The organism is Candidatus Competibacteraceae bacterium (assembly GCA_016713505.1).
Lineage (GTDB): Bacteria > Pseudomonadota > Gammaproteobacteria > Competibacterales > Competibacteraceae > Competibacter_A.
The window spans coordinates 3,148,246-3,205,105 of record JADJPA010000001.1 but is presented as its reverse complement, the minus strand read 5'-3'; the positions used below and the strand labels follow the sequence as shown (position 1 = coordinate 3,205,105).

Annotated in this window: 56 protein-coding genes, 2 tRNA genes and 2 pseudogenes (2 of these 60 running past the window's edge); 26 read left to right on the top strand and 34 right to left on the bottom strand. The window is 60.2% G+C overall.

What is annotated here, in order from left to right; genetic code table 11:
* Positions 1–1,416 (bottom strand): annotated as a pseudogene (locus IPK09_14655) (DEAD/DEAH box helicase family protein); it reaches 80 nt to the left of the window's first position.
* Positions 1,417–1,969: 553 nt separating this feature from the next.
* On the opposite strand from IPK09_14655, the gene IPK09_14650 reads away from it, so the two are divergent.
* From IPK09_14650 to IPK09_14625, 6 genes are all read left to right on the top strand, one after another.
* Positions 1,970–3,031 (top strand): site-specific integrase, encoded by a 1,062-nt coding sequence (locus tag IPK09_14650; protein MBK7984838.1) that lies wholly within the window; start codon positions 1,970–1,972, stop codon positions 3,029–3,031.
* Between the two features lie 36 nt (positions 3,032–3,067).
* Positions 3,068–3,334, top strand: coding sequence for a DUF4258 domain-containing protein (locus IPK09_14645; protein MBK7984837.1), 267 nt, complete (start codon positions 3,068–3,070; stop codon positions 3,332–3,334).
* A complete protein-coding gene (locus tag IPK09_14640; protein MBK7984836.1) occupies positions 3,331–3,564 on the top strand; it encodes a type II toxin-antitoxin system MqsA family antitoxin in 234 nt (77 codons plus the stop codon). Before IPK09_14645 ends, IPK09_14640 begins: the two co-directional genes overlap by 4 nt.
* A gap of 133 nt (positions 3,565–3,697) precedes the next feature.
* Positions 3,698–4,117 carry a hypothetical protein gene (locus tag IPK09_14635; protein ID MBK7984835.1) on the top strand — a complete coding sequence of 140 codons (420 nt, stop codon included), beginning with the start codon at positions 3,698–3,700 and terminating at the stop codon, positions 4,115–4,117.
* Positions 4,118–4,122: 5 nt separating this feature from the next.
* Positions 4,123–5,211, top strand: a complete 1,089-nt coding sequence (locus tag IPK09_14630; protein MBK7984834.1) for a hypothetical protein — start codon at positions 4,123–4,125, stop codon at positions 5,209–5,211.
* 144 nt (positions 5,212–5,355) lie between these two features.
* Positions 5,356–5,589 carry a hypothetical protein gene (locus tag IPK09_14625; protein ID MBK7984833.1) on the top strand — a complete coding sequence of 78 codons (234 nt, stop codon included), beginning with the start codon at positions 5,356–5,358 and terminating at the stop codon, positions 5,587–5,589.
* A 61-nt stretch (positions 5,590–5,650) separates the two neighbouring features.
* On the opposite strand, the pseudogene IPK09_14620 reads toward IPK09_14625, so the two are convergent.
* The 9 genes and pseudogenes from IPK09_14620 to ybgC all read right to left on the bottom strand — a co-directional run bounded on the left by IPK09_14620 (position 5,651) and on the right by ybgC (position 13,141).
* A pseudogene (locus tag IPK09_14620) lies at positions 5,651–6,689 on the bottom strand (IS630 family transposase).
* A gap of 509 nt (positions 6,690–7,198) precedes the next feature.
* Positions 7,199–7,274, bottom strand: a tRNA-Lys gene (locus IPK09_14615).
* A gap of 60 nt (positions 7,275–7,334) precedes the next feature.
* Positions 7,335–8,093: a tol-pal system protein YbgF gene (ybgF, locus tag IPK09_14610; GenBank protein ID MBK7984832.1), complete on the bottom strand. Its 759-nt coding sequence runs from the start codon at positions 8,091–8,093 to the stop codon at positions 7,335–7,337.
* 13 nt (positions 8,094–8,106) lie between these two features.
* Positions 8,107–8,715 carry a peptidoglycan-associated lipoprotein Pal gene (pal, locus tag IPK09_14605; protein MBK7984831.1) on the bottom strand — a complete coding sequence of 203 codons (609 nt, stop codon included), beginning with the start codon at positions 8,713–8,715 and terminating at the stop codon, positions 8,107–8,109.
* Positions 8,716–8,754: 39 nt separating this feature from the next.
* Complete coding sequence (gene tolB / locus IPK09_14600) at positions 8,755–9,951, bottom strand: Tol-Pal system beta propeller repeat protein TolB (protein MBK7984830.1); 1,197 nt, start codon at positions 9,949–9,951, stop codon at positions 8,755–8,757.
* A 53-nt stretch (positions 9,952–10,004) separates the two neighbouring features.
* Complete coding sequence (gene tolA / locus IPK09_14595) at positions 10,005–11,549, bottom strand: cell envelope integrity protein TolA (protein ID MBK7984829.1); 1,545 nt, start codon at positions 11,547–11,549, stop codon at positions 10,005–10,007.
* Between the two features lie 9 nt (positions 11,550–11,558).
* The gene (gene tolR, locus IPK09_14590; protein ID MBK7984828.1) at positions 11,559–12,014 is read right to left on the bottom strand and encodes a protein TolR; all 456 of its coding nucleotides are present in this window, start codon (positions 12,012–12,014) and stop codon (positions 11,559–11,561) included.
* A gap of 3 nt (positions 12,015–12,017) precedes the next feature.
* A complete protein-coding gene (tolQ, locus tag IPK09_14585) occupies positions 12,018–12,740 on the bottom strand; it encodes a protein TolQ (protein ID MBK7984827.1) in 723 nt (240 codons plus the stop codon).
* Complete coding sequence (gene ybgC, locus IPK09_14580) at positions 12,737–13,141, bottom strand: tol-pal system-associated acyl-CoA thioesterase (GenBank protein ID MBK7984826.1); 405 nt, start codon at positions 13,139–13,141, stop codon at positions 12,737–12,739. The genes tolQ and ybgC overlap by 4 nt, the downstream gene beginning before the upstream one ends.
* A 78-nt stretch (positions 13,142–13,219) precedes the next feature.
* On the opposite strand from ybgC, the gene IPK09_14575 reads away from it, so the two are divergent.
* A complete protein-coding gene (locus tag IPK09_14575; GenBank protein MBK7984825.1) occupies positions 13,220–13,603 on the top strand; it encodes a hypothetical protein in 384 nt (127 codons plus the stop codon).
* 4 nt (positions 13,604–13,607) lie between these two features.
* Here IPK09_14575 and ruvB read toward each other — a convergent pair whose 3' ends face one another.
* The 10 genes from ruvB to IPK09_14525 form a co-directional block, all read right to left on the bottom strand.
* A complete protein-coding gene (ruvB, locus tag IPK09_14570) occupies positions 13,608–14,663 on the bottom strand; it encodes a Holliday junction branch migration DNA helicase RuvB (GenBank protein ID MBK7984824.1) in 1,056 nt (351 codons plus the stop codon).
* A gap of 97 nt (positions 14,664–14,760) precedes the next feature.
* Positions 14,761–15,369, bottom strand: coding sequence for a Holliday junction branch migration protein RuvA (ruvA, locus tag IPK09_14565; protein ID MBK7984823.1), 609 nt, complete (start codon positions 15,367–15,369; stop codon positions 14,761–14,763).
* On the bottom strand, positions 15,366–15,872 hold the full coding sequence (ruvC, locus tag IPK09_14560; protein ID MBK7984822.1) for a crossover junction endodeoxyribonuclease RuvC: 507 nt from the start codon (positions 15,870–15,872) through the stop codon (positions 15,366–15,368). Before ruvC ends, ruvA begins: the two co-directional genes overlap by 4 nt.
* 20 nt (positions 15,873–15,892) lie before the next feature.
* Positions 15,893–16,636, bottom strand: coding sequence for a YebC/PmpR family DNA-binding transcriptional regulator (locus IPK09_14555; protein ID MBK7984821.1), 744 nt, complete (start codon positions 16,634–16,636; stop codon positions 15,893–15,895).
* A gap of 172 nt (positions 16,637–16,808) precedes the next feature.
* Positions 16,809–17,570, bottom strand: a complete 762-nt coding sequence (locus IPK09_14550) for a 3-oxoacyl-ACP reductase FabG (GenBank protein MBK7984820.1) — start codon at positions 17,568–17,570, stop codon at positions 16,809–16,811.
* A 65-nt stretch (positions 17,571–17,635) separates the two neighbouring features.
* A complete protein-coding gene (locus IPK09_14545) occupies positions 17,636–18,370 on the bottom strand; it encodes an SDR family oxidoreductase (GenBank protein MBK7984819.1) in 735 nt (244 codons plus the stop codon).
* 102 nt (positions 18,371–18,472) lie between these two features.
* Positions 18,473–19,744, bottom strand: a complete 1,272-nt coding sequence (locus IPK09_14540) for an aminomethyl transferase family protein (protein ID MBK7984818.1) — start codon at positions 19,742–19,744, stop codon at positions 18,473–18,475.
* A 21-nt stretch (positions 19,745–19,765) separates the two neighbouring features.
* Entirely contained in the window at positions 19,766–20,041 is a 276-nt protein-coding gene (locus tag IPK09_14535) for an acyl carrier protein (GenBank protein MBK7984817.1), read from the bottom strand.
* Between the two features lie 190 nt (positions 20,042–20,231).
* Entirely contained in the window at positions 20,232–20,792 is a 561-nt protein-coding gene (locus IPK09_14530; protein MBK7984816.1) for a GNAT family N-acetyltransferase, read from the bottom strand.
* Between the two features lie 83 nt (positions 20,793–20,875).
* A complete protein-coding gene (locus IPK09_14525; GenBank protein ID MBK7984815.1) occupies positions 20,876–21,304 on the bottom strand; it encodes a DUF4902 domain-containing protein in 429 nt (142 codons plus the stop codon).
* 151 nt (positions 21,305–21,455) lie between these two features.
* On the opposite strand from IPK09_14525, the gene IPK09_14520 reads away from it, so the two are divergent.
* Positions 21,456–22,169, top strand: a complete 714-nt coding sequence (locus IPK09_14520; protein ID MBK7984814.1) for a LuxR family transcriptional regulator — start codon at positions 21,456–21,458, stop codon at positions 22,167–22,169.
* Between the two features lie 105 nt (positions 22,170–22,274).
* Here the strand turns inward: IPK09_14520 and IPK09_14515 are convergent, their stop codons facing one another.
* Complete coding sequence (locus tag IPK09_14515; GenBank protein MBK7984813.1) at positions 22,275–22,943, bottom strand: alpha/beta hydrolase; 669 nt, start codon at positions 22,941–22,943, stop codon at positions 22,275–22,277.
* A gap of 180 nt (positions 22,944–23,123) precedes the next feature.
* On the opposite strand from IPK09_14515, the gene IPK09_14510 reads away from it, so the two are divergent.
* Positions 23,124–23,768 carry an NUDIX domain-containing protein gene (locus IPK09_14510; GenBank protein ID MBK7984812.1) on the top strand — a complete coding sequence of 215 codons (645 nt, stop codon included), beginning with the start codon at positions 23,124–23,126 and terminating at the stop codon, positions 23,766–23,768.
* 30 nt (positions 23,769–23,798) lie between these two features.
* The gene (gene nadA / locus IPK09_14505) at positions 23,799–24,881 is read left to right on the top strand and encodes a quinolinate synthase NadA (protein MBK7984811.1); all 1,083 of its coding nucleotides are present in this window, start codon (positions 23,799–23,801) and stop codon (positions 24,879–24,881) included.
* A gap of 49 nt (positions 24,882–24,930) precedes the next feature.
* On the opposite strand, the gene IPK09_14500 is transcribed toward nadA, so the two are convergent.
* Complete coding sequence (locus IPK09_14500; protein ID MBK7984810.1) at positions 24,931–25,716, bottom strand: hypothetical protein; 786 nt, start codon at positions 25,714–25,716, stop codon at positions 24,931–24,933.
* Between the two features lie 231 nt (positions 25,717–25,947).
* On the opposite strand from IPK09_14500, the gene IPK09_14495 reads away from it, so the two are divergent.
* The 5 genes from IPK09_14495 to IPK09_14475 all read left to right on the top strand — a co-directional run bounded on the left by IPK09_14495 (position 25,948) and on the right by IPK09_14475 (position 30,713).
* The gene (locus tag IPK09_14495; GenBank protein ID MBK7984809.1) at positions 25,948–27,513 is read left to right on the top strand and encodes a glucan biosynthesis protein; all 1,566 of its coding nucleotides are present in this window, start codon (positions 25,948–25,950) and stop codon (positions 27,511–27,513) included.
* Positions 27,495–28,001 (top strand): hypothetical protein, encoded by a 507-nt coding sequence (locus IPK09_14490; protein MBK7984808.1) that lies wholly within the window; start codon positions 27,495–27,497, stop codon positions 27,999–28,001. The genes IPK09_14495 and IPK09_14490 overlap by 19 nt, the downstream gene beginning before the upstream one ends.
* 25 nt (positions 28,002–28,026) lie before the next feature.
* Entirely contained in the window at positions 28,027–30,102 is a 2,076-nt protein-coding gene (gene mdoH / locus IPK09_14485; GenBank protein ID MBK7984807.1) for a glucans biosynthesis glucosyltransferase MdoH, read from the top strand.
* Positions 30,103–30,130: 28 nt separating this feature from the next.
* The gene (gene rnk / locus IPK09_14480) at positions 30,131–30,544 is read left to right on the top strand and encodes a nucleoside diphosphate kinase regulator (protein ID MBK7984806.1); all 414 of its coding nucleotides are present in this window, start codon (positions 30,131–30,133) and stop codon (positions 30,542–30,544) included.
* Positions 30,545–30,625: 81 nt separating this feature from the next.
* A tRNA-Ser gene (locus IPK09_14475) sits at positions 30,626–30,713 on the top strand.
* 187 nt (positions 30,714–30,900) lie between these two features.
* On the opposite strand, the gene IPK09_14470 is transcribed toward IPK09_14475, so the two are convergent.
* Positions 30,901–31,896: a site-specific DNA-methyltransferase gene (locus IPK09_14470; GenBank protein MBK7984805.1), complete on the bottom strand. Its 996-nt coding sequence runs from the start codon at positions 31,894–31,896 to the stop codon at positions 30,901–30,903.
* Between the two features lie 56 nt (positions 31,897–31,952).
* Here IPK09_14470 and IPK09_14465 point away from each other — a divergent pair, with 56 nt between their 5' ends.
* The 4 genes from IPK09_14465 to IPK09_14450 all read left to right on the top strand — a co-directional run bounded on the left by IPK09_14465 (position 31,953) and on the right by IPK09_14450 (position 35,388).
* Positions 31,953–32,189 carry a helix-turn-helix transcriptional regulator gene (locus IPK09_14465; protein MBK7984804.1) on the top strand — a complete coding sequence of 79 codons (237 nt, stop codon included), beginning with the start codon at positions 31,953–31,955 and terminating at the stop codon, positions 32,187–32,189.
* The gene (locus IPK09_14460) at positions 32,189–32,746 is read left to right on the top strand and encodes a restriction endonuclease (GenBank protein ID MBK7984803.1); all 558 of its coding nucleotides are present in this window, start codon (positions 32,189–32,191) and stop codon (positions 32,744–32,746) included. The genes IPK09_14465 and IPK09_14460 overlap by 1 nt, the downstream gene beginning before the upstream one ends.
* A gap of 69 nt (positions 32,747–32,815) precedes the next feature.
* The gene (locus IPK09_14455; protein MBK7984802.1) at positions 32,816–33,523 is read left to right on the top strand and encodes a glutamine amidotransferase; all 708 of its coding nucleotides are present in this window, start codon (positions 32,816–32,818) and stop codon (positions 33,521–33,523) included.
* A 230-nt stretch (positions 33,524–33,753) separates the two neighbouring features.
* Complete coding sequence (locus tag IPK09_14450) at positions 33,754–35,388, top strand: electron transfer flavoprotein-ubiquinone oxidoreductase (protein MBK7984801.1); 1,635 nt, start codon at positions 33,754–33,756, stop codon at positions 35,386–35,388.
* A 35-nt stretch (positions 35,389–35,423) separates the two neighbouring features.
* Here IPK09_14450 and IPK09_14445 read toward each other — a convergent pair whose 3' ends face one another.
* Together IPK09_14445 and orn are read right to left on the bottom strand one after the other, a co-directional pair.
* On the bottom strand, positions 35,424–36,143 hold the full coding sequence (locus IPK09_14445) for a DUF502 domain-containing protein (GenBank protein MBK7984800.1): 720 nt from the start codon (positions 36,141–36,143) through the stop codon (positions 35,424–35,426).
* Positions 36,144–36,380: 237 nt separating this feature from the next.
* Positions 36,381–36,935, bottom strand: a complete 555-nt coding sequence (gene orn, locus IPK09_14440) for an oligoribonuclease (GenBank protein ID MBK7984799.1) — start codon at positions 36,933–36,935, stop codon at positions 36,381–36,383.
* 114 nt (positions 36,936–37,049) lie between these two features.
* Between orn and rsgA the strand changes: the two genes are divergently transcribed.
* The 3 genes from rsgA to IPK09_14425 are packed head-to-tail and all read left to right on the top strand — an operon-like array spanning position 37,050 to position 39,782.
* Positions 37,050–38,072 carry a small ribosomal subunit biogenesis GTPase RsgA gene (gene rsgA / locus IPK09_14435; protein MBK7984798.1) on the top strand — a complete coding sequence of 341 codons (1,023 nt, stop codon included), beginning with the start codon at positions 37,050–37,052 and terminating at the stop codon, positions 38,070–38,072.
* Complete coding sequence (locus IPK09_14430) at positions 38,069–38,704, top strand: LysE family transporter (GenBank protein ID MBK7984797.1); 636 nt, start codon at positions 38,069–38,071, stop codon at positions 38,702–38,704. The genes rsgA and IPK09_14430 overlap by 4 nt, the downstream gene beginning before the upstream one ends.
* A 52-nt stretch (positions 38,705–38,756) precedes the next feature.
* The gene (locus IPK09_14425; protein MBK7984796.1) at positions 38,757–39,782 is read left to right on the top strand and encodes a sulfate ABC transporter substrate-binding protein; all 1,026 of its coding nucleotides are present in this window, start codon (positions 38,757–38,759) and stop codon (positions 39,780–39,782) included.
* 36 nt (positions 39,783–39,818) lie between these two features.
* Here the strand turns inward: IPK09_14425 and IPK09_14420 are convergent, their stop codons facing one another.
* The 7 genes from IPK09_14420 to IPK09_14390 form a co-directional block, all read right to left on the bottom strand.
* The gene (locus IPK09_14420) at positions 39,819–40,187 is read right to left on the bottom strand and encodes a hypothetical protein (GenBank protein ID MBK7984795.1); all 369 of its coding nucleotides are present in this window, start codon (positions 40,185–40,187) and stop codon (positions 39,819–39,821) included.
* A 119-nt stretch (positions 40,188–40,306) separates the two neighbouring features.
* A complete protein-coding gene (locus IPK09_14415) occupies positions 40,307–41,659 on the bottom strand; it encodes a beta-glucosidase (GenBank protein ID MBK7984794.1) in 1,353 nt (450 codons plus the stop codon).
* Between the two features lie 23 nt (positions 41,660–41,682).
* Positions 41,683–42,813 (bottom strand): ABC transporter ATP-binding protein, encoded by a 1,131-nt coding sequence (locus tag IPK09_14410; GenBank protein ID MBK7984793.1) that lies wholly within the window; start codon positions 42,811–42,813, stop codon positions 41,683–41,685.
* A gap of 52 nt (positions 42,814–42,865) precedes the next feature.
* Positions 42,866–43,531 carry a DUF1287 domain-containing protein gene (locus tag IPK09_14405; GenBank protein ID MBK7984792.1) on the bottom strand — a complete coding sequence of 222 codons (666 nt, stop codon included), beginning with the start codon at positions 43,529–43,531 and terminating at the stop codon, positions 42,866–42,868.
* A gap of 8 nt (positions 43,532–43,539) precedes the next feature.
* Entirely contained in the window at positions 43,540–45,594 is a 2,055-nt protein-coding gene (locus IPK09_14400; protein MBK7984791.1) for a DUF3131 domain-containing protein, read from the bottom strand.
* A gap of 75 nt (positions 45,595–45,669) precedes the next feature.
* Positions 45,670–48,471 carry an EAL domain-containing protein gene (locus tag IPK09_14395; GenBank protein ID MBK7984790.1) on the bottom strand — a complete coding sequence of 934 codons (2,802 nt, stop codon included), beginning with the start codon at positions 48,469–48,471 and terminating at the stop codon, positions 45,670–45,672.
* A gap of 44 nt (positions 48,472–48,515) precedes the next feature.
* The gene (locus IPK09_14390; protein ID MBK7984789.1) at positions 48,516–50,180 is read right to left on the bottom strand and encodes a FecR domain-containing protein; all 1,665 of its coding nucleotides are present in this window, start codon (positions 50,178–50,180) and stop codon (positions 48,516–48,518) included.
* Between the two features lie 348 nt (positions 50,181–50,528).
* On the opposite strand from IPK09_14390, the gene IPK09_14385 reads away from it, so the two are divergent.
* Together IPK09_14385 and IPK09_14380 are read left to right on the top strand one after the other, a co-directional pair.
* Entirely contained in the window at positions 50,529–50,903 is a 375-nt protein-coding gene (locus IPK09_14385) for a cytochrome C (GenBank protein ID MBK7984788.1), read from the top strand.
* Positions 50,904–50,961: 58 nt separating this feature from the next.
* Entirely contained in the window at positions 50,962–52,224 is a 1,263-nt protein-coding gene (locus IPK09_14380) for an FAD-dependent oxidoreductase (GenBank protein ID MBK7984787.1), read from the top strand.
* Between the two features lie 107 nt (positions 52,225–52,331).
* On the opposite strand, the gene IPK09_14375 is transcribed toward IPK09_14380, so the two are convergent.
* Positions 52,332–54,557, bottom strand: coding sequence for a DNA polymerase III subunit epsilon (locus IPK09_14375; protein MBK7984786.1), 2,226 nt, complete (start codon positions 54,555–54,557; stop codon positions 52,332–52,334).
* Between the two features lie 200 nt (positions 54,558–54,757).
* On the opposite strand from IPK09_14375, the gene IPK09_14370 reads away from it, so the two are divergent.
* Positions 54,758–55,069 carry a DUF485 domain-containing protein gene (locus IPK09_14370; GenBank protein MBK7984785.1) on the top strand — a complete coding sequence of 104 codons (312 nt, stop codon included), beginning with the start codon at positions 54,758–54,760 and terminating at the stop codon, positions 55,067–55,069.
* Positions 55,066–56,739, top strand: coding sequence for a cation acetate symporter (locus tag IPK09_14365; protein ID MBK7984784.1), 1,674 nt, complete (start codon positions 55,066–55,068; stop codon positions 56,737–56,739). The genes IPK09_14370 and IPK09_14365 overlap by 4 nt, the downstream gene beginning before the upstream one ends.
* Positions 56,740–56,793: 54 nt before the next feature.
* On the opposite strand, the gene IPK09_14360 is transcribed toward IPK09_14365, so the two are convergent.
* A protein-coding gene (locus IPK09_14360; GenBank protein ID MBK7984783.1) for a class I SAM-dependent RNA methyltransferase crosses the window boundary here: on the bottom strand, positions 56,794–56,860 show its end. The gene runs 1,067 nt beyond the window's last position; the window shows 67 of its 1,134 coding nt (coding positions 1,068–1,134); its start codon lies off the right edge, out of view; its stop codon occupies positions 56,794–56,796.

Below are 56,860 nucleotides of genomic sequence, written 5' to 3'. Positions count from 1 at the left end.
CCACCCCCACTGCCTCAATCAACACAAACCGCGTCTTCGCGCCGTCGGCGCTGTTGCTCACGCGCTGGAGGCCAACGGCGTCGAGGCCGCGCACGCCGCGACCTTTCATTTACTCGTAATAACCCTTGCTGCGCACACCGCGCATGAACAGCAAGACCTCCAGCGGCCGTAGGCGGTCTCTTCCTCGGTCTCGGCCCAACGCTTCTTGCGGGTGGCGCGGTCGCGGTGATCTACCCACTCCTTAGCCTTCAGTTCCGCACCTTTGCGGGTGATTTCGGTCACGATTTCATACACGTCATAACCGACGTTCACGCCGTCGGCCACCGATTGTTCATAGGTGTATTCAGCGACGATGTTTTCGTTGAAAAAGCCGAAAGTGCGTTTATCCGGCGTGGCGGTGAGGCCGATCAGAAAGGCGTCGAAGTAGTCGAGCACCTGCTTCCACAGGTTGTAGATGCTGCGGTGGCACTCATCGATGATGAGGACATCGAAGGTTTCAACGGGTATGGCCGGGTTATAGCGCACCAGCTTCTCTTGCGTGCTGATCTGCTGGATTTCGTTGAACGAAACCTCTTCCGCCGACTCGTCAATCGGCTCGCCGGAGAGAATCGAATACAGCCGTTGGATGGTGCTGATGCAGACCTGCGCGTGGGGGTCGATGCGGCTGGAGGCGAGCCGCTGCACGTTATACAGTTCGGTGAAGGTGCGGGCGTCGTCCGAGGGCGTGTAGGCCATGAATTCCTGATGCGCCTGTTTGCCGAGATTGCGGGTGTCCACCAGAAATAGAATGCGTTTGGCCCCGCCGAATTTCAGCAGCCGATAAACCGCGGTGATGGCGGTAAAGGTCTTGCCCGCGCCGGTGGCCATGTGCACCAGGGCGCGCGGCTGGTTCAACGCCAGCGAGGCTTCTAAACCCGCAACGGCGCTGATCTGGCACTCGCGCAAGTTCCGCGTCGCCAGCGCCGGCATCCGCTCGGCAAGACGGCGGCGCAAGGTCTGCGGCTCCCATTGCCAAGCCGCTAAGGTGTGGGGCGTAAAAAAGTGGAAAATCTCGCGCGAGCGCGGTACCGGATCATGGTTATCGGTGAAGCGAATGATCTGCCCGGTCGCTTCAAACAGAAATCGCAAGGGCGCATCGTCCTTGCGCCACTTGAGCTGAGCGGTGGCGTAGCGCTCGGTTTGACTTTCGGTGACGGTGAGATTTTCACCCGCGCTGTCTTTTTTAGCCTCGATGACGCCGACGGCCTGTCGGTCCACGAACAGCACGTAATCCGCTGGGCCGGTATCCGTGGGAAATTCCCGCACCGCCACCCCCAACCCCGCCGCGAGGTTGAGCCCCTTTAGATCTTGGATCGCCCAACCGGCCTGTTCGAGCTTTCGATCGATCCGCTGGCGCGCCTTTGCTTCCGGTGTCATGGGTGCAGCTCCCTTCGCGTATCACCAGGAACTTCAAATGAATCGCCCCGGATTTTCCGAAGCGAATGGCCCCGGAGTCAAGCCGCGCTGACCGACCGCGCCGCGCCAATAAAAAAGGGTCAGGCGACAGCCTGACCCTCGGTCTAAATTGGTGGGCCGTGTGCGATTCGAACGCACGACCAACAGATTAAAAGTCTGGATAAATATCTTAAATCTCTTTGATTTTATTGCTATTTTTCTTTTTATTCCAAATACTTAAAGATATCACAACAACCTACAATCCTCTAAAATAACGCTGTTAATTGCCATATTCTGGACAATCGGTGGACAACAGAACTCGCTTTTTGACCTTCCTTATGCACGCAACTATCACAATCAGCCGGGTATTTTTCAATGAAGGACATTTCATGGACAATGGATAGAAATAAATCATAAAAATTATATTAAATTTATATATTTATATTTTTATATAATCAGATTATTAATCTGTTGTTGTGGTTTAATGCTGCTTATTGTAGACTTTTGCCATGTTTCAATCCTGAGAGACAAAGCAATGGCCACCTTCAACAAGCACACGGCAAACGATGGCAAGGTGACCCATCGGGCGCGAGTGAGAATGAAGGGCTACCCGATTCAAACCGCCAGCTTCGAGCGGCTGACCGATGCTAGGCGATGGGCGCAACGGACTGAAACCGCCATCCGCGAAGGGCGCTATTTCAAAACCCGCGAAGCCCAACGCCACACCGTAGCGGAACTTATCGAGCGCTACACGTTGGATATACTCCCTCGCAAGAAGGGCCGCAGTGTTCAGATTCAAGGTGCGCAACTGGCTTGGTGGCGTGAACAGTTGGGCAAGCTTACCCTAGCAGATATCACCCCACCCCTGATTGCTCAATACCGAGATAAGCTATTGGCTGGCTATCCTGATAGCAAACCTCGCTCCCCCTCTACCGTGGTGCGCTATCTGGCGGCTTTGTCGCATTGCCTGACTATTGGTGTGAAGGAATACCAATGGCTTGATGATTCCCCGATGCGCAAAGTCACCAAGCCCAAGGAACCACGCGGCCGGGTTCGCTTTTTGTCGGATGATGAAAGAATTCGGCTGCTTGCAGCCTGTGAGGCAAGCGCCAACTCCTATCTATTCCCCGTAGTGGTGCTGGCTCTATCGACCGGGATGCGTGCAAGTGAAGTGATGAACCTGGAATGGCGCGATGTGGATTTAGCACGCGGCTGGATAACTCTACGCGACACGAAGAATGGTGAACGGCGTGGTGTTCCCTTGGCGGGTAAGGCGCTTGATTTGTTAAGGCAACACGCCAAGGTTCGGCGATTGGATACCCCGTTGCTATGGCCTGGTAAGGAGTATTCCGACAAGTCGATGGATTTACGCCAGCCGTGGGAAAAGGCCGTCAATCAGGCAGCGATTGAAGACTTCCGCTTTCATGACTTGCGCCATTCCGCAGCATCCTATCTGGCAATGAACGGCGCTAGCCTGAACGAAATTGCAGCCGTGCTAGGCCATAAAACCCTTTCAATGGTGCAACGCTACGCCCACTTATCCGAATCACATAAGGCCAGCGTGGTTGCGGCGATGAACAGCCGGATATTCGGCTGATGGTGCGGTGACATTGGAAGGCATAACGTGACAACCATGATATTTCGGGAGCACGCCTTGTTGCGGATGGCGGAACGCGGAATACACCATCAGGATGTCAAGGCAACGCTGGAACACGGTGAAGTCATCCGGCATTACCCGGAAGATACTCCGTACCCCAGCCGTCTACTGTTGCACTGGATTGAGGGGCAACCACTGCATGTGGTGGCGGCCCCTGCTGGTGACGATACCGAAATCATCATCACGGCTTACCGACCGGAAGCTACCCTGTGGGAACCCGACTTTAAGAGGAAGCGGCCATGAACTGCGTGATTTGTAAGACAGGCGGACTACAGCCTAAAGCGGTATCGGTAACCGTAGACCGCCAAGGCGCGTTGCTGGTGGTGCAAGGCGTTCCCGCCCTGGTGTGCGACAACTGCGGCGAACGCTATTTTGAGGATGCGGTATCCGCAAGATTGCTGGAGTTAACCGAACAGACATTGCAACCCGGTGTAAGACTGGATGTGCGCCAGTACCAACGCCAAGCAGCATGACAGCTGTTATAAACCGGCAAGGCGTTAAAGCAGCAATAGGCGAATAAGGGAGGCGAGTTAAAAATAGGTTGGGGCGGCCCCGGTGGCACGGGTAACCGCCCCTTGTCATTTCAGTAGCTTGGAGATTTGAAAGATGACAGAGGAAGATGATACCGGGCAACCGGCGCGACTGCCACTGCTTGAGTCAGGATTGTCGTTTCGGGAAAGAGGACAAATTGGGAAGTTACCGGAACAAGCTTCCGGCCCTGAATGGGCAGCGATGTTGAAGGGGACTGGTTATGGTAGTGGCGCTTGGTGGGGACACAAGATAACTCGTGCTATTCGCCAGCGCGACTTGGAAGCAACCACCCGTGGCATTATTAAGCGGACGGAAATTTTACGCTGGCTCGCACAATATGATGCTGTGCCTGACGCATGGCGAGAGCTAACCTTTCCTGTTCCTGCTGTTTCCGCTTCTATTGGCTCGCCTATTCCCAAAAAGCTAGCCCCAACTCCCAAAGTAACAGCCTTAGACGAACTGGCAGCCTATCTACCTTTGCGGGAGCGCGGTTAGGTTGCTTGCCTGATGCCTTGCACGTCGAACAGATTGCCACCCTTGAGTATCCAGACAACCAAGCCCTTGCTTTGGCTTATGCCAATGTGCTTTTGAATGCCTGTAGCAACAATGGGTTGTTATCGACTAAAGCCCAATACCAAGATTGGTGGATTGAGAATGGTGCAACAGATGAAGTCAGCGAAGAATTCCAATGGTGGTACAAAAACCTTTTCGAATACGTTAGCGAAAAAGGCTCCACTCCTTTAGTTACTCGCACCGCTTACCGTGATTGGCTGATTCAAAAAGGACAATCTTTGCGTACATGGTGGTTTCCGGCTGATGTAACAGACTCTTTTCTTCCTGTTTCCAAAGATACTTTGTTTCCAGACATCATGAATCAATCTCTCTCGCAATTATCACTAGCGGAACGAGCAAAGGGTGGATTGTTAACCAGCGAACCAGAACTCTGGTTAAATGAAATCTTGGAGTTGGAATTTCCAAGTTTGACCACCTACGAGGACCGACAACGCCCCGAAAGAATCAACTGGAAAAAGTCCGTAGAAGTAGCGATTCAATATGGAATGCTCAGTGGTTGCCACCTAAAAACAACTGTCCAATCGGAAACACACCATTACCTTGATAATCGTCGAGCTTACTTCAATAGCCCACGCGAGAAAGCTATACACATCGTTGGCTGTAGTGATTGGCGAATACCCCGCGAACCTTATCGAACTTGGCGAGCAACTCAACTCCATCCTCCGGTTGGTTCGATTATTCATCTGTGGTTAGGAGCTACGCTTGTTCCTCCTACATCCAAACCAATAGAAATGAAGTTATCCAATTCTGAATTTAATAAGGACAAACGCCAAATATCGCTGGCTGAAGTAGAAGATACGGCGCTAGCGAGATTGCGGGAGCAATTAGGACGTGAACCAGATTTTGAAGAGTTCTGGCTTCACATTATTAAGCATGACGATACTGGCACTATCGCCGATTATACGGATGACCTGCTGATGTGGACTGGCAAGGATGGACGCCAATGTCAGACAAAAAAAACTACCCTGCGTAACCGCCTAACAGCAGCCAAGAAGCGTAATCCATTTAAGCCCTAGCTACCTTTATCCTTCTTTCATCGTGAAATTCACGTCTACCACTGTGAAATTCACGGTTATCACTCCCCACTACTGCCTATCGGGAAATTGATTTCTGCCTCGTTAAAACTCGTGATGCTTCAGCAATCATGAGGATTAACCAGCATGAACCCGCTTACAGTTCGTCAACTAAGCGAACGCTTCCCCGCATTCTCCGAACCTGCTTTACGCAATCTGATTTTTTGCGCAAAGCCTCGCCCTTCCTCCAAAGGCATTATTCCAGGCAATGGCCTGGCCCCCGCCATCATTCGAATTGGAAAGAAGGTTTTGATTGATGTGGAACAGTTTCAAGACTGGCTACGCAGCCAACAAGGTGGAAGTCATGGCGCGTCGGCTTAGTGGAACTCAAGGTGAGTGGGTTAAGCGTCGCCTATTATTAACCCGGCAATGAAATAGGCGATTAAGCGGCGTAGTGGACGGCGGGGTGATTGAAATAGGTCATGATACGCTCTGGGGTATTGATGAGGAATTGGAGGAAGGCGTTTGCTTTGTGCCGCAAGGCCTGGGGCGTGGAGGAACGGGCCGATAACCGCAACTGGGTTTTGAAATCGCGATTGAGGTATTCGGTGGGATTGCGCTCTAGGGGTATAGGGCGGCAAGTAGACTAGCTCGATTTGCTCGGCGTGTTCGCCGACCCACTCGGTGACGAGCTTCGCGTGATGGACTTTGAGGTTGTCCAGAATCAAAAAGACTTTCTGGGGCTGGTCGGCGATCAACTGGCCGAGGAATTCGAGGAACAAGGCCGCGTTCAGGGCCTGCTCGATAAAGCGGAACCGGACGAGGCCTTGGTTGCTGATGGCCGACACCAGCGCCAATCCAGACCGGCGGCTGGAGGTGGCAAGCACCGGCGTTTTCCCCTGAGGCGCATAACCGCGCACCCAATGGCCATCTTCCACCACGGCCGTCTCATCGCCCCAGTAAATCACCGCTTTCTCCGCCTTCGCTCGCGCGAGAATCGAGGGGTAAGTCTCGTCCAACCACCGTTGCACCTCGGCAGGCCGTTGTTCCAAGGCGCGCTTGAGGGGTCGTTGCGGGCTATAGCCCCACCGCGACAGATACTCGCCCACCGTCCGAATCGGCATCGCCACCCCAAACAGCGTTTCGATCAATTCCATGACCGCCCGCCGGTTCCACAGCGCAAACGGCAATCCCCGTCGCCCCGGCGTCTCGTCCACCAAAATCGAGCGCACCCGCCACTCTTGGGCCAACGTCAGCGTCCGGCCCGTCAAGTACCGCCGTCCCCGCCGCCGCGATTTCAGGCCCGCTTCTCCGTCCCGACCAAAGCGTTGGCCCCACCCGATCACCGTGCTGATATGCACCCCGACCACCCGCGCGATTTCCTTCCAGCTCCACTGCAAGTCTTCCCGCAGCCGCAGCGCCTGACGGCGCCGTTCCTCCTGCGCTTCCGGCGACAAACAACGTGCGTCGATCTTTTTCATGTCCCTCACTATACCACTATCGGCTAAATAATTGCCGGGTTAATAACTATTGAATTATAAATTTAAAATCCTAACCGCTTTGCTTGGCAGAATGCTAAAACCGGTTAGGAAATCAGAAATCCTAACCGCTCTAACCGGTACGATTTAAAACCGGTTAGAAAATATTATATTGATTTTAAATGAAAATTTATCGATTCTAACCGCTCTAACCGTTCTAACCGGTTTTTTAGAGGGTAGAGACTATAGGAACGAGGGATGTTTGCAAAAACGGATGGCAGCTTGTCCAGCGTCGTCCATCAAGCGGACGTTTGAACGTATAGGTATGAGAGGCCCTTTAATTAAAGAAAGTTATCAATCATCAATCGTTGATAACTTATTTTCATAACACATAAGGGAAATCCCTTATAAAACAGTTGCCGATTGTTGCTATCAGTCGCCACCAAATGGACAACCAGTGGACAACAACCAAAAATAAAGGGCCAGGCTTCCGCCTAACCCCTTGTTTTATTTGGTGGGCCGTGTGCGATTCGAACGCACGACCAACAGATTAAAAGTCTGCTGCTCTACCGACTGAGCTAACGGCCCGAAAAAGGCTGCTAATGCTACAACAATCGGGCGAAATCGCAAGGCCCGCCTGCGAGACGATCATTGCAGAGACTGCAACCGTCGTCCCGCTAGGCTGGCGGCCTGAGTGTTGGGATAAACCTGCACCAGCTTCCGCAACACTTCGCGCGCCCGTTCCGTCTCACCCTGCTCTCCATAAATGTACCCCAACTTCAGCAGCGCATCCGGCAGTCGTCCGCTTTGTGGATAATGCAGGCCCATATTGATAAAAGCTTCCTTGGCCGCTTCGTAATTCCGGCTGACGTAATGGGATTCTCCCAGCCAGTATTGCGCGTCGCCCGCCAGATTGCTGGCGGGATGAGCGCTCATAAAACGCTGAAAACCGGTCACCGCCTCCGCATAGCGACCTTCGCGCAACTCGCCCAACGCCGCATCGAAATCGCCCTGCTCGGTCCGCGCCGAAGTCGGCGGTGGCGTGGTTGCGCCGCGCTCGGCAGATGCAGGAGGCTGCGCGGCGGTGGCGGGAGGTCGGACCGGCTCCAGCCGATCCTCCGTTCTGGCAGGCCGCTCCGAGATTGCTGGAACCGCCGTCCCCGGTGGAGTTGCGGCCTCCGGAGGAGCGGCTGCCCGCTCCTGCTGGAGCAGCTCAAGCTGATGCCGCTGCACCTCTAGCTCGCCGCGAACCTGACGGATTTCTGCTTCCAATTGCTCGACCCGCTCCAGCAACTCCAGAGTCAGTTCGTAATCCGGGGCCCGCTGGGCCCAAGCGACGCCAAGCGGCACCAGGCCGCCCAGCACCGCAAGTAACAACCAAAGCGGCCGATAGTGGGGCATCATCATCGCGCGCTCGTCATCAGTACACGATTTCCACGCGCCGGTTCAGAGCGTAACTCTGCTCGTCCTGACCGGCGGCGGCCGGCCGTTCCTCACCGTAACTGACGACCCGAATTTGTTGCGGGGAAACGCCCATGGCGGTCATGGCCTGGCGCACCGCGTTGGCCCGACGCTCGCCCAGCGCGATGTTGTACTCGCGGCTGCCACGCTCGTCGGTGTGGCCTTCCAGTTGCGTCACCCCGCGCCGGTTGCCGCTCAGCGCGCGCGCGTTCGCTTCGATGACCGGCCGGCTTTCAGCACGGATGTTGGCGCTATCGTATTCAAAATAGACAATCCGATCCGCCGACACGACATTACCACCCGCGCCGCCTCCCCGGCCAGCCCGGCGGCCGCCGGCCTTCCCGCCGGCCGCAGACTCGCCGCCGCTGGTATCGAAAGTATCGTAACCGCTCGGCGATTGCCCGTACGGATAGCTGTAGGCTTCTTGGCCCGCCGCTTGTCCCGTGCCATCGGGCAACTGGGTTGCGGTGGCGTCGGTGGTCTCCTCGGTGTTCTCACCGGTCGAGGCGCAACTGGCCAACAGCGCCAGCGAAGCGGCGGCGATCAACGTCTTGATGAAATATTGCATGGCGGTTCTCCCTTCAACTTGAGCGTAATAATCAAACGATCAGCGAGCAAAAGGCGCCCAAACCGGATCGCGCACTTTGCCGCGCAAAACGAAATCCTGCTTCACGCTGCCGTCCACGGACACCGCATTCAACTGGCGGCCGTTGGAGTAAATGATCATCCTGCCGTTGGGCGCGAAGCTGGGCGACTCATCCAGGCCACCGGAGGTCAATACCCGAAACTGGCGGGTTTTCAGATCCAGGGCGGCGATATAAAACCGCCCGCCGCGGCGGTGCACCATAGCGATGTAACGACCATCGGGCGAAACCGTCGGGCTGGCATTGTAATCCCCTTCGAAGGTCAGGCGTTGGGCCGCGCCGCCGCCGGGGCCGATCCGATACAACTGCGGCGAACCGCCCCGGTCCGAGGTAAATACGATGCTGCCGTCCGGCAACCAGACCGGTTCGGTATCGATGGCGTTGCCATTGGTCAGGCGCACCGGATTCTGGCCGCCCAAATCCAGGGCGTAAATTTCGGGATTGCCGTCTTTGGACAGCGTAAAGGCCAACCGCTGACCGTTGGGCGCCCACGAAGGCGCGCCGTTGATGCCGGGCGCGGCGGAAACCACGCGCCGGGCGCCGCTGTAGACTTCCTGCACGACGATCTGCGGCCGGCGGCCCTCAAAGGAAACATAAGCCAGCCGCGAACCGTCCGGCGACCAGGAGGGCGACATGATCGGTTGGCTGGAACGCAAGATGACATTGGGGTTTTGGCCATCGGCGTCGGAGACCACCAAAAACCAAGAGCCGCCACCGGCATTGACGAAGGCGATGCGGGTGGCGGCCAAGCCTTTTTCACCGGTCAGCTTTTCGTAGATCAGGTCGCTGATGCGATGGGCCACCGGCCGCAATTGAGTCGGCGGCACGTCGAAGGACAGACCCAACAACTGGCCACCCTGCGCGCCCGTCAACTGAAATTGCACCACGTAGCCGCGGGTGCCGCCGGGGTTGGCTTGACCGGTCACCGCATAGTCGGCCCGCGCATCCGCCGCTTGCGGCGCGAATTTACCGCTGCGCTGCAAATCGGATGCGACGATGCCGGCGATATTTTCGGGCGCGCCGCCTCCGAAAGGCGCGACGGCGATGGGAATGCCCCTGCCCTCGATGCCCTTGGTCACATCGATAGTCAGCTCGGCACGGGCCAGGGGTCCGACCCCCAGCAAGAGCAGTGCTCCAAAAATATAGACAAACGATTTCAAGGACTGGCCTCCTTCGACATAATCATTCCAGCGTGGTTGTTAAAGGTTCTAGCTTACTTCGGTCGGAATCTCAGAATAAAGGTCGGTCGCAGCTCTTGGGCCACGTCCGCATCGGCGGGCATGGGCAACGGAGAGGCTCGATGGGCCGCCGCAACCGCCGAGTTGTCGAATAGACTATCTCCGCTCCCTTTCACGACCTGAACGTTAGTCACTTGGCCGGACCCTGTCACCGTTATCCGCAGCAAACACACCAAGCCGCCGGCGCTGTTCGCAAGGGGATTCCAGTGCCGCTCCACGTATGGGCCGATCACGTTTCCAGCATGTGCCCCGGCGTTTGCCTTGGCTCTTTCCCGCGCGGCGAGCTTTTGAGCGAGCTGGCGCGCCTCATCGGCCTTGCGCTTCGCTTCTTCCGCTGCCCGGCGCCTTGCTTCTTCGGCCGCTTGCTGTTTGGCCTCCTCGGCCGCTTGTCGGCGGGCTTGTTCGGCGGCTTCCCGCTTGGCTTGTTCCGCCGCCTGGCGCCGCGCTTCCGCCGCCGCTTCACGCTTCGCTTCCTCAGCCGCTGCCCGCTTGGCTTCAAGCGCGGCCTGCCGGCGGGCTTCCGCCGCCGCTTCCCGCTTGGCCTCAGCCGCCTGCTGCCGGGCTTCCTCAGCCGCTTCCCGCTTGGCCTCAAGCGCGGCTTGCCGGCGGGCTTCCACCGCCGCTGCGCGCTTCGTTTCCTCAGCCGCTTCCCGCTTGGCCTGTTCCGCAGCCTGACGCCGCGCTTCCGCCGCCGCCTCGCGTTTTGCCTCGATAGCCGCTTGACGCCGCGCCTCTTCGGCCGCCTCCCGCTTGGACTCAAGCGCGGCTTGCCGGCGGGTTTCCGCCGCCGCTTCCCGCTTGGCCTCAATGGCCGCTTCCCGCTTGGCCTGTTCCGCCGCCTGACGCCGCGCTTCCGCCGCCGCCTCGCGTTTTGCCTCGATAGCCGCTTGACGCCGTGCCTCTTCGGCCGCCTCCCGCTTGGACTGTTCCGCTGCTTGTCGCTTGGCTGCCTCGGCCGCTTCCCGTTTCGCCTCAAGTTCAGCCTGCCGGCGCGCCGCCTCGGCCGCTTCCCGTTTCGCCTCAACTTCCGCTTGCCGGCGCGTTTCCACCGCCCGCTGGCGAGCTTCCTCGGCCGCTTCACGCTTCGCCTCGGCCGCCGTCCGCTGCCGGGCTTCTTCGGCCGCCGCCTGCCGTTTCGCCTCATCTTCCACCGCCCGCTGCCGGGCTTCCTCGGCCGCTTCCCGCCGCGCTTCTTCCTGCTGCTGGCGCCGCATTTCCGCCTGCCGCCGTTCTTCCGCCGCGCGGGCTTCTCGTTCGGCCCGCGCCAGTCGCGCTTGTCGCTCCGTTTCTTCCCGCTGGCGGCGACGCTCTTCCGCCGCCAGCCGTTCCAATTCTTCCCGGATGGCTACTTCATCCACGACTTCGGCCGGAATCGCTTCGATCTCAGCCTGCTCGGGACGCAACGCGCTGGTCGAAATATTCAGATTGAGCAATAAAAACAACAGGACGATTGCATGGATGGCAACAGCACCCACCGTTGCCACGATGTCCTGATAGTTCGCGTTACGCGCCAGTTGCATCGGTCGCGACTAGGGCCGAACCGGCGGCTCGTTCGGTGGCGCCGTCGACAAGCCGACCTTGGCGGCGCCTGCTTCCCGTAAAACCGTCATCGCTTTGATGACATCTTCGTATTTCAGCTCGCGGTCCGCGCGGACCAGCACCGGAGGTTGCGGCTTCTGGCTCAGGCGCTCGCGGATGCTGGCGAGGCGGGGTTCCAGATTCGCGCAATTCACCGTCTGGGCTTTTTCCGAGCCGATGTTGAAATAGCAGCTCCCCCCCTTCTGCACCGACAACACCAGCACCTCGGTATCTTTATCCTTGGTGTCGATCTTCTCGGCGGCCGCCTTGGGCAAGTCCACTTCGACGCCCTGGTTGAGCAGGGGGGCGGTGACCATGAAAATAACCAGCAACACCAACATCACGTCGATGTACGGGACGATATTGATTTCCGCCTTCAAGCGGCCGTGCGAGCTACGGCGGGCCATGGCTCAGCTCTGCTGAGCCGCGGCGCGGGCGGCGTCGGAGTGGTTTTTGCGCAAATTGTAGGACTGGCGCTGGAGGATATTGGAGAACTCCTCCATGAAGGTTTCGTAGCGGTTGGCCAGCCGATCCACCTCATGGGCGTAGCGGTTGTAGAAAATCACCGCCGGAATCGCCGCGAACAAGCCCATCGCGGTCGCGATCAAGGCTTCGGCGATGCCCGGCGCCACCTGCGCCAGCGTGGCTTGCTGCGCCAATCCCAGCGCCCGAAAGGCGTTCATGATGCCCCAGACCGTCCCGAACAAGCCGATATAGGGGCTGGTGGACCCCGTGGTCGCCAACAGCGACAGATACATCTCCAACTCGTCAAGCTCGCGCGAACCGGCGGCTCGCATCGCCCGCTGGGCACCGCTGACCACCGATTCCGGGTCTACGTTCGGCTGCGAGCGCAGGCGCAGAAACTCTTGAAATCCAGCCAAAAAAATGGCCTCCATGCCCCACACCACCTCTTTTTGGCGGTTGACGCGGGCGTACAGGGTCGCCAGATCGGTCCCCGACCAGAAATCGTCTTCGAACTGATCCGCCGCCCGCTTCGCGGATTCCAGGACCAAGCCCTTCTTGACGATCACCCACCACGAGCCCAAGGAAACCAGCACCAACAGCAGCATGATCAACTGGACGATCAAGCTGGCGTTGGTGATCAAACTCCAAAACGATAAATCATGGGTCACCTACAATCCCCCCTCGTCTCCCTCAAGTGCCGGGGAATCCGGCGCGCCCGGAAAGTCTCGGCATCGATACAAGCGACTCTGACCCGCGCGCCACACAAGATGTCGGCGGAGGCGTCGCGCTGGATGGTTTGCTCGAACAGAAAACTGGCCCCCCGCTCTTCCACAATCCGGCTGTGCACCACCAGCAGATCGTTGAAACGAGCCGGCCGATGATAGTCCACGGTCAAGGATCGCACCGCAAACATCACCCGCTGCTCCCGGAGCAACGCATCCTGTTCCAAGCCGCGCGCGCGCAGCCATTCGGTGCGGGCGCGCTCCATGAATTTTAGGTAATTGGCATAATAAACGACACCGCCGCTGTCGGTGTCTTCGTAATAAACCCGAACGGGCCAGACAAACATAACGACCTTCCGTTAGAATTCCCCAACGTTATTTAACCGATGCTGAATCATCGCACGCACCCGGAGAGGAACATCTCGATGCGCACGCTCTTGTTAGCAGCTCTACTGTTCGTCGCCGCCTCCGCCTTCGCCGCGGCGCCGTTGACTTTCGAGGAAGTCGACACCGACGGCGACGGCTTGATCAGCGCCGACGAAGCGGCCAGCGTGGAAGGCTTGGATTTTGACGCCGCCGATGGCGACGGCGACGGTACGCTCAGCGTGGACGAATACGAAATCGCCGTGGAGGGATTGCCGCCGCCGTCCGAAACCGCCGCGCCCGAAGAGATCGAAGACGCCGAGGACACCGCGCCGGAACCACCGGCCAATCCACCCAACACTCCCGCTCCGACCGAACCGCCGGCTAAAAGCGCTCCTGCCACACCGGCCACCAAGGCCCCCCTAGCAGCGCCCGCCAAACCCTGATCCGCTACGGCGCGGCGCCGAACAAATCACCGCTGGCCGCCGGATTGCCGATCGGGGTCAGGCCGAAATGGCGATAGGCGTGCGCCGTCGCCACCCGACCGCGCGGGGTGCGCATCAGAAAGCCCTGTTGGATCAGAAACGGCTCCAGCACGTCCTCAATGGTACCGCGTTCCTCACCGAGCGCCGCCGCCAGCGTATCCAAGCCCACCGGCCCGCCGCCGAACTTGTCGATCATCAACCACAGCAGCCGGCGGTCCTGCTCGTCGAAACCGCGCTCGTCCACTTTCAACAAGTCGAGCGCCAGTCGCGCCACCTCCACGGTGATTCGCCCGCCCGCCCGCACCTGCGCGAAATCCCGCACCCGCCGCAACAAGCGATTGGCAATGCGGGGCGTGCCGCGCGAACGCCGGCCGATTTCGCTCGCGCCGTCGGGATAATCGGTCTCGATAGCCAAAATCCGCGCCGAGCGGGCCACGATCTCGGTCAGTTCTTCCGGCGTGTAAAACTCCAGCCGGTGGACAATGCCGAAGCGGTCGCGCAGCGGCGAAGTCAACAATCCGGCCCGCGTGGTGGCGCCGACCAGCGTGAACGGCGGTAAATCCAGTTTGATCGACCGCGCCGCCGGCCCCTCGCCGATCATGATGTCGATCTGATAATCCTCCAGCGCCGGATACAGCACTTCCTCCACCACCGGACTCAGCCGGTGAATCTCGTCGATGAACAACACATCGCGCGGTTCCAAATTGGTCAGCAACGCGGCCAGATCGCCGGGCCGCTCGATCACCGGCCCCGACGTCTGGCGCAAATTGACCCCCATCTCGGCGGCGACAATGTGGGCCAGCGTGGTCTTGCCCAGCCCTGGCGGTCCGAACAGCAAAACGTGATCCAGCGCCTCGCCGCGCGCCCGCGCCGCTTGGATGAAAATTTCCAGTTGTTCCCGCATCGCCTGCTGGCCGATGTATTCCGCCAGCCGCTTGGGGCGGACGGCGCGATCCAGCGTGGCGTCTTCCCCGCTGGCGGCTGGCGAAATCAGGCGTTCCGATGCAGTCGATGAAGTCATGGCGATAAGACAGGAAGCTCAAGCAGTTTTACTGGAGAGTGTAAAGCCAAACGGCCGCCAACGCCGTCCGATTTGCGCTTCTAGGCGCAGCACTCGCTCAACGCCGCACGCTGGCTTGCAAGGCTTGGCGGATGATCGTCTCGCTGCTCAAGCCATCCGCTTCGATCGCTTGCACCATGCGCGAAGCTTCCGGCAGCTTGTAGCCCAGCGCCACCAAAGCGCTGATCGCGTCCTCCGTGGGGCTGGTCTCTGTCCTGGGAACCCGCCCACCCATCGCTGTGACCGCCATCGGGTTCAACGCCAGCTCGCCGATACGGTCCCGCATTTCGATGATCAGGCGTTCGGCGGTTTTCTTGCCGATGCCCGGCAAGCGGGTCAGCGACAACGTATCGCCCTCACGCACGCAGCGTACGAACAGATCCACGCTCATCCCGGACAGAATCAACAGCGCCAGCCGTGGGCCGATGCCGGTCGCCTTGATCAGATTGCGAAACAGCGCGCGTTCGTCGGTGCTGGCGAAACCGTACAGGGTGTGGGCATCTTCTCGCACCGCCAGATGGGTAAACAGCACGACCTCCGCGCCCACCTCCGGCAAGGTTTGAAAAGTGGTCAGCGACGCCTCCAGCTCGTAACCGACCCCGTGCGCGTCGATCAGCAGATAAGGGGGCTGCTTCCAGGCCAGCAGCCCGCGCAAACGTCCGATCATCGCCGCCGCCCGGCCAGCGCGATAGCCGCGCCCAGGCGTTGCTGGGTCTGTCGGATGTGCGCGTGGCAGATCGCCACCGCCAGCGCGTCGGCGGCGTCGGCCTGCGGCGCGTCAGGCAAATTCAGCAGCAAGCGGACCATGTGTTGGACCTGGAGCTTGTCGGCCGCGCCGCCGCCGACCACCGCCTGCTTGATGGCGCGCGGCGCGTATTCGCTGACCGGTAGTTCGGCCATCACCACCGCGCACAGCGCCGCGCCGCGCGCTTGACCGAGCTTGAGCGCCGAATCGGGATTGCGGTGCATGAACACTTGCTCGACGGCCACTTCCATGGGTCGATGCGCTTGGATGATGGCGGCCACGGCTTCATAAATGGTTTTCAGGCGCTCGGGGACCGGCCGGTCGCTGGCGGTCTGAATGCAGCCGCTGGCGACATGGCGACTGCGCGGTCCATCCCAATCGATGATGCCGTAACCGGTGATTCGCGAACCGGGATCGATGCCCATCAGCCGGATCGTGGTCACGCTCAAAGTTTCGCCAGGATGTCGTCGGGGATGTCGGCGTTGGAATACACGTTCTGGGTATCGTCCAAATCTTCCAGCATTTCTAGCAACTTAACCATTTTCTGAGCATCTTCGAAGCCCAGGGTGGTATTGGAGGCGGCCCGCTGGGTCACTTCGGCGCTTTCCGGTTCCAAACCGGCGGCGACCATCGCCTCCTTGATCGGGGAAAACGCGGCCGGCGCGGTCAGCACATCCACCGAGCCGTCGTCATAGCTCACTACATCGTCGGCCCCGGCCTCGATGGCGATTTCCATGATGCGGTCTTCGTCGCAGCCGGCCGGATAGCTCAGCACGCCCTGTTCGCTGAACTGAAAGGCCACCGAACCGCTGGTGCCGAGATTGCCGCCGCACTTGCTGAATGCGTGGCGGACTTCCGCCACCGTCCGATTGCGGTTGTCGGTCATGGCGTCCACCAGCACCGCCACCCCGCCCGGACCGTAACCTTCGTAGCGGATTTCCTCGTATTCGACCCCTTCCAGCGAACCGGTGCCCCGCTTGATGGCGCGATCGATGGTATCGCGCGGCATGTTGGCGGCCAGCGCCTTGTCCATCACCAACCGCAGGCGGGGATTGGTGCCGGGATCGCCGCCGCCCATGCGCGAGGCCACGGTGAGTTCCCGAATCAGCCGCGTGAACAGTTTGCCGCGCTTGGCGTCCTGAGCGTTCTTCCGATGCTGGATGTTCGCCCATTTACTGTGTCCTGCCATGTAGAGCCTCTTGCCTGGGAATCTTGCGAAGGGGCATTCAGTTTAGCATTTTGTCAACCCATCGCGCAGGCCGACGGACGGCGCTAGCCGCGCGGATGGTGGGAGGCGTAGCTGTGGAGTTTGCGGCTTGGCCCGCCAGAAAGCGGCGCTTGACTGGCCTTTCGGTTTTTCCCTACAACCCATATTCCGCTTCGACCGCGCCGCGCCCGCCATCGATCGCGATAGTCTGGCCGCTGAAACAGCGCGCGTCGTCGCTGGCCAAAAACCCTACCAGCGCGGCGAGTTCGCGCGGTTCCCCCCAGCGTTCCAGCGGCGTTAGCTGAAAGGTGGCGTCGATCATTGATTTGTTAAGGGCTTCGGACATTTCGGTTTTGAAAAAACCCGGCGCGACATGCATGACCCGGATGCCTTTTGGCCCTACCTCTCGGGCCAAGGCGCGGGAAAAACCGACTAACCCCTGCTTTGCCGCGTTGTGATTGACTTGTCCCAGTTGGGCGACCAACCCGGAACCGATGTTGATGATCACGCCGCTGCGGTGGCCGGCCATGATGCGGACTGCCGCCTTGCTACAATGGAACACGCCGTTCAAGTCGACATCCAGCACTTCCCACCAATCGCTGGCGCTCATCAGCAAAAAATAAGCGTCGCGGAGGATGCCAGCATTATTGACCAGAATATCCAAGCGCCGGTGCCGTCCAAATACCTCTTGAAACATCCGCTGTACTTGCCGCGGATCGGTCACATCCGCCTGATAGACAGAACCCTCGCCGCCGTCGCTTCGCAATTGCTCCAGGGTGTCACGGGCTTCTTGCTCGCGCCGCCGGTAGTTGATCACCACATAAGCGCCGCGCCGCGCCAGCTCTAACACCACGGCGCGGCCCAAGCCGCGGGAACCGCCGGTCACCACCGCAATTCGCCTGTCGAGAGTAGCCATCGCCTGACCCCGAGCTTGACTGGTCGGTGTTTGCCGCGCCGCCCTTCAGCGAGAGCGGCGTCCTTTCAAAATCCGTTGCCACCGGCGGTCAACCCACCGTCCATGACCCACAGTTGGCCGGTGATATAACCGCTGTCCAAGACCAGAAACGCGAGGCACTTGGCCACATCGACCGGTTCCGCCCAGCGCTGCAAGGGCGTGGTGGAGGCCAGGACGCGCTCGCTGGCCAACAGCTTGATCTCGGGGGCGTCCAGCAATCCGACCAACAACCCGGTGACCCGCACCCCCAATCGGGCGTGGCGGATACCCAGGGTGCGCGTCATCCCGGCGATCGCGCCGCGCGCGGCCGCCACGCAATGCCCCAGTTCGGTATCGGCGAACGAAGAGGCCAACAAAAACTGATTGACGATCATTCCGTTATTATTATAGAGAGCGATGATGGCCGCGGCGGCTAGGTCGCGCTGATACAGCTTCAAGGCATAAGACTGGAGGTCGGCCACGCCGGTTTCCCCACTCGGAACGAACAGGTTCACCAGGGCATCCAGCCGGCCGCAGCGCTCGGCGATTCCGGCCAGATTGAGTTCGACATCGCCTTCATCCAATGGCCGCTCGCTCAGATCGAGCGCGCTGCCCTCGGCCGATAGCTCCCGCACGATAGCCGCAGTCTGCGCGGGTCGAGCGGCGTCGTAGAGAGCGACGATCGTCCCGCGACGGACGAATTCCCGTCCCACCGCCAGCCCGATGCTGGTTCCAGCGCCGTGGATCAGAACCGCCCGGACATCGGCATCGTCGCTTAGCATGTTTGAACTTTCAAAAACAGCGCCCGTGGCGGCCAACGGACGGTTCGGTCCAAACCCAGCGCAGGCGTGCTGGAAGCCGGCTCCATCGCGGCCGCTCCGAGCTCAGGCAACCGTCCGCCGGTAGGCGCGCCGATCCGCCAGCACGTTTGGAAAGCGGTTATGACGGGAATTGGCGGAGCGGAGCGGGACAATGCGACCGGCGTCGTATTCGGCCCTCGCGCGATCCGTTTTATCAAAGTAGCTGTCTTGCCGGGGACGAATGCGCAGGCTTTCATTGAAAATGAATGGAGCCGAAACGGTCTTCACCGCATAACCGCCACGCTGGCCGCCAAGGCGGTAATTTAACCCGACATAAGCGTAATCGACCTCCAGAAAAGCCAATGCAATCCAGCGATTCAAAGTAAAAGAGAAAGCGCGGTTGACAACCTCTCCAATTTTGACGCCATCGGCATAGAGGTGCTCCCCGCACTCGATGGGCGCCTCATTGCCCGCGTCTTCTTCCAAGACTAGCCCAATCAGACGCCGCCGGATGCCTTCATGAAGCGTTTTCTCGACGGCTGCCCGACCGATATAGTCTTCCTTTTTGCGGCTCGCCGCGATCCGGGTATTGAGTTCCAGAACATGCGTCGCCCACCGTGCTTCACGATGGATGTTGGTGAAGCGGTTTTCCAGCTTGCATAAATCGAGAGCGGCGTAGCCGGCGGGCTGTATCTCAAAAGCTCGGCCGACTTCTAAAAGCTGTCGCCACAGATCGACCACGTACTCGATATCGACTTGTAGCAGATAGCCGTACTCACCCGTCTTATCAGTACGGTATAACGTGAACAAAATGCCATCCAGTTGGTTGCCAGAAGCGAGCTCCAGATGGCGTATCCCAATGATCCCCGGCCCTGACAACCGTTTGAGCAGCTCCCATGAGTAAGGGCCATCGAGACCGATAAAGGATTGGCTGCGAGTTTCGTCAACGATCGAAGCCTGCCAATCAGCCGCGGCCAGCTCGGCGTCGAACAGCGCATGGACGTGAGCCGGTTCGACGCCTTCGCTTAAAATTCTGTAAAAATCTCCGCAATTAGCGATTAGCACCTCACAAAACACACTGCCGTCTTCATTAAGAACATAAGAAGGGCTCAGGCAACCGCTGGGAAGATCCCGCAGATTGGAAAAACAGAGCTTATCGATCAACTGCAAAGCATCCGATCCTTGGACTCTAAAATGGCCCAGATAAGTATAATCCGCCAAGGCAATCCCTTTACGTATTTTCTGATAGTCCTTTTCCAAGCTATCATGCACGTTGGCGATCAAGATGCCATCCCGCCAGCCGATGGTTTCATTATTATCATAAAATGCCGCGATCTTACTGAGCTTATTCATCATTTCGGACCTGCTTTGCTCGGTCTAGCTTCTAGCTTGTACAAAATCGGCCAAGGTGTTGATGGTCCTCATCGAGAAAATTTTTTCTTCCGGCAAGGTGATTCCAAATCGAAATTGCAACCCAACAATAATATCTGCGGCGCTGATTGAATCCAGTGACAAACCGCTCCCAAACAGAAAAGTATCATCATCGATTTCGTCTATACTGTATTGTAATTGAAGCCGATCGATCAATTCCTCTTTGATGGTTATTAAAATCTTCTTGCGTTGCTCGATTTTATCCCGCAGATATTGATTCATAGCGATTTCCAGCCAATTAGTTTTAGAGTCGCTAAATCAATAGAACCTATAACGGTCCAACGCTCTCAAAAGGCATTGGTAATTTTAAGCCGATTTAAAATGAGCTCTCTTTTAAAATTGCGTGCGCCCGCCCTACTGAGTCGCGATGGCTTAGCGGCCAAAAGCTCCGCCAACGCCCGCGAATACCCGCTTAACTTGAGAGTGTTTCAATCCAACAAGCGAAGAACGGCAGCCCGTCGATGATCGTCGGCGGTCCGGCGCGATGTGCATGAAAGCCCGCTCGATGCAGCAACCTTTCGACGCCAAGGGGAGAAATGGTGATCAAGCGTTTGGCGCCCTGAGTGGCGGCATAACGGATCGCCTCCCCGAGCAGGCCGATCGCTACCGCCGACGATCCGATGCCTGCCGTCGCGGCGGACCGGCCGTCGAAGTCCACCGCCGCGAACCGAGACAGCTCCCATACTTCGGGGGAGCACGGCGCGGGCAAGCCGTTTAGCAGTTCGGAGAACACTTCCCCCAAAAGGTAAGGGCGAACGGTGGGAAGCAGCCTGGCGCAGCCCAAGATACGACCGTCGTCGCCTTGCGCGACCAAATAGACAGTATCAGGACGATCGAACTGATCCAGCTCCGCCCCATCCCGCGTTCGGAGATTCCATCCCAGTCGCTCGACGAAAACCGCATAGCGGTATCGAGCCACCTTCGCAGTCAAGTCTCCCGAAAATTCTGTAGAAATACCCGATACGATTTGCATATCGCTTCCAAACGACACTTGGGCATCGGGATTTAAATTAGCAGCGTTATTAATAGGGCGTAACTGTCATATGTGACAGGTTGTCACACAAATCGAGTATTTATATGGTTATAGATTGCTTGCTTCCATGTTAAGCTATTAATAGCGGCTTCCAGCAGGGCGGCGGTTTCGCGCGGACCCAGGTCGCGCTGCCGCTCATCGACGAGCATGATGTTACTGCGTGGAGCGCTGGATCGGATGTAAAGCGGCGCCGCGCTCGCCACCTCCAGCCGCCAATCCCAACCGAGGGTGAGGGTAGGCTCGGTGGTGCTGATCCATTCGGTATAGCCGGAGATCGTGGTGACACCCGCCCCTTCTGGCAACGAACCAGGAGCTTCTTGATCCAGGCCGGACCACAAATGCACCAACGGAGTGGCCAGCAGGTTTTGCAAGGTCAGCCGTACATACCCATCTTCGGACGGGGTAGGTCGGGATGCGGGCGGGCACGCCTTGGTATCGGTCTGATCGGACAAGGTCGGTCTTTCGCAAATTCGCGCAGAGCTACCTTACCCGACAGTCCTGACCCGCGAAAGTGTCAAGTCTGACAGGTCAGGTTCGATTCGAGCGAACCAGGGCGGGAGCGACCCACCCTGGCTCCGCAACGCGTTTCTCAGGCAGATCACCGTGAGAGTCTGGCAGGAAGATCAATTACAGACGTTGCTCGGTATAGCGCAAGAGCAGGAGTATTTCCAAACGCTCGTCGGACTGGCGCGCGAGCTCGGCTTCGATTTCTGCGCCTACGGGCTGCGCCTGCCGTTCCCCTGCTCCCAATCCCGGATCGTCATGTTCAACAATTATCCGGCGGCCTGGCAGGAACGCTACCGGCAACAAAACTATTTGGCCATCGACCCGACCGTACAACACGGGATGCGTTCGGTGTTACCGGTGATTTGGTCTGATGACTTGTTCGTCCCGGCGCGGGAATTTTGGGAAGACGCTCGTTCCTTCGGCCTGCGCTTCGGCTGGGCTCAGTCCAGCCGCGACGCCAACGGCGTCGGCGGTATGCTGACGCTGGCCCGCTCCAACGAGCCGCTTTCCGATGCCGAACTGCGAGACAAGGGCCTCCAGTTGGCTTGGCTCAGTCAAGTGGCGCATCTGGGCATATCGCAGCGGTTGATGGCCAAACTGCTACCGGAAAGCCAAGCCCGCTTATCCAAGCGGGAATTGGCCGTGCTGTGCTGGACCGCCGAGGGTAAAACCGCCGCTGAAATTGCCCTGATTTTGAAAATTACGGAGCGCACGGTCCATTTTCATATCGGCAATGCGATCACCAAACTGAAGGTTTCCAACAAAACCGCCGCCGTCGCTCGGGCGGTCATGCTTGGAATGCTGTCTTGAGGGACGACCGGGCGCTCTAACCCAACAGCCAGGCGGTTTTATCCCTGTAGGACCACCATGGAGCAACCTTCCAACGCACCCTCCCAAGCGGTGCTTTTGGCGCTTTTAATGGTGTTTTTGCCCGCCCGCGGACGAGACCGGCCTGTAATGGCGGAACCGTCCGGTGGCGAAAAACGCGCTGGCCTGCGCCATTGCGGTCGGGTCCACCAGCATTTGCATGTGGGAAACCGGTAGACAAATGTGATCGGCCATGCCGGATAGTTGGGTTTCGACCACCGCGATCAGCCCATCGGACGGCTCCGGCATGGCGGGAAACAGCAGCCCGAAACCGATGTTCAAGGTGCCGGCGATGGAGCCCAGTTGATTTGGCGCGGTCCAGGTCGGCGCGTCACCTAACAAGCCGCCTTCCAGACCTCGGCCCACGCAGAAATCGAGCCCGAGATCGTGCATGATCCGCGCGGCATAGCTGCCCTGGTGCGGCGTGCCCAGCGTCACCACCCGGCCCGGCTTCTGCTTTGGATAGTCATGAAATAAATAGCGCACCACCAAACCTCCCATGCTGTGCGCCAGAAAATGGACAACCGGCGTGTCCACCTGTTCGAGCAGCCCTTGCAAGGTAGTGGCGTTTTCCGCCGGCGACCGGGTCATGGTCGGATAGGAATAGTTCACCGTCTGATAGCCTGACTGCTCCAGCCACGACTCCAGCAGGCACATCCACAGCCCGTGAACGTACAAGCCGTGGACTAATACCACCGTTTCCTGTCGCGTGCTCATCGTCAGTTTCTCCAGGGCATTTTTTATGGTGTTTTATCGTGCCCGACCATTCTAACGAAATATGCCCGATCCTGGTTTTTTCGCCTTCATCATTTTGAAAATTATCGGTCAAGTACTTGCAATAGTGTCAATAAGACACTAACATAAGGTGTAATTTTTACACCATGTCGGAACCGAGTGATGGCCGGCCCTGTCTCGCTAACTCTGAGTACTGATGTTGTGCCCTTCGCCATCCGCGCCGAGCGGTTGGAGGTGCTGGTGGTGCGACAGCCGGGAGGTTGGCGATTGCCCGGCGGCTCCCTCGGGGTCGGCGAACATCTGGATACGGCCGCCCGCCGGCAGCTGATCGAGCAAACCGGCTTGGATGAGGTCTATCTGGAGCAGCTTTACACCTTCGGTCGACCGGCGCGGGGAGTTGGAACGCTGGCGGTCGCGGTGGCCTATTACGCCCTGGTTCCCACCGGCGCCCTAGCGGCCGACTCCGTGGCATCCGGCGCCGCAACGGCCTGGATTTCCGCGGAGGCGCTAACGGATTTGCGGTCGGATCACGCCGATATTGTCAGGTTGGCCCACCGGCGGCTGGCCTCCAAGCTGGCGTATTCGACCATCGCCCTGCAACTGATGCCGGAGCGGTTCACGCTGAGCGAGTTGCAGGCGGTCAACGAAACCATTTTGGGCGAGCCTTTGGACAAGCGTAATTTTCGCAAGCGGGTTCTGGCGCTGGACTGCATTGAGGCGACCGGGGAAATGGCGCGCAGCGGCGGCCATCGCCCGGCTCGGTTGTACCGAGCCAAGCGCCCCGGTCAAGTTGACTTCATCAAGTGACGCGACCGTCTCGGTCGCCGGAGAACACCTATGAATGCTGTCGTTGCCCCGATTGTCGTGAAGGACCGTCGCTTGTCGCCCGGGCAAGTGCCGCCCACCGTGGTCGAAACGCTGGAAGCTCCCGAACGCGAAAAGCTGGTCGCCAAGATCAAGCGCCTGCTCATCGAGCAAGACGCTACCTTGGTCGCTCATTACTACACCTCGCCGGAATTGCAGGAACTGGCCGACGCCACCGGCGGTTACGTTTCGGATTCGCTGGACATGGCCCGCTTCGGCACCGAGTGCGCGTCGCAGACCCTGATCGTGGCCGGCGTGCGGTTCATGGGTGAAACCGCCAAGATCCTCAATCCCGAAAAGCGGGTGTTAATGCCGGATTTACAGGCCGAATGCTCGCTGGATCTGGGCTGTCCGGCCGACGAATTCGCCGCGTTCTGCGCCCGGCATCCCGACCGGACGGTGGTGGTCTACGCCAACACCAGCGCGGCGGTGAAGGCCCGTTCCGACTGGGTGGTGACCTCGGGCATCGCGCTGGAGCTGATCCGCCATCTGGCCGAAAGTGGCGAAAAATTGATCTGGGCGCCAGACCGCCATCTGGGCGCTTACATCCAGCAGGAAACCGGCGCGGACATGCTGTTGTGGGGGGCCGCCTGCGTGGTGCACGAAGCCTTCAAGGCCGACGGGTTGCGCCAGCTGCGCGCCGAACATCCCGACGCTAAGGTGCTGGTCCACCCGGAATCGCCGCTGGACGTGATCGCCCAGGCGGATGTGGTGGGTTCGACCACCGCCTTGGTCGAGGCCGCGCGGAAGCTGCCGGCCAAGAAGTTCATCGTCGCCACCGACAACGGCCTGTTTCACAAGATGCAACAGATCGCGCCGGGCAAAGTGTTTCTAGAAGCGCCGGTCGCCGGCAAGGGCGCCACCTGCGTCAGTTGCGCGCATTGCCCGTGGATGGCGATGAATGGCTTGCGCAATCTGGCCCGCGTTCTGGAAACCGGCGCGAACGAAATCCACATCGACGAAGCGATCCGCGAGCGAGCGGCCTTGCCGATCCGCCGCTTGCTGGAATTCGCCAAGCAGCGCAAGCGCGTCGTGCTGGGCAACAACGACGCCTGAACGCCGGGACCGCCGCCGCTCAACCCCCAGCGGCGGCTCCACTTCGAAATCATTGAGCATCGCCAGACAACGGCGCCCGATCGATCAGCTCGGCGATGGGCCGGGCGCTGACCACGAACACCTGAAAGGGGCTGCGCTCCAGATACGCGGCGGTGAAACCAACCGAAATGGCGGAGGCGTAAATGAGCATCGCCGCCAGTTGCGAGCGCCAGTTCTCCAGATGGACCAGTCCCACCGACAGCAAGGTCAGCGTTCCCAGACAGGCTACCGCAAACCACTTCAACGGATCGCCGCGCCGCTGGCTCAAGGCCAGCCGGTGGTAGCGCGCCGAGCGCGCCTTCTCCAGATTCTGCGCCAGCGCATACTGAGGTCCGGCGCTCAAGCGACCGGCCAGCGCTTCAGCCAACGCAAGACGGCTCATTTGACGCAACAAATCACCCGCCTGCGGGCTGCTTTCTCCCCGCGCCAGCAACGGCCATTCCCGCACCGTCGCGCCGGCGTAGCCGCGCACGGCGGCGGCGAGCGGCGCGCCGACGTCCGCTGGCAGCCCTTGAGCGATATCGAGCAGACCGTGCAGGCCATCGGCTTCTTGCAAGATCATGGTCTGCGCCCGATCGCGAATATTCCAGATATCATTGGCGAAAAAAGCCATGTACAACCCGAACAACAGGCCGATGATCGCGACCAATTGCGGTGAAACGTTGGTCAGCGCTCGAAAAGCAAGACGGGTGCGCGGCGAATTGATGAGCCAGAAAATCAAGCCCACTGTGGCATAGGTCGCCAGAACGCCGAGTAACAGCAGCGCGATGTAGTGAAATTCTTGAGAAAAAGTCATAAGTTGGCGGAAAGGCTCGGCTATGATTAGGCGCGGTCAGCGGCTGGTAAAACCCCCTGTAGTTCGGCCGATCCCGATGGGGCGGTGGGTTTTGGCAGCGCCTGATACCCTCTGGCTTTCACCCGATCCCGCGCACCGAGATGGTCGGAACACCCGAACAGCAATACAATACTGTGTTTGACGCTAGTCTCCAAAACTGCACGGATACCTCACCGACGGAGCCGTAACGCCGTGAAACTTCGAATTCTGCTGAGTTTGTTCTTGCTGGCGGGCGCTTGCTACGCTCCGGTGGCAAGCGTTGGCGCGCCCAACGTTCCCGAAGCCACTCCGGCCACGACACCCCCGCCCAAACGCTTCAATTTCGTCGATATCCGCCGCCGCGCCGAAGTGCTGGCCAATCAGCCCTATCAGGACCCCACCGGCAAGCTGCCGGATTTTCTGGCCAAACTGGATTATGACCAGTACCGGGATATCCGCTTCAAGGGCGAAAAAAGCCTGTGGCGCGATAGCGGGCTGCCCTTTGAAATCCAATTTGCGCCGCTAGGATTTTTGTTCAACCGCCAAGTCACCATCAACGTGGTCAGCGATGGCGAGAGCAAACCGGCGGAATACGCCAACGACCTATTCGACTACGGTCGCAACGCCGTGCCGGATAACCTGCCCAAAGACTTGGGATTCGCCGGCTTCAAGGTGTTGTATCCGCTGCACACCGACAGCCATTACGATGAAGTCGCGGTCTTTCTGGGCGCCAGCTACTTTCGCGCGGTCGGCCAAGGCCAAAATTACGGCTTGTCGACCCGCGGCCTGGCTCTCGATACCGGCCTGCCCAAACCCGAGGAATTTCCCTATTTTCGTGAGTTCTGGCTGGAAAAACCCACCAAGGATTCGACCGAGCTGATCGTCTATGCCCTGCTGGACAGCCAGAGCGTCGCCGGAGCCTACCGCTTCGCTATCCGGCCGGGCGTCGCCACCCAAATCGATGTCAAAGCCAGCCTGTTCGCGCGCAACAAAATCCAGAAATTCGGCGTGGCGCCGTTGACCAGCATGTTTTTCCACGGCGCGCTCAACGAACGCTTCTTCGACGACTTCCGCCCGCAGGTGCATGATTCCGACGGCCTACTGCTGGCCAGCGGCAACGGCGAATGGATTTGGCGCCCGCTCAACAACCCGCCGCGGCTGCGGATCAGCGCCTATCAGGACACCAACCCGCGCGGCTTCGGCCTGCTGCAACGGGATCGTGCTTTCGACAATTACCAGGATCTCGAAGCTCACTACCAGACCCGACCCAGCCTATGGGTCGAGCCGCAAGGTGATTGGGGCAAGGGTTCGGTGGAATTGATCGAGATTCCCAGCGACGCCGAGCGCTACGATAACATCGCCGCGTTTTGGGTTCCCGAAAAACCCGTCGAAGCGGGCCAGCAACTGGAGTTCAACTATCGGTTGTCGTTCTCTCTCGATTTGCCGAATCTGTCACCGGGCGGTCGGACGCTGGCCAGCCGGGTCGGCGCGGGCGGCGCGGGCGACCTCAATCCCGACCTGCGGCGCTTCGTGATCGATTTCGGGGGCGAAGCGCTGGCCAAGCTGGCCAACGATGCGCCCGTGCAGGCGGTGGTCAGCGGTTCGACCGGCCAGATCAAGAACGTCGTGGTCCAGAAAAACCCGCACGGCAACAGCTGGCGCTTATCGTTCGAATTATCGCCGCAGGGTACCGATCCTTCGGAACTACGGGGCTTTCTCAAACTCGGCAACGACGTGCTGACGGAAACCTGGAGCTACCAGTGGACCGTGGCAAAGTAAGCGCGGCGCATCCGTATCTGGGCCCGCCCGCCACCGCGCCCGCCACCGAATTGCTGTTCGGCCGGCTCGGCGCTTACTGGCGAATGCTGGGCGTGACCGATCCCGCGCAAGTGGCCGCCTTGAGCGAACAGGCGTTGCGACGCGCCAATGAGCTCACGGAACCGGCCGGACTCGATCCGCTGGGGCGCACGCTGCTGGCCACCGGCGAGCTGTTGGGCGACTGGCTGGCCCAGACACTGAGCTTGCCTCGGACGCCGCAAGCCTTGGCCGCGGCGCGCGCCGCGCTATTGAGCGGCCTCGCGCCGGATTGGCCCAAGCTGCTGTTCGCCCCACCCGGCGAAGGAGACACGCTGAGGGAGACCCTGGGTGAGGCCATGGCCGAACCCACACCCCCGCCCGCGCCCGGCACCATGCCGACCCAACCGATCGAGCTCTTTTCAGTGCTCAGCGAAATCCGCCGCCTGTGGCAAAAAACGCCGGACGCTTGATGGCGTCCTTTCATCGGGAAGTATCATGACCCCTTCCGTTCAAACTCCCCCGGCCATCGGGCACGCCTTGCGCCGGACGGTATTTTTCGTGCTGGTCGCCATTACGACGCTGCTCGCGATGGGTTTGTTGGTCAGCGTGTTCCACACCGACGGCCTCAGCCCGATCGAACTGATCTTGCTGCTGCTGTACGCCATCCTGTTCGCTTGGATTTGCATTTCGTTTTGGAGCGCGCTGCTGGGCTTTTGGGTGATGCTGACCGGGCGCGACCACTGGGCGATTTCCCGCCAGCCAGGCACGCCGCCGGACCCGGCCGCGCCGCCGCGCACCGCCCTCCTGATGCCGATTTACAACGAAGACTCGCAACGGGTCTTCGCCGGCCTGCGCGCCGTGCATCGCTCGCTGGCGGATACCGGGCAGCTCGACCGGTTCGACATCTTCATCCTCAGCGACACCCGCGATCCCGATGTCTGGGTGGAAGAGGAACTGCGCTGGCAAGACATGGTGCGCGAACTCGACGGCAAGGGGCGGATTTTCTACCGGAACCGCCCGGAGAACACCAGCCGCAAGACCGGCAATCTGGAAGATTTCTGCACGCGCTGGGGCGGCCGCTACCGCTACATGATCGTGCTCGACGCCGACAGCATCATTAAGGGCGAAACCCTGGTGGAAATGGTGCGGTTGATGGAATGCCATCCGAGGGCGGCGCTGATTCAGACCCCACCGGTGCCGGTCAACCGCGAATCCTTGTTCGCGCGCATCCTGCAATTCGCCGGCAGCATCTACGGGCGGATGTTCACGGCCGGCCTGAACTTTTGGCAGTTGGGCGAAGGGAATTACTGGGGCCATAACGCCATCATTCGCATTCAGCCGTTTCTCGATCATTGCGGGCTCCCGAAATTGCCGGGGCGTGAGCCGTTCGGCGGCGAGATCCTCAGTCACGACTTCGTGGAAGCGGCGCTGCTGCGCCGGGCGGGCTGGGAAGTGTGGCTGGCCTACGACTTGGAAGGCAGCTACGAGGAAATCCCGCCCACCCTGATCGATTACGCCAAACGTGACCGGCGCTGGTGTCAGGGCAACCTCCAGCATCTGCGGCTGGCGCTGTCCCATGGTTTCAACGGCCTCAGCCGGATGCACTTTCTGATGGGGGTGATGTCTTACGCTGCCTCGCCGCTCTGGCTGTTGTTTTTGATCGCCACCGGCGTCCAGGCCTTCCTCCAGACCCAGCACGAAATGGTGTATTTCTTCGGCGAAAACTGGATGCCGGTGTGGCCGGTCTCGTTTGCGGTGGAGATGACCACCGTGCTGCTGGTGACGCTCACCATGCTGTTCCTGCCCAAGCTGCTGGCCTTACTGCTGCTGTTGAAAGACCGCAAGCTGAGCGAGGCGTATGGCGGCATGATCGGCGCCGCGGCCAGCGTGGTGCTGGAAACCGTGTTTTCGGTGCTGACCGCGCCGGTGCTGATGTTGTTTCAAACCAAGTTCGTGCTGGCGATTTTGATGCGGCGTGCGGTCGGTTGGCCGCCGCAGCAGCGCGGCGACCACATGACCAGCTTCAAGGAAGCCGCGCTGGCCCACGGCGGGCATACCTTGATCGGTCTCGTCGTCGGTCTGCTGAGCTATCAATATGTTCCAGCATTCTTCTGGTGGTTGACGCCGGTGTTGTTGGGGCTGGTTTTGTCCGTTCCGGTCTCGATGCTGTCCAGCAGCATCGCCCTAGGCCAACGAGCGCGTGAAATGGGGTTATTTCTGACCCCGGAAGAAACGGCCCCGCCCGCGGTGTTGCTCTATCTGGCGGAAAACCTGCAAGACGACGATCCGGCGCTGGCGGCGCTGCGGGACAGGCCGCACAGCCGCTTCGTTCAGGCGCTGACCGATCCCTACGTCAACGCCCTGCATCTTTCCTTGCTGCCGGTCCGGGAACCACCGGGCAAGCGGCGTCGGCACTATCTGGAAGGGCTGATCCATCAGTTGGAGGAAGAAGGGCCGGACAGTCTGAGCGCGGTGCAAAAGCGCGACTTGATCGCCGAGCCGGAAACCCTGTTGCGGCTGCATGTGCTGTTTTGGAGCCGGCCCCCCGCCAACGCCGGAGCCTTGCCTTGAAGGACCTCCTCCATTGGAAATGACCACAATGACCGCCGAGCCTCAGATCATCGTCTCCAGTCAGGATTTAGAACGGTTGGAAGGACTGCTGGATACGGTATCGCCCGAACACGCGCCCGGACTCGATGCGCTGCGCCACGAATTGGATCGGGCCGAGGTCGTAGAACCCGACGCCATTCCACCGGATGTCATCACCATGAATTCGACGGCGCGCTTCGTGGAAGAAGCCAGCGGCCGGGAATTTGAACTGACCCTGGTTTATCCCGACGACAGCCACATGACCCATGGCACAGTCTCGATCTTGGCGCCAGTCGGCAGCGCCCTGCTGGGTTTGTCGGTCGGTCAGTCTATCGAATGGCCGCTGCCTGGGGGCCGAACCATGACCTTGCGAGTGCTGGCGGTGACCTACCAGCCGGAAGCGACCCGAAAACAGCGCGCTTGATAAGACGCAAGCGCTCCAGCCCGCGAACCCTTGCGGGGAAACTGGCATCACCGGTGGGGGATCGTTAGAATGGTGCGTATTGGAGAGGTGGCAGAGCGGTCGATTGCGACGGTCTTGAAAACCGTTGACCCGCGAGGGTCCGTGGGTTCGAATCCCACCCTCTCCGCCACTTTTGCTGTATCTGCTGTATTTACTGAGATTACAAAATGGTTCGAAGATCACGTCCGCCTAACCACTCGCCCACCGAAAAGTGCTAGAAAAAAGTGCTAGAAAAGGTGCCACGCGGCGGTAAGACGACTTGAGAAGAAAAAGCCGCCCTTGAGATAGTTTTCTTCTTTCCGGCTTCGATCATCCGCTCACAACACGAGTTCGGTCTGTTTGCGGAACTCTTCAATGCTTACTGACTCTCCCGCCACGATCTTCTTGTAAAGAGCCTGCATTTGCTCCGGTTTAATGCCCTTGTTGAGAAAGCGGAACGAGGACGCCGCTACGTACTCAGGTAATGCTTCGAAGGCCATCCAGCGCCGCCCTTCTGCCTCTGCCACCTGCCCAGTAGTGTTCGAACCCCCGAATATGTCCACCACGAGGTCGTCTGGCTCCGTGAGCATCCGAATGAAGAACTCAGGCAGCTTCGCGGGGAAGCGAGCGGGATGGCTCTTGATACCCACGGCCTTGCAGCCTGACAGGTACTGGCCGTTGGATTCGGAATTGGAAATCTGTAGCAGGTTCGGGGGGATCGCCCCGCCGTTATCTTTGGCGAACCCCTTGCCAATGTCGTGCCCGGACGGACGGACCTTGGGCGTGTAGAACTTATCTGGATTCTCAATCAGTTTCTTCATCCTGACGCTATAGGGGGCGAGGACTTTCGTGATGTCTGACTTTGGCCACTCAGTCTTGCTGAACCACCACACGGTGTTGACGGAATCTTTCACGCGCAGCTTGCGCTTGTTGACCCACTCAATCGGACTCGGCAACCTCGACGGATTGAACCAATAGAAATCCTCCGCTAGAAAAAAGCCTAAATCGTCAACCATACGGATCAGGACACGGAAATTGTAAAGACTTCGCGCCGGGACACCCTTCATGTAGGCCCCGCCAAAGTCAACGACAAAGCTGCCGTCATCGCGGAGTTTTCGATGGACGATGCGCCCGAACTCCAAGAACCAATCGATGTAAGCGTGCTGGTCAAGGTTCCTGTATTCCTTCTGGCGTTGCAGAGCGAACGGCGGGCTGGTGACCACAAGGTTCACGCTCTCGTCCGCTAACTCCTCTAGCAACTCGCGCGAGTCGCCAATGAAAGCGACTCCTTTAGAGGTGTAGTAGGCCGGGACAATTTTAGATTTCATCAGCATGTAGTGCTACTCAAAGTCTGTAGATTCATTGTCATCATCTGCGCATTATCGCGCGAATGAACAGGAAGTTAAATTCCTCAACCACAAGAAAGCGTTTCGCGCTGAATCTGAGGAAGGCGCGAGAAGGGCTCGGCCTTTCTCAAGAGGCATTGGCCGATGCAGCAGGCCTACATCGAACCTATGTCGGATCGGTGGAGCGTGGTGAGCGGAATATTTCCATCGACAACATCGAACGATTGGCATTGGCGCTCGGAGTCTCTCCTGCATTACTACTTGAGGAACCGAAGAAGTGATGCTGACGCCGCACGACGACTACCAGCGCCTACTCGAAATCTGGCCCGCCGTACAGGAATATCAGGCTCTTGCCACCAAGCACGGGATTGATGACATATTTCAGGACAATGGCGGCAAGTTGTTGCAGGTTCTACTGATGCTAGGCTTGAAAATCATTCCGGGCCGCGAAGGCAACGATGCAGTGGATGGCTCCGGGCGTGAATATGAACTGAAATCGGTCAACATCGAGCTGACCCACGGATTTTCGACTCATCACCACATGAACCCCGTCATCATTGCTAAATATCGGAAGGTACCTTGGGTGTTTGCAGTCTATCGGCATATTGTGCTTCAAACGGTCTATCTGCTCGAACCCGCTAACCTTGAGTTCTACTTCGACAAGTGGGAGCAGAAGTGGCATGCGGACGGCAGAAAGGACATTAATAACCCGAAAATTCCGATCAAATACGTGATGGCCCACGGACAGATGATCCATGGCACGCCGCCAGACCTTTCCATCAAGCGCAAGCCTAGAACTCCGACGGATGCTGGCGGCTTTGAGCCTGACAAGGTGTAGAACAAGGCTTCTGGCGATCCGAACAGCAGGTTTCCATTTCAATCAGCCCAGCCCCTTCCGCGCCCCACCATGAAATCCGTCGTCGCGCTCCGTCACGTCGCGTTTGAGGATCTCGACGCCTTCGCTCCAGTGCTGCTGGAGCGCGGCTTCGCGATTCGCTATGTGGAAGCCGGGTACGACGACCTCGCCGCGCTGGACCCGCTGGCCGACGAATTGCTGGTGGTGCTGGGCGGGCCGATCGGCGTCTATGAAGACGAAGCCTATCCGTTCATCCGCGACGAATTGCGCCTGTTGGAGACGCGATTGAAGGCCGACCGACCGACGCTCGGCATCTGCCTCGGCTGTCAGATGATGGCGCGGGCGTTGGGCGGCCGGGTTTATCCGGGAGGCCGCAAGGAAATCGGCTGGACGCCGCTGCGCTTGACAGACGCCGGCCTCACGCACCCGCTCGCCGCGTTCGCCGATCGAACCCCGGTGCTGCACTGGCACGGCGACACCTTCGAGTTACCCGACGGCGTGACGCTACTCGCCTCCAGCGATCTCTACCCGCATCAAGCGTTTACCTGGGGCCAGCGCGCGCTGGCTTTGCAATTCCACATCGAGACCAGCGCGTGGGGTCTGGAGCGCTGGTTTATCGGCCATGCCGGGGAAATCGCCGGGACGGAGGGTTTGAGCGTGCCGCTGCTGCGCGCCGAAACCGTCCGCCACGCCGCCGCCGCCCAAGAACGAGGCCGGCGTTGCTGGTCCGCTTGGTTGGAGCAAGTGGGGCTTTCTTGACGGCCTTCCATCATGATCGATCATCCGTATTGACGCTGTCCCAACCCAATTGCGGCAAAAATTTGTTTCTCCAAAAATTGTCTTTAATGAATAAATTACGCTCCGATCAGCCGCGTGTTTCGCTGGCTGTTCGCGGCGATCGCGCTTAAAATTCCAATCCTTCGGAAACGCTCCCTGGCAATCGAGCGCTTCTGGTCTCTTCAACCCTATAAAAACCGAAGGAGAGCCCGATGGAACGCGAAACGATGGAATATGATGTGGTGATCGTCGGCGCTGGCCCATCGGGCCTGTCGGCGGCCATCCGCATCAAACAACTGGCGGCGGAAAACGAGCGGGAGGTCAGCGTCTGCCTCATCGAAAAAGGCTCCGAAGTCGGGGCGCACATCCTGTCCGGCGCGGTGATCGAACCGCGCGCCTTGAACGAACTGATCCCGGATTGGAAGAAGCGGGGCGCACCACTGAATACCCCCGCCACGGAAGATCGCTTCCTGCTGCTGACCCGCGAAATCTCCTACCGGCTGCCGACCCCGCCGCAGATGAACAACCACGGCAACTACATCATCAGCCTGGGCAATCTGTGCCGCTGGCTGGCGACGCAGGCCGAAGCGTTGGGCGTGGAAATCTACCCCGGTTTCGCCGCCGCCGAAGTGCTGTACAACGATGAGGGCGCGGTGGTCGGCGTCGCCACCGGCGACATGGGCCTCAACCGCGAAGGCCAGCCGACCGACCAGTTCGCGCCCGGCATGGAGCTGCGCGCCCGTTACACCCTGTTCGCCGAAGGCTGCCGAGGTTCGCTGACCAAGACCCTGTTCGAGCGTTTCAACTTGCGCGAGGGCGTAGATCCGCAGACCTACGGCATCGGCATCAAGGAACTGTGGGAAGTCGATCCCGCCAAACACGCGCCGGGCAAGATCGTCCACACTGTCGGCTGGCCGCTCGACCCCAGCACCTACGGCGGCTCCTTCCTCTATCACATGGAAAACAACCAGGTAGCGGTCGGCTTCGTGCTCGGCCTGGGGTACGCCAATCCTCATTTATCGCCGTTCGAGGAATTTCAGCGCTTCAAGACCCATCCCGACATCCGCCCGACCTTCGAGGGCGGCCGGCGGATCGCCTACGGCGCGCGCGCTATTTCGGCCGGCGGCATCCAGTCGCTTCCCAAACTGACGTTTCCCGGCGGCGTGCTGATCGGCGACACCGCCGGCTTCCTCAACATGCCCAAGATCAAGGGCACGCATACCGCCATGAAGTCGGGAATGGTGGCGGCGGAAGCGGTGTTCGCGGCGGTCAAGACCGGACGCGGCGCGGATGAAGTGACGGACTATCCCGATAAACTGCGCCAAAGCTGGCTGTGGAAAGAACTCTATGACGTCCGCAACATCAAGCCCTCGTTCAGTTGGGGGCTGTGGGCGGCGATCGCCTATTCGGCGCTCGACACCTACCTGTTCCGGGGTAGGGCGCCGTGGACCTTCCATCACAAGCCCGACCACACCAAGCTGAAGAAAGCCAGCGAGTGCTACAAGATCGACTATCCGAAACCGGATGGGGTGATCAGCTTCGACCGGCTGTCCTCGGTGTTCATCTCCAACACCAACCACGAGGAAGACCAACCCTGCCATCTGACGCTGAAGGACGCCAGCGTGCCGATCCAGGTCAATCTGGCGCTGTACGACGCGCCCGAACAGCGCTACTGCCCGGCCGGCGTCTACGAAATCGTTCGCGACGGCGACGGCAACAACCCACGCTTGCAGATCAACGCCCAGAACTGCGTCCACTGCAAGACCTGCGACATCAAGGACCCCACTCAGAACATCAACTGGGTGACGCCGCAAGGCGGCGGCGGGCCGAATTACCCCAACATGTGAAGCGCCCGCGAGCGCCGGCAAGGCGCTCGCGGCCTCTAGGCTTCCTTGGCTTCCACCGCGCTCGACTGGACCCCCTCGCGGCGCGCCCCGCCGCTGAAGTCGAGCAAATCAGGAGACACCGCCCCGCCGGACAGGACGAAGGTCATCGCTTGATCCATGGTCCAATCGATCACCGTCACGGCGGCCAACGGCACGATTTCCAGATAACCGGAAGTCGGGTTGGGCGCGGTCGGCACGTAGATCACCGCCAGCTCCTGACCCGTGGTTTGGTCGCGCAGGACGCGGGTGATAAAACCCAAGGTCTTCATGCCCGGCCCCGGAAATTCGATCAAGACCACCCGTTGGGACGTTTGGGAGGTTTCCTGCTGAAAGGATTGAATCAGCTTGCGAACCGCGCCGTAAACCGCTTGAACGCCCGGCACCCGGCCGATCAAGGTATCGAAGCTGGCGATCACCCGCCGGCCGATCACCTTGGTCGCCGCCCAACCCAGCAGGTACAATCCGAGCAAGGTAATCAACGCCGCCAGCAGATTTTGAAACCAGACTTGAAGCAACAAATCCGACAAAATCGGCAAGTCGTCGCGGATCGCGCGGGACAGCGCCCAAACGCCGGGTTTGCCGGCTCGGGTCAACTGACGCAGGACAATCTCGAACACCAACCAGGTGATCCAGATCGGGACGATGGTCAAAATCCCGGTGAGCAGATACCGTTGCGCGTGTGGGGATAGCTTGTGAGGCAGTTTGCTGGACGGCATTGCTCGAAACCTCAAGGGACCCACACAGTAGCTGATTTATGGCGACCGTTCCAGTGAAGCGCAAGGCCGCCCACCCGCCAAGACCGTTCTGGGGCCGACGGTCCAGAAAAGTGCGGGCTCGGCGCACACCTATTGCGTGCTATGCTACTTGGGCTGCCCGCGCGTGCGCGGCTATCCGGGTTCCTGGTCGGGCTGGGGCAACGATCCCGCCTTGCCGGTCGCGGTCTGAACGCGCCGTCAACCGGCGGCGAGCGGCGCCACGAACAAACGCTGGCGATAAAAGCGCAACTCCTCAATCGAATCCCGAATGTCCTGTAACGCCAAATGGGTTGAGCTTTTGTTGAACCCCTTGCCCTGCTCCGGGTACCAGCGCCGCGCCAATTCCTTAAGGGTGCTCACGTCTAGGTTGCGATAGTGGAAATAGGCTTCCAATTCCGGCATACAGCGGGCCAGAAACCGTCGGTCCTGGCAGATGCTGTTGCCGCACATCGGCGATTTTCCCTTCGGTACGTGCCGGCTCAGAAATTCCAAGGTCAGCCGTTCGGCCTCTCCTTCATCCGTGGTGCTGGCGCGGACGCGCTCGATCAAGCCGGATTCGCCGTGTTGCTTCTGATTCCAGTCATCCATCGCCGCCAGCATCGCATCGCTTTGATGGATGGCCAACATCGGGCCCTCGGCTAGAATGGCGAGCTGGCTGTCGGTAACGATGGTGGCAATTTCGATGATACGGTCGGTTTGCGTGTTCAAACCGGTCATTTCCAAATCGATCCAGATCAGATTATCGGGAGACATGAGTTCTTTTAACGGTACGGGCCGGGTGGAACAATCGGCTTGCCAGCGCCGGACGAGCCTATCGGGTGAGCGCGAGTTTAACCTGATTTCCGCGCCCGCGCGTGCGGCTGTCGCATGAGCCGTCGTCTGACCCGCCGCCAGCAACAGCGTATCGACCGCTCGCAGGAACGCCGCCGGGAATTGGCCGGCAAAAAATTGCAACGGCTCGATGAAGGGGGGCTCGGTCCAGAGCAGGTCGGTTTGGTGCTGACCCATCACGGCCACACTCTGATCATCGAGGACAACGACGGTCAGTTGCACCGCTGCGCGGCGCGCCAAAATCTGGGCCGGCTGGCCTGCGGCGACCGGGTGGTCTGGCAATTATCCAGCGTGGGCGACGGCGTGGTGGTGGCGATCGGCGAGCGCCGCTCGCTGCTGACCCGTCTCGATTACAACAGTCAACCGCGCCCGCTCGCCGCCAATCTCGACACGGTGGCGGTGGTGCTAGCGCCGGCGCCGGAACCGAGCGAATATCTGATCGACCGTTATCTGGTCGCCATCGCCGCCGCCGGGGCGCAAGGCTTATTGGTGCTGAACAAGGTTGATCTGCTCGATCCGCCGACGCTGGCCGCGCTGCTCGCACGGATGGAACCTTACCGCCGGATCGGTTATCCGCTGTTGCAAGCCAGCAGCTACAGCGCGCAAGGGCTAGCCGGGTTGCGCGACGGGCTGCGCGGGCGCGTTAGCCTGCTGGTGGGCCAATCCGGGGTCGGTAAATCCTCGTTGATCAAAGCGCTGTTGCCGGATCGCGACATCCGCATTCAGGCGGTGTCGGCGGCGACCGGCCACGGCGCTCATACCACCAGCGCCAGCACCCTCTATCACCTGCCGGATGGTGGCGATCTGATCGACACCCCCGGCGTGCGCAGCTTCGAATTGGGCGAGATCAGTCCGAACGATCTGGAACGCGGCTTTCCGGAGCTGGCCCCCTATGTTAACCGCTGCCGGTTTGCTGACTGCCAACATGATGTTGAACCGAATTGCGCGCTGCGGGAGGCGGTCTCCAAGGGAGTTATCGCCCCTCGCCGGCTGGACAGCTACCGGCAATTGCGGGCCGAACTGGCAGCGGCGACCAAACCGGGACGACACGCTCCGTGACCTTTCTGCTGTCCGGCATTTTGTTGGGGTTGAGCGGTGGACTTTCACCGGGTCCACTGTTGGCTCTGGTCGCCAGTGAAACCTTGCGCCACGGCGTTCGCGCCGGGATTTGGGTGGCGCTGGCCCCTTTGGTGACGGACCTTCCGATCATCACGGCGGCGGTGCTGTTGCTGCGACCGCTGGCTGACCAGAATCTGCCGCTGGCGCTGATCACGCTCAGCGGCGGGCTGTATCTCGCTTGGCTGGGCTGGCGGGGTTTGCGGTTTCGGGGCGCGGAGCTAGGGTCGGATGACTCGGCCGGCGCGTGGCGGCGCGGCGCAATCGCCAATCTCCTCAATCCCAGCCCTTATCTGTTCTGGCTGGCCGTGGGCGCGCCGACCGTGCTGGCGGCGTGGCGAGAGGGCTGGCCGTCCGCCGTCGCGTTCGTCGGCGCGTTCTACCTGATGCTGGTCGGCTCCAAGATCGTGCTGGCGCTGGCGCTGGGCCGCACCCAGCAGGTGTTGCTGCGCAGCGGCGGCTATATCGTCTTGATGCGAGGCATGGGCTTTCTGCTGCTGGGTTATGCGCTGTTTTTTCTGGGCGAGGGCTGGCGGTTTTTGAACAATGCGGTGGCGATGCCACCATCACTTTGAATCCATTCTGTCTTTTGCAAATTTCCCACGTTCCTTAACTTTGGAGTTGTTTATGTTAGTACGCCGTTTGTTCTGGCCCCTCGTGTTGCTGCTGGTACTAGGTCTCGGTTTCGGTTCCGGCGCTCGTACCGCCGACAAGGCCGTTATTCTATTGAACGTGTCCTACGATCCCACCCGCGAGTTCTACACTGACTTCAATGCGGCCTTCAACAAATTCTGGCAGGCCAAGACCGGCGAGTCGGTCACGGTCCGACAATCGCACGGCGGCTCCGGCAAGCAAGCCCGCTCGGTGATCGATGGCCTGGAAGCGGATATCGTGACGCTGGCCTTGGCCTACGACATTGATGAAATCAGCGCCAAGGGGAAACTGCTGCCGGCCGACTGGCAAAAGCGGTTGCCGCACAACAGCGCGCCTTACACCTCGACCATCGTATTTCTGGTGCGCAAGGGCAATCCCAAAGGCATCAAGGACTGGGACGATCTGGTCAAGCCGGGAGTCAGCGTGGTCACGCCCAACCCCAAGACCTCGGGCGGCGCGCGCTGGAATTATCTGGCGGCCTGGAGCCACGCCCTGCACCAGCCCGGCGGCGACGAGGCCAAGGCCCGCGACTTCGTGGCCAAGCTCTATCGGAACGTACCGGTCCTGGATTCCGGGGCGCGCGGTTCCACCACCACCTTTGTCGAACGCGAGATCGGCGACGTATTGCTGACTTGGGAAAATGAAGCGTTTCTTGCTGTCAAGGAGATGCACAAAGGAGATTTCGAGATCGTACTGCCCTCGACCAGCATTCTGGCGGAACCGCCGGTGGCGCTGATCGACAAGGTTGCCGACAAGCATCAGGTCCGCGCGACCGCGCAAGCCTATCTCGAATACCTGTACAGCGCGGAAGCCCAGGAACTGGCGGCCAAGCATTATTACCGTCCGCGAGATCAGGCTGTGGCCGAACGTTATCGGGCGCAGTTTCCAGCGCTGAAACTGTTGACAGTCGATGAAGTATTCGGTGGTTGGGCCAAGGCGCAAGCCGCGCACTTCAAGGACGGCGGCACCTTCGATCAGATTTACCAGCCGGAGCGCTGACGGTCATGCGCTCCAGCGCCAGCATGGGCTGAGACTTCAACAGGCGGCGTCATCTTGGGTCAGGCGCACGCGCTTTTGGTGCAGGTAGACGCGAATCGCGCGGCGGCGGTTGCTTTCTTCGCCGGTCAACGCGCTCAGCTTGCGTTGGCACTCGGGGTCGTCCGGCTGTAGATCGCACATTTTTTCCACAAACTCGGCCGCTTCATCATACGCTCCGATCTCCATGAGCATATCGCTCAACAAGTCCAGCGACGCTAGATGATCCGGGTCCACGCGCAGGCCTTGAACCAGTAAAGGCAGGATGCCGGAAACAATGTCTTCCGAGTCGTGCAAATCAAGCTCGACCGCTTCCCGCCATTGCTGGCAGGCCCGCGCATAAAGCTCGGTGGCCGTTGCGTTCTCCACGAATGACCCTCATGCCTGTGTTTTTCATCATTTTGGCATGGGATTCAAGGCTTGCAATCGGAATCGGTCGGTCTTGCATAAAATCGCTGTCAAGCCGCTGTTCCGCGCGCTGGCCGAAGTCAATCCGAGCCCAGCGCCGCCCCGCCGCCGCGGATCACTTCGGTATAAAAGCGGGCGCTGGCCTTGGGCGTGCGCTGCTGGGTGGCGTAGTCGACGTGAACCAGCCCGAACCGCTGCGAGTAGCCGTAGGCCCATTCGAAATTATCCAGCAGCGACCAAGCGAAGTAGCCTCGCACATCGACGCCGTTCCGCCGCGCCTCCAGTACCGCGCGCAGATGAGCGCGCAGATAAGCCTGGCGCAACGGATCGGCGATTTCGCCTTTGGTATGGGGCGGGTCGTAGAACGCCGAACCATTTTCGGTGACGTACAACGGCAACGGCCCATAGCGGCCAGCCACCCATTCCAGTATGTCGGTCAGCCCTTGCGGGTAAACTTCCCAGCCCAGGCCGGTATGGGTCTGTTGGGGTTGGCGCACGCGGGCGGCGGCCAGCGGCCAGTCGGCGGGATCGTGGCGGACCACTTGCCGGCTGTAGTAATTGATACCGAGAAAATCAAGCGGCTGCTTAATCAGCTCGAAATCCGCCTCAGTAAAGGTCGGCCACGCCGCGCCGAAGATCTCGGGCAGTTCGGGTGGGTAACTCCCCAAAAAAACCGGATCGAGATAAAAGCGGTTCCAGTAGGCGTCCGCGCGCATGGTGGCGTCTAAATCCTCGGCGGTTGCGCTGGCCGGATATTTCGGCTCCAGGTTGACCACCAAGCCGATCTGATGGCGGCCTTCGGCGCGATAAGCCTGCACGGCGCGACCGTGCGCCCGCAACAAGTTGTGGGCGGCGACCGGCGCGGCGAAGGGGTTGCGCTGGCCGGGCGCCAAGCCGCCGTGCAGATAACCACCGTCCACCACCACCCACGGTTCGTTCAGCGTCACCCACAACTTCACCCGGTCGCCCAGCGCCCGAAACAGCACGCGGGCGTAATCGGCGAACCAGTCGGCGCTGTCGGGATTGAGCCAACCGCCCAACCGGTCCAGAGCGGCCGGCAAATCCCAATGATAGAGCGTCACCATCGGTTGGATGCCTTGTTCCAGCACCGCATCCACCAGTCGTTGGTAAAAATCCAGTCCAGCCGAATTGACGCGTCCGCGCCCCTCCGGCAGCACTCGCCCCCACGCCACGCTGAAACGATAGGCGTTCAGGCCAAGCGCCCGCATTAACGCGATATCTTCCCGATAGCGGTGATAGTGATCGCACGCCGTATCGCCGGTATCGCCGTCGCAAGTCCGGCCCGGTGTGTGGGAAAACTCGTGCCAGATGCTGGCCCCGGCGCCGTCGGCCAGCGGCGAACCTTCGATCTGATAAGCTGAGGTGGCGGCGCCCCACAGAAAATCGGCGGGGAACCCAGTCGCTTCGTTCATGAGCGAAAATCCCAAAATGACATTTAGGGAATGGAATCGGCGGCTCCGTTGACCAAGGTCAAGCCGTCGGTTCCAAACAGATGCAATCGGCTCGCGTCCATGACGAGGCGAACCGGTTGGCCCTTGTCGAACGGGCGGATGCCGGCCAGCCGCGCCACTAACACCGGCGCGGGCGCAATCATGCCGTCGATCCGTACATGCAACAGAGTCTCGTGACCCAGATATTCGGCATCGACCACCGTCGCGCTCAACCCGCTCGCATCTGTGGAGACCAGTCGCAGATGTTCGGGCCGGATGCCGGCGGTCAACGGGCCATCGAGCCAAGCTCGCCAGCGCTCGACGGTCGGCTCGGGCAACGTCAAGGGCAAACTCTGTTCGCCCGCGCGCAGCGTCAGGCCGCCATCGGCGGCGGTCAGTTGCGCGGGAAACAGATTCATCGGCGGGTTGCCGATAAAGCTGGCGACGAAAACGTTGGCCGGCCGTTCGTACAGCGCTTGCGGCGGCGCGACCTGTTGCAGCCGGCCGCGATCCATCACCGCCACCCGATCGCCCAAGGTCATCGCCTCGGCCTGATCGTGGGTGACGTAGATGGTGGTGATACCGGTCCGCTCCAGCAATTCGCCGATTTCAGCGCGGATTTGCACCCGCAGTCGGGCGTCCAGATTGGACAAAGGCTCATCCATCAGAAACACGGCGGGCTGGCGGACCAGCGCCCGGCCCATCGCCACCCGCTGGCGCTGGCCGCCGGACAGTTGCCGGGGCAGCCGTTCGAGCAGGTCGCCGAGGCTGAGCAGTTCGGCCACCCAGGCCACCAAACGGGTGATTTCAGCTTCGGGCAGATCGCGCATTTTCAGCGGGAATTCCAGATTGCGCCGCACCGTCATGTGCGGGTAGAGGGCGTAATCCTGAAACACCATGGCCAGATTGCGCTGCTGCGGCGGCAGCGCGTTGACCGGCTGGCCGCCGATGCGCAGCGTGCCGCGCGTCACCGTCTCCAGCCCGGCCAGCAAGCGCAGCAGCGTGGACTTGCCGCAGCCGGAAGGCCCGACGAACGCCACCAGCTCGCCATCGGCGACCGCGAGGTTGTAGTCGAAGATCGCCTGGGTGCCGCCGGGATAGATTTTGTCGATGTGCTCGAAGTCGATGCTGGCCATGGCATAAGCTTGGTGAGACGGATCGTCCTCAGTAGCTTAGCAAACCAGAGAATTAGTGCTTTATGATCTTGCAGGCCGCGCTCAACGATTCCGGGAGATAGCGGTAATGGCCAGTGATGGCATAGGCGAACAAGATATTGTCCTCCACGGCCCCGGCTCCGATATTGTGGATCACCAGCGGCGTCCCCGCCTCGGAAAGCCGGTCGGAAACGATCCCGATATGCGGAACGCCGGCCGGCAAGCGCCACGTCACCAGATCGCCCGGCAGATACGCGTTCGGATCGGCTCCGGTCGGTGCGGCCTGGCCGTGCCGCCTGAAGAATTGGGCCAGATTGGGGACGCGGCGATGGTCGATGTTCGGATCGGGCCGCTTGAGACCCCAAAGTTTCGGATAAGCCGAACCGTCCCGCCGCATGTCCTCGTGCATCAGCCGCTGCAAGTCGATTCCGAAGGGGCGGTAGGCGCGCACGATGACATCGGTGCACACGCCCCGCTCCGGCGGCACGTCGCCGCCCGGATAGTCCAGCACCACGTAGCGGCTATCGTAGAGCTTGGTGACGCCGACCTGCTTGCGGGCGGCCTCGACCAGACAGGAACCGGGCTGAGCCAACGCTGACGGTGCTAGCGCCGTCAGCAGCAGTACGTTGAAACTCCAATGAACGATGAAACGGCACCGAGAATGAAGTCCGGCGGCAACGCTCGCGCCGCGCTTGCGCATAACAAGGCTCATTCCTCGAAAAACCGCTCCGCCGCCAACATCGGCAACACCCGCTGGATGATCGGATCGGCGGCGAAGTATTTTTGAACGACGCCATCACGCAGATGATTGGCCAGCGCGATCAAGATCATGCTTTGATCGAGCGCCAGATAATTATAAGCCACCTGCCCGGTCGTCGGATCTAGCGCATCGTAGAATCCAAAATCGCCGTAGAGCGGATAGCGTTGCACCAGTTGCCGCAAATTCGCCACGGCGGGCGCTGGATCGGCCAGCAAGGCGAGCGCCGCCGCGTGCGGGGTCACCGCGCCGGAACGGTAACCGCGCGCGCCGAGAATCCGAACGCCGTATTCGCCGTAACCGTCGCCGGCCGGCGTCGAACTGGGTGACAAGCCCCAGACCGGATAGCCCAAATGCTCCAGCGCGAAGCGGCGCTGGATCTGCGCGTGCGCCCGGGCGTTCTGACCCAAACTGGCGGGCGCGTGATGCAATTCGTCCAGCACCAGCAGCGGCATCAGCGCCTCGAACAGGCTACCGCCCCAGGAGGGCACGTACTTCACATCCTTCCAGGAATAATACCCGCCGGGGAAGCGGTAACCGTTGACTGTCCGCTCCAGGCGATATTTGGGCGATTGCGACTGCCAGTCGAAACCGGCCGGAAAGGTGCGGGCCATGCGATACCAATGCTCGACCGGCGCTTCGCCCTTGCCGATGGCGATCAGGCTGCCCAGCCGCGCCTCGCTGTACAACATCCCGTAGCTGTATTCCGCGCGCTGCGGCAGGTTGACGTAATAGCCGTGCATCATCAACCGCTCGACCGGATCGTAAAAGAACCGGTAATCCTCCCGCTCAATCAGCCGCGTGCACCGCCACGCGTGTTCGGGAACCGCGTTGCGCGCCACCAGCAACCCGGCGGTCAGCCAGGCGGAATCGACAAACGAAATAAAATGACTGGTGCGTTCGAGCGTGGTGGTGTCGTAATAGTTGTAAAAAAAGCCCCGATAGGTTTCCAGCCGTTCCAGCGTAGCCAAGGTTTGGCTCAGCCGCACCCCCGCCTCCAACGGGTCGATCAGCCCCAACTCCCGCGCCGCAACGATATCGATCAGATACAAGCCGATGTTGGTGACGTTGGTATAATCCCCCACCCAGGCGCGCTCCGGCATCAGAGAACCGTTCAAGCGCACGGTATCGAGCGGTACGCCGTGGGCGCGGTCGCTCAGGGCCACCAGCCCGCGCCAGGTATCGCGCGCCAACCGCTCTAGAAAAGCCCGATCAGCGGCGGGTAGTTCGGTCGGATCGACCGTCAGCCGCGCCGGCCACCCACTCAACCGCGCGCGCAGGTAAGGTTGGGTCGCCGCCTTGCCGCCCACGCTGTTTTCCCAAGCGGTTTTCAGCGGCGGAACCACCCGCTCATAGATGCTGGGACCGGGTCGGCTGGTTTTGATCAAGGCAACGTCATCCAGCCAATAGCCGCCCGTCGCCGAAGGCGCGCGCAGCGGTTGCAACACGATTCCGAACTGGCGCAGATGGGTCCAGTCGGCGATGCCGCTCATCAGATTCAGCGGCACCCGAAACCGCCGCCAAGTACCGTCGATACCGGTCACCACGGTGCTGCCCTTGCGCAGCAAACCGGCAGGCGCATCCGCCAGCGGTTGCTTGAATTCGACCTTCAAGGCGTTGTCAGCGTCGGAATCGCCGCGAACCCAGAACTCCAGATGATCGTAAGCCGAGGCGTCGAGATCGGGCAGCGTGAGCTGCCAACCGATGTCGCTGTCAGCCTCGGGATTGAAGCGGTATCGCAAATGCAATGCCCGACCGCCATCAGGCCGTTGCGCCGACTGGATGCCGTACCGAACTCGACCGGCGCGACCGCCCGGCTCGGCGGTCCAACCGCTCATGACCACCCCCGGCAGCGGGCTAAGGGTCTGCTCGAAATCGTGCAACAGCAGTCTGGCCGCTATCGGGTCCAACGAGTCAGACAGCGGCTGATCGGTGGCCGACATGACCGGGCCACACACCAACCCACAGACGGCATAGCAATGCCAACGAATAGAAAAACGGATCACGGCGGGTTCCAAACAAGGGGGCCATCAAAGCCCCGCTAGCGACGGGATGAAAGCTACTGACCGATAAGTATGCTGTCAGACAGACATTTTTTGAAGCAGGGCGACGAATTCGTGCGCTGGCACCGGGCAACTCAAATGGTAGCCTTGAATCTCGTCGCAGCGATTGGCGCGCAGAAAGGCCAGTTGCGTTTCGTTTTCCACGCCCTCCGCGATGACGGTCAGCCTCATGCTGTGCGCCATGGCGATCATCGCCAGCGTAATGGCGGCATCGTTGCGGCTGGTCGCGATTTCTTCCAGAAAAGACTTGTCGATCTTCAATTGATCGATGGGAAACTGCTTCAGATAATTCAGGGAGGAATAACCGATCCCAAAATCGTCGATGGACAACCGGACGCCGATATCCTTGAGCGCGCGCATGGTCGAAATCCCCGCCTCCACATCTTTCATCAACAGGCTTTCCGTGATCTCCAGATCCAGCAGCTGGGGCTCCAACCCGGTCTCGCGCAAAATTCGAGTGACCTTATCGATCATGCCCGAGCGCAAGAATTGACGGGGCGACATATTGACCGCCATCCGCAGCGGCGGCAACCCCTGCTGCTGCCAAGCCTTGGCCTGCTGACAGGCGGTCTCCAGCACCCACTCGCCAATCGCTTCGATCAAGCCGGTTTCCTCGGCCAAGGGGATGAAGTCCAACGGCGGCACCAAACCACGCTGGGGGTGACGCCAGCGCAGCAATGCCTCGACGCCGATGATACGGTTTTGCCGCAAATCCATTTGCGGCTGATAAAACAGTTCCAGTTCGCGGCGCTCTAGGGCATGACGTAAATGCTGCTCCATGGTCAGCCGCTCCAGGATACGGACATGCATGTCGCGGGCGTAGAACTGAATATTGCCGCGGCCGCTCTCCTTGGCGCGATACATAGCGGTATCGGCATTCTTCAACAGCGCCTCGACGTCCTCGCCGTCCTTGGGGAACAAGCAGATTCCGATACTGGCGGTGACAAAACATTCATGAACGCCAATCTGAAAAGGGGTTTTTAATACATTCAAGATCTTGTTGGCCAAATCCACTGCCCGATCTTCCTGCTGCAAATCTTCCAGCACGCAGATGAATTCATCCCCCCCCACGCGGGCGATCGTATCCTGCTTGCGTCCGCAATCCAGCAATCGCGCCACCACTGCTTTCAGCAGCGTATCGCCGACGGTGTGGCCGAAGGCCTCATTGATTTTCTTGAAATGGTCCAAGTCCACGAACAGCAGCGCCAAATTGTAGCCGGCGCGCTGGGCGCGGGTGATGGCGTGCTTGAGCCGATCCCGCAATAGATTGAGATTGGGTAGCTGCGTCAGCGCATCGTGGGTCGCTTGATAGACCATCTGCTGGGTCAGCCGGCGGGTTTCGGTGATGTCGCCGAAGGCGACGACAGCGCCCGAAACCCGGCCCCGCTGGTCGCGCATGGGCGCCGCTGAAGCGCGAATGGCATACTCCTGACCCAATCGGTTGACTAGAATGCTCGGCTCGGAAAGTTTGATCAGCTGGCTTTTTTCCAAACATTGGGCGATCAAATCCACCGGTGAGTAGCAATCGCGGTCGTCGGCCACCTGAAAGATCGCGCCCAACGGTTGTTTGCGCAGGGTCATGGCAGAACCGCCCAGCATGGATTCCGCAACAGGATTCAGGTACTGCACGTTACCCTTGGCGTCCGTGGTGATCACGGCGTCCCCGATGGAATGCAAGGTGACCTGGGCGAGTTCTTCTTTCTCGAACACCGAACGGATCGCCTGATGCAGCCGCTCCCAACTCCACAGGGGATAACTCAGACTCTGGACCAGCAGCGCCACCGCCGGGGGAAACCAGAGCTGGGCACCGTGCAACAAGCCAAAACTGACCAGAAGCGTCAGCAGCAACGCCAAGCCAGCCAGCAGCAACGTCCAGCGCGGCGGAAAAAGCGCATACAGCACCAACGGGAACAAGACAAAAAGCTCGGTCAACAGCAGCGACCACACCGAACCCAACGGCCGGATGATCAAACCCTGCTGGAGGGCGTCGAGTACGTTGGCGTTGAATTCCACGCCGGACATCGGCCGCGCCAAACCGGAAACCGGCGTGGGCAAGGCATCGTCCATGCCGCTGGCCGTCGAACCGACCAGCACGTATTTATCGTGAAACGATGCCGGATTGACGGCATCGCGCAACACCTCGCTGTACGAATAATGGCGGAAGTGCCCCGGCGGGCCGGCAAACGGAATCAACACCCGGTAATTGCGCCGCCAAACGTAAGGAGAGGCGGGACCCGTCGCCTCGTCCAGCCGTTGGCCGGGCAGCGCCCGTTCGCTAGCGGCGCCGGCCACCTGCAGCATGGCCAGCGCCAAAGTGGGCCAATAGGGCGAGCCCAGACCCGCTTTCAGATAGGTGCCGCGCGCGATGCTGTCGGGGTCCAATCCCACATTGACATGCCCGATGCCGGCCACCGATTTCGCCAAGATCGGCAGCGGCAGGGTTTCCACCAATTGGCCGCCCGCGCGGTTTTGTTCGCTGAGCACCGGCAATATCACCCGGCCGCTGTCCGCCAGCGCGGCGGCCAGCTCCACATCCGCCTCCGGATCGGCGATGTCGGGTTCGGCAAACACGATATCCAGGGCGATGGTCTTGGCGCCGGTCGCACTGAGCTTGCGGATCAGGGCGGCGTGGATGCGGCGCGACCAGGGCCAGCGGCCCAACTCCCGCAAGCTTTGCTCGTCGATGGCGACGATGACGATATCGGCGGGCGGCTCTCGCGACCACGCCGCCAAGTTCCAATCGTAGATCAGAAAATCCCAACGGTACAACCAATCGGACCGGACCAGCAGCAAGGCGAAAACAGGCAACACGACTGACAAACCGATCTTTCCCAACCAGCTGGCGCGGGATCGACCGGTCGCCGTCATAAAGCCAAGACCAACGTTAAAAAGACCACCAAACCGATCGGCCAATAGCTGGCGGGTGGAACGTCGATCCGTTGCACCGGGCCATACGGCCCCGCGGAACCATCCGGCTCGATGGTACGAATCCGAAGATAATGAAAACCGGAGTCCGGACGCCGGATGCTCAGCTGGGGCTCCGCGACTTCAGCCGAAGCGACGAGCTCCTCGAAGTCGGCATCCTTGGCGATTTGGAACTGATAGCGCTGGCCGGGCAGCCCCGCGCTCCAACGGAAGGTCATGCTGTCCGCGGTGACTTCGGGCGGCTGTAATTTCGGGGTCGGCTGCAGCTTGAAGGACTGGGGGTCGCTGAAGGGCCCTTCCTTGCCCGATGAGTCGCGTACCGCGACCCGCCAGTAGTAAACGCGCGGCTCCAACGGACGCTCCGGCGTAAGGGTGGTTCGGGTCTGTCCGGCAAGATCCAGCAACGGTGTGGTAAAGCTCTCATCCTCAGCCAATTGAAAATGATAGCTCGCGGCGTCTTGCGGTTCAGACCATTTAAAAGCCAGTGCTTTTTCGAGGACAGCGCCCTGATGGGCCGGCTCGATCAAAAACGGCGGCGCCGGGCGGGCATGCAGGCGAAAGCGATGGTAGGCATCGCGGCCTTCCAGGCCTCTGGCGTCGATACCGCGAACCCGCAGCAGGTAATCCCCATCGGGCAAATCCGGCCCGCGAACCGCCGGAGATGGCGATACGCCATCGAACAACAGGCTTTCGAACCGATCATCGGGAGCAATTTGGGCGCGATAGGCCACCGCGCCCTTCAACGCCGGCACAGCGAGCTGGATCGGAACGCGCGTGACGACCGGCGGCAACGCGGCGGCATTCGGCGGCGCCAGCAACGGCACAGGCGGCAACAGCGGCTTGTCCGATTTTGCCAAAGAGCCCAAACCCTTGGCGACGGTCTGGGTTTTCCCGCCCCCTCGAAAGCTCACGTTCCCTTCCAAAACCTCCGTCCGCGCGGTATCGGTGCCGGTTTCCATGCCGAGCCGGTAGCGGGTACCCCGCACGGCCGAGGTGGCGACGGGCGTCGAGATCTCATAGCGGGCGCCGGCCCCCGAGCGTGGGACAACCTGGTTTTCCACCCGTCCGCGCAGTAATTGCAAAAGCGTGTCTCTCACGTTGGTGCGGCCATAAGCGTTTAGGCTCTTCAAATTCAGCTGGCTGTTGGCTTGCACCAACAAGCGCGAACCATCGCCAAACTCCAAAGTGGCGTTACCGTCCTCCCCAGTCAGGACCGTATCCCCGCTTTCCAGAAGCTGGCCGGTCTTGAGCGCCACGGTTTGATTGGTAGTGGCGATCACGGCTTGGTTCTGACCGTGCGCGCTCAGAACCTGCGCTGTCGCTGGCAACCGTTTGAGCCATGCGATGGGAATGCGCAGTTTCATCCCTGGCGGCAGATTTTCCGGATTTGAAACCTGATTCAGCACTTGCAACCTCGGCCAATAATCCATTCTGGTCAGATGTTCGGCGGTTACGTTCCACAAATTGTCACCCGGCCGCACGGTATAGAGCCATTCCTGAGCACGCGCGGTTTCCGCCCCTAGCAACACCAGCGCTATAAAACTGGTAACAGCGCACGTCTTGATCGCCCTCCTGGGACCAAACCGTCTTTTTGCAATTTGCATACCGTTCTCGGCTCCTCAGTTTGGTAACGAACGAATTATTGACCGGAAATGTTGGATAGAGGAATCACGAAATCAATGACGGTCCTTTTAGCGAACAACCTACGAGCGAGTCGCCACAGCGCAATTTACGCGGGCGCGCTAGTCCAGGCGTTCAACTGGGGTAAACCGATCGCAATCAATTCAGCTTCAATTAATTCTTGGCCTGTACCTTAGCCATAGTCACCCTACCCGGCGTCCTCGGATGCGAACGGTAAGCGTTCGAATCAGCTACGCTCGATCGGAGAACCTGTGAATTCCGGAGGCGTGGGGCGGACATGATACCAGAATCACTTCAATAGGATACCGCCAATGATTTCAAACTATCGAGTTCTATTGACCTTCCTTTCTGGCCTTGCGCTCGCCATCCCGCTGACGGGCTGGACCGCACCGCCGGCCGGCCGTTTGTTGGCCTCGCAATGCGCTCAATGTCACGGCACTAACGGCCAGGCCGTAGGTGACATCGACAGCCTGCGCGGAGAAAGCGCCCAGGAAATCTATGAAGAAGTGCTCGAAATGAAATACAGCACTAAAACTAACGATATCATGCACCGCCAGGCAAAAGGATATACCGACGCGCAAATTCGGTTGATCGCCGACTATTACGCGGGATTAGGCAACGGCGGCGGCAGCGGATCGGACGGAGGCGGCGACGGTGGCGATCACCACGAGCACGATGATGATTGAGCGGCGTCTTTACGCTCGACCCTCGCCTTCCCATCGAACTCTGTAGAGGATAAACGCCATGAATACGATCTCGCGACGCCATTTTCTGAAACTGACCGGGGCCGCCGCCGCGCTGGCCGCCACGCCGATTTACCTCAAGGCGCAAAGTTTGTCCGGCCGGGTGGTGGTGGTCGGCGGCGGCTTCGCCGGCGCCACCTTGGCCAAATATCTGAAGCTGTGGGGCGGCGCGGGTGTCGCCGTTACCTTGGTGGACGCCAACCCCGCTCACATTTCTTGCATCCTCAGCAATTTGGTGCTGACCAATTCGCTGAGCCTGAATCAAATCACCTTTAATTATGGGTCGCTCCAACAACTCGGCGTCAATTTCGTTCAAGGCCGGGCGATGAGCATCGAAAAGCCGACCGGCAGCACCTGGCGGGTGCAGGTCGCCGGTCGGACTCCGCTGGATTGCGAGCATGTGGTGCTGGCTCCCGGCATCGAGTTCCAACCCGTCACCGGCTGGGATCCCAACAAAGTTCCCCACGCTTGGCAAGCGGGCACGCAAACCACGCTGCTCAAGCAACAGATCCAAACCATGCCGGCGGGCGGACTGTTCATCATGACCATCCCGCCCAAACCCTATCGTTGCCCGCCCGGACCTTACGAGCGCGCCTGCGTGGTCGCCGATTATCTCAAGCGCACCAAGCCCGGTTCCAAGGTCATCGTGCTGGACGCCAATCCCGGCATCGTCGCCGAGCCGGAAACCTTCACCAAGGCGTTCACCCAAACCCACGCCGGCGTCATCGAATATCACCCCAACGCCGCGCTGCTGCGAGTGGATTCGGACCAGCGGATCGCCTATACCAGCGCCGGCGACTTCAAGGCGGACGTTTTGAACGTGATCGCCCCTCAAAAGGCGGGAGCGTTGGTCACCAGCGCCGGTCTGACAGGCGCCGGTCTTTGGGCGCCTGTCAACCCGCTCAATTACGAATCCACCCTCGCGGGCATGACGGGCGTCCACATCATCGGCGACTCGCAAGGCACCGGCCAACCCAAATCCGGCCATATCGCCAACGCCGAGGCCAAAGTCTGCGCCGACGCGATTTTACGGGCGTTCGCCGGCGAAGCCCCCGATCCGGCTCCGGTGACCAATTCGGCTTGCTACAGCCCGATCACCGCCAATACCGCCTCGTGGCTGACGGCGGTTTACGCCTATAACCCGGCCACCAAGACCATGGATTTGGTGCCCGCCTCGTTCGGAGAAGCCGCCTCGCCGACCCGCGATAATTACGAGGACATGTTCGACTGGTCCGCCAATCTGTTCGCTGACACCTTCGCCTGAACGCCGGCGGGTAAACCCTCGGGAGGCGGACCCCAAGCACCGCAGCCTCGCTCCTGGTTCCAGGCGATTCCCCAAGCCTCCAAGAGCGAGGGCCACGGACGGTTTTTTCAATATTCGACCTTGGCGTACAGCGCTTTTTCGGTGGCCTCACGAGCGTCTTGCAAGGTGCGGACCCCGTGCGCCGCCAGCAGTGGGATCATCCGCAAGAACACTTCTCCGGTCACCAAGGCGTCGCCCAACGCGGTGTGGCGGGCGACCACCGCAACGCCCAAGCGCTCGGCGATGGCCTCCAGCGCGTGCGATTCCTGGTGGGGATGCAGCACTTGCGACAGCAGCAGCGTATCCAACACCGGTTGGGTGAAACGGACGCCGGTTTGGGCTTCCTTCATTTGCAAAAAGCGCATGTCGAACGCAGCGTTGTGCCCGACCAGCACCGTATCCTCGCAATACTCGTGAAATTGCGGCAGAACCTGGTCGACGGTCGGCTGGCCGCGCAGCATCTCGTGGGTGATGCCGTGCACGGTCTGCGATAAGGAGGCGATCGGCCGCTTGGGATCGACCAGTTGTTCGTAGGTTTCATAGCGTAGCAGCCGGTTGTTGACGATGCGCACCGCGCCGATGGCGATGATCTCGTCGCCGGTTGAGGGATCGAGGCCGGTGGTCTCGGTGTCGATCACGGTGTACGCCAGCTCCGCCAGCGGAATCTGATCGAGTTCGGGGGTTTGACCGGCTTGATGAAACAAATCGAAATCGTAAAACTCCGGCCGGCTTTCGCCGAAGCGGATCGGAGCGCCGGCCGAAGCGCGCGTCGGCTTGACCATCGGTAACAGGAATCGAATGAAAGGCCGCTGTCGGGTCTTGTCGATCATGTAGACGATTTCCGCCCCCAACCGATCGGTCACGTCACGCAACGTCAGCGGGCTGTCTTCCCCGCCGGCCCGCATGGTATCGGTCTCCCAATCGTACAAAACCCCTTGCGACAGGATGGGCTCGGACCAGGCCAGATCGAGTTCCACAACCCGTGCGTGCCGCGTCAGATTGAAACACAGCTCGCGAACCTGGTAGCCGTCCTTTAGCCGACCGGCCAAGTAAGCGAATGCCTGCACCAGCGTATAGCTGTCAACCTTGATCCAAATCGAATCGTCGAGCACCTCCGAACGCGTGCGCAACCCCAGCCGGCTCTCGATCCGACGTCGCGCCGCCGCGACCGCATCGACCGCCAGCATTTCCTCCAGCGGCCAGCGGGTCTTGAGGGAATCGGCGTAATCGGAGGTCGTCTTATCGAGCCTGCCGCTCAAGGCGCGGGCCTCTTCCCGAATGACCTGAAGGAAGCGCGCGCGATGCGCCGGATCGCAATCCGGGTAGTCGGTCAAGGTTTCCACGGCGGCGCGGATGTTCGCCAGCGCCGCCCGGCTGCCTTCCGTCAGCGCTTGCAACAACATATCGCGCGTGCTGTCCAGTTCGAAGGTGTGAGTGACGTTTTCCAGGGTCATGACGAAACCGCTGAGGGCGGGCGGCGGCACTGGCACGGACGACCCTTCTGAAATCGCGTGCTGGCGCTCGGGCTCTGCACCGCTTGGAGGCGCTTCCGGCGCGACCACCACCGGCGCCAGCCGCACCCGAACGAGCTGTCCGGTTCGGGTGGTGAACACGAATTGCGCGCTGGGACCAGGTTCGTCTTTTTCCAGCCGGGCGCGGATGTTTTCCAAGGCGTGCGCCAACAGATTGCGGTCGATGATGGTAAAAATGGATCGCCCAAGGCCCACCAGCGTCATTGAGGTCTCATTTTGCGCACCGTCCGCGGCGCACAGCGTCTGACGCGCGCGCTCGTTGTAGAGCAGGATGCGGCCGTCGGCGTTGCAGACCAGCACGCCTTGAGTCAACTCGGACATCAGCGCCGCCAGTCGATTCTTCTCCTCCTCGACCGAGGCTTTGGCCCGAGCGACCTTGGCTTCCAGGTCGCGCGCCAGCAGTTCTCCATGTTCGGCCAGATCGTTGACCGCCTCCATCAGCCGCCTTAGCTCGGACGGACCCGCTGATTCCAGGCGGTGGCTGGAATTGGCGTTGAGAGTGATGCGAATGCCTTCCGCGATCCTGAGCAAACCCTTCACGTAGACCTGATAGGCTGCGGCGAACGCAATGCCGAGGAAAGCCAGCAGCAGCGCCCCAATCTCGGCGATCAGTTCCGCCTTAGGAGCCACTATCTTGACGACGGTTTCTTTTTCATCCACTTCCAGGGCATGGTAAACCGCATAACCCGCCGCCAGTCCCAACCCGGCCACCAACGCTAAAAAAGCGGCAAGCGCAAGAACGAAGCGAAGATTTTCATTCATCAAATCGAGCTCATCTGTCAGGTAAAGGCAAATAGTTATTTTGACCCAACCGCTCCAACAGGTGTACATCACCTGTGAGACATTAGCAAAACTGTTGGCCTCGTGTGGAAAAAATAGAAAGTCTTTATATAGTTATAATACTTGGTTACGCTCTTGCGCCCAAGACCATGCTATCTACCCACATAAAGGAGAAACAACAAATGTCGTCTGAAGTGTACGAACGGATCCGAAGAAATCCGAAATTCGATGAACTGGTCAGCAAACGCAGTCGTTTTGCCTGGACGCTGACGGCGGTGGTGCTGGGCCTCTATTTCATCTTCATCATGATCGTGGCGTTCAATCCGACGATGCTGGCCAAGCCGATTTGGGACGGCGGCGTAGCCACCATCGCTTGGCCGATCGGCGCGGGCTTGATTTTGTTGTTCTGGCTGTTGACCGGGGTCTACATCCGGCGCGCCAATACCGAATTCGATGACATCAACTCAGAGATCATCCGGGGAGCCATCGAATGAACCGTCGCCTCCTACAAATTACCGCCGGCGCGCTGGCGCTGGGCTGGATGGGCTTGGCGCTGGCGGCCCCGGACGTCGGCCAAGCGCAAAAACAGGCGCTCAACATTCACGCCATCGTCATGTTCTTCATCTTCGTGATGATGACCTTGGGCATCACCTACTGGGCGGCCCAGCGCACCAAGACCGCCAGCGACTATTACTCCGCCGGCGGCGGCATCACCGGCACCCAGAACGGCTTGGCCATCGCCGGCGACTACATGTCGGCGGCTACCCTGCTCGGCCTGACCAGCATGACCTATTTCCAGGGCTTCGACGGCTACATCTACTGCATCTGCTTTTATGTGGGCTGGCCGTTCATCATGTTCATCATGGCCGAGCGGCTGCGCAACCTGGGCAAATTCACTTTCGCCGACATTACCTCCTACCGGCTCGATCAGCGCCAGGTCCGCACCGTCGCCGCCATCGGCTCGCTGACCGTAGTGGTGTTCTATTTGATCGCGCAGATGGTCGGCGCGGGACAGCTCATCAAGTTGCTATTCGGCTTGGAATACTGGATCGCGGTGGTGATCGTCGGCGTGCTGATGGTGGTTTATGTCACTTTCGGCGGGATGATCGCCACCACCTGGGTGCAGATTATCAAAGCTTGTTTGTTGCTCGGCGGCGGCACGCTGGTGATGCTGCTGGCTTTTTCCCAGTTCGGTTTCAGTCTGGAGACCCTGGCGTCCAAAGCCGTGGCCAATTCCAAAAAAGGCATGGCGCTGATGGCCCCCGGCTCGTTCCTGTCCGATCCGATCACGGCGGTGTCACTGTCTCTGGGCTTGATGTTCGGCACCGCCGGCCTGCCACATATCTTGATGCGCTTTTTCACGGTGCCGAACGCCAAGGAAGCCCGCAAGAGCGTGTTCATCGCCACGCTGTGCGTCGGTTTCTTCTTCACCGTGGTGGCGATCATGGGGCTATCGGCGATCACCATCGTCGGCACCAATCCGGAATACTTCGAGGGTGGCGATCTGGCCGGCAAGCTGCGCGGCGGCGGCAACATGCCCGCCATGCACTTGGCGCACGCGGTCGGCGGGAATTTGATGCTGGGCTTTTTGTCGGCGGTGGCCTTCGCGACCATTCTCGCGGTGGTATCAGGGCTGGCGCTGGCCGGCGCGTCCGCGATCTCGCACGATTTGTACGCCAACGTCATCCGCCGGGGGCAAGCCACCGAGGCTGAGGAAGTCCGCGTCTCGAAACGCTCGTCGCTGTTCTTGGGCGTGCTGGCCGTGCTGCTCGGCATCGCCTTCGAGAAGCAGAACGTGGCGTTCATGGTCGGCCTGGCCTTCGGCGTCGCCGCCTCCTGTAATTTCCCGGTGTTGATCCTGTCGATGTATTGGAAGGGTCTGACCACGCGCGGCGCAATTTGGGGCAGCATCGCCGGCTTGGTGTCGGCGGTGTTGATCGTGGTGCTGTCGAAGGCGGTTTGGGTCACGGTGCTCGGCAACAAAGACCCGATCTTCCCCTACGAGCAGCCGGCGATCTTCTCGATGCCGCTCGCCTTCTTCTTCGCGTGGCTGGGTTCGGTGACGGACACCAGCGCCAGGGCGGCGCAGGAGAAAGAGGCGTTCGAGGATCAGTACGTGCGCGCGCAGACCGGCTTCGGCGCAGCGGGTGCAGCGGCGCATTAGGTCTTTGCCAGAAGTGGCCCGACGGGAGGTCGGGCCGCTCGCTAGCTCGCTTTTTCAGGCTATCCGTCGCAGCAGCGCCAGCGTTTCGACGTGCTGGGTTTGCGGGAAGAAGTCGTAAGGA

Coding starts and splice junctions, on each gene's coding strand:
- IPK09_14650 (MBK7984838.1), top strand. CDS start 1,970: ATGGCCACCTTCAACAAGCACACGGCAAACGATGGCAAGGTGACCCAT.
- IPK09_14645 (MBK7984837.1), top strand. CDS start 3,068: ATGATATTTCGGGAGCACGCCTTGTTGCGGATGGCGGAACGCGGAATA.
- IPK09_14640 (MBK7984836.1), top strand. CDS start 3,331: ATGAACTGCGTGATTTGTAAGACAGGCGGACTACAGCCTAAAGCGGTA.
- IPK09_14635 (MBK7984835.1), top strand. CDS start 3,698: ATGACAGAGGAAGATGATACCGGGCAACCGGCGCGACTGCCACTGCTT.
- IPK09_14625 (MBK7984833.1), top strand. CDS start 5,356: ATGAACCCGCTTACAGTTCGTCAACTAAGCGAACGCTTCCCCGCATTC.
- ybgF (MBK7984832.1), bottom strand. CDS start 8,093: ATGATGATGCCCCACTATCGGCCGCTTTGGTTGTTACTTGCGGTGCTG.
- pal (MBK7984831.1), bottom strand. CDS start 8,715: ATGCAATATTTCATCAAGACGTTGATCGCCGCCGCTTCGCTGGCGCTG.
- tolA (MBK7984829.1), bottom strand. CDS start 11,549: ATGCAACTGGCGCGTAACGCGAACTATCAGGACATCGTGGCAACGGTG.
- tolR (MBK7984828.1), bottom strand. CDS start 12,014: ATGGCCCGCCGTAGCTCGCACGGCCGCTTGAAGGCGGAAATCAATATC.
- ybgC (MBK7984826.1), bottom strand. CDS start 13,141: ATGTTTGTCTGGCCCGTTCGGGTTTATTACGAAGACACCGACAGCGGC.
- IPK09_14575 (MBK7984825.1), top strand. CDS start 13,220: ATGCGCACGCTCTTGTTAGCAGCTCTACTGTTCGTCGCCGCCTCCGCC.
- ruvB (MBK7984824.1), bottom strand. CDS start 14,663: ATGACTTCATCGACTGCATCGGAACGCCTGATTTCGCCAGCCGCCAGC.
- ruvA (MBK7984823.1), bottom strand. CDS start 15,369: ATGATCGGACGTTTGCGCGGGCTGCTGGCCTGGAAGCAGCCCCCTTAT.
- ruvC (MBK7984822.1), bottom strand. CDS start 15,872: ATGGGCATCGATCCCGGTTCGCGAATCACCGGTTACGGCATCATCGAT.
- IPK09_14555 (MBK7984821.1), bottom strand. CDS start 16,636: ATGGCAGGACACAGTAAATGGGCGAACATCCAGCATCGGAAGAACGCT.
- IPK09_14550 (MBK7984820.1), bottom strand. CDS start 17,570: ATGGCTACTCTCGACAGGCGAATTGCGGTGGTGACCGGCGGTTCCCGC.
- IPK09_14545 (MBK7984819.1), bottom strand. CDS start 18,370: ATGCTAAGCGACGATGCCGATGTCCGGGCGGTTCTGATCCACGGCGCT.
- IPK09_14540 (MBK7984818.1), bottom strand. CDS start 19,744: ATGATGAATAAGCTCAGTAAGATCGCGGCATTTTATGATAATAATGAA.
- IPK09_14535 (MBK7984817.1), bottom strand. CDS start 20,041: ATGAATCAATATCTGCGGGATAAAATCGAGCAACGCAAGAAGATTTTA.
- IPK09_14530 (MBK7984816.1), bottom strand. CDS start 20,792: ATGCAAATCGTATCGGGTATTTCTACAGAATTTTCGGGAGACTTGACT.
- IPK09_14515 (MBK7984813.1), bottom strand. CDS start 22,943: ATGAGCACGCGACAGGAAACGGTGGTATTAGTCCACGGCTTGTACGTT.
- IPK09_14510 (MBK7984812.1), top strand. CDS start 23,124: ATGGCCGGCCCTGTCTCGCTAACTCTGAGTACTGATGTTGTGCCCTTC.
- nadA (MBK7984811.1), top strand. CDS start 23,799: ATGAATGCTGTCGTTGCCCCGATTGTCGTGAAGGACCGTCGCTTGTCG.
- IPK09_14500 (MBK7984810.1), bottom strand. CDS start 25,716: ATGACTTTTTCTCAAGAATTTCACTACATCGCGCTGCTGTTACTCGGC.
- mdoH (MBK7984807.1), top strand. CDS start 28,027: ATGACCCCTTCCGTTCAAACTCCCCCGGCCATCGGGCACGCCTTGCGC.
- rnk (MBK7984806.1), top strand. CDS start 30,131: ATGACCGCCGAGCCTCAGATCATCGTCTCCAGTCAGGATTTAGAACGG.
- IPK09_14470 (MBK7984805.1), bottom strand. CDS start 31,896: ATGCTGATGAAATCTAAAATTGTCCCGGCCTACTACACCTCTAAAGGA.
- IPK09_14465 (MBK7984804.1), top strand. CDS start 31,953: ATGAACAGGAAGTTAAATTCCTCAACCACAAGAAAGCGTTTCGCGCTG.
- IPK09_14460 (MBK7984803.1), top strand. CDS start 32,189: ATGCTGACGCCGCACGACGACTACCAGCGCCTACTCGAAATCTGGCCC.
- IPK09_14455 (MBK7984802.1), top strand. CDS start 32,816: ATGAAATCCGTCGTCGCGCTCCGTCACGTCGCGTTTGAGGATCTCGAC.
- IPK09_14450 (MBK7984801.1), top strand. CDS start 33,754: ATGGAACGCGAAACGATGGAATATGATGTGGTGATCGTCGGCGCTGGC.
- IPK09_14445 (MBK7984800.1), bottom strand. CDS start 36,143: ATGCCGTCCAGCAAACTGCCTCACAAGCTATCCCCACACGCGCAACGG.
- orn (MBK7984799.1), bottom strand. CDS start 36,935: ATGTCTCCCGATAATCTGATCTGGATCGATTTGGAAATGACCGGTTTG.
- rsgA (MBK7984798.1), top strand. CDS start 37,050: ATGAGCCGTCGTCTGACCCGCCGCCAGCAACAGCGTATCGACCGCTCG.
- IPK09_14425 (MBK7984796.1), top strand. CDS start 38,757: ATGTTAGTACGCCGTTTGTTCTGGCCCCTCGTGTTGCTGCTGGTACTA.
- IPK09_14415 (MBK7984794.1), bottom strand. CDS start 41,659: ATGAACGAAGCGACTGGGTTCCCCGCCGATTTTCTGTGGGGCGCCGCC.
- IPK09_14410 (MBK7984793.1), bottom strand. CDS start 42,813: ATGGCCAGCATCGACTTCGAGCACATCGACAAAATCTATCCCGGCGGC.
- IPK09_14405 (MBK7984792.1), bottom strand. CDS start 43,531: ATGCGCAAGCGCGGCGCGAGCGTTGCCGCCGGACTTCATTCTCGGTGC.
- IPK09_14390 (MBK7984789.1), bottom strand. CDS start 50,180: ATGCAAATTGCAAAAAGACGGTTTGGTCCCAGGAGGGCGATCAAGACG.
- IPK09_14385 (MBK7984788.1), top strand. CDS start 50,529: ATGATTTCAAACTATCGAGTTCTATTGACCTTCCTTTCTGGCCTTGCG.
- IPK09_14380 (MBK7984787.1), top strand. CDS start 50,962: ATGAATACGATCTCGCGACGCCATTTTCTGAAACTGACCGGGGCCGCC.
- IPK09_14375 (MBK7984786.1), bottom strand. CDS start 54,557: ATGAATGAAAATCTTCGCTTCGTTCTTGCGCTTGCCGCTTTTTTAGCG.
- IPK09_14370 (MBK7984785.1), top strand. CDS start 54,758: ATGTCGTCTGAAGTGTACGAACGGATCCGAAGAAATCCGAAATTCGAT.
- IPK09_14365 (MBK7984784.1), top strand. CDS start 55,066: ATGAACCGTCGCCTCCTACAAATTACCGCCGGCGCGCTGGCGCTGGGC.